Annotated in this window: 58 protein-coding genes and 2 pseudogenes (1 of these 60 running past the window's edge); 33 read left to right on the forward strand and 27 right to left on the reverse strand. The window is 45.4% G+C overall.

The window, feature by feature from the left end; all coding sequences use genetic code 11:
- Positions 1-138 precede the first annotated feature (138 nt).
- Genes M0P91_RS06775 through mrdA form a run of 17 tightly spaced genes read left to right on the forward strand, consistent with a single transcriptional unit; the run spans position 139 to position 15,437 of the window.
- A complete protein-coding gene (locus tag M0P91_RS06775; RefSeq protein WP_295065963.1) occupies positions 139-570 on the forward strand; it encodes a CoA-binding protein in 432 nt (143 codons plus the stop codon).
- A gap of 9 nt (positions 571-579) precedes the next feature.
- Entirely contained in the window at positions 580-1,791 is a 1,212-nt protein-coding gene (ilvA, locus tag M0P91_RS06780; RefSeq protein WP_295065965.1) for a threonine ammonia-lyase, read from the forward strand.
- Positions 1,792-1,801: 10 nt separating this feature from the next.
- Complete coding sequence (locus M0P91_RS06785; protein WP_295065967.1) at positions 1,802-3,940, forward strand: hypothetical protein; 2,139 nt, start codon at positions 1,802-1,804, stop codon at positions 3,938-3,940.
- On the forward strand, positions 3,937-4,830 hold the full coding sequence (locus M0P91_RS06790; RefSeq protein ID WP_295065969.1) for a phosphatase: 894 nt from the start codon (positions 3,937-3,939) through the stop codon (positions 4,828-4,830). Before M0P91_RS06785 ends, M0P91_RS06790 begins: the two co-directional genes overlap by 4 nt.
- A 48-nt stretch (positions 4,831-4,878) precedes the next feature.
- Positions 4,879-5,733, forward strand: a complete 855-nt coding sequence (locus M0P91_RS06795; RefSeq protein ID WP_295065971.1) for an NAD(+)/NADH kinase — start codon at positions 4,879-4,881, stop codon at positions 5,731-5,733.
- A 3-nt stretch (positions 5,734-5,736) separates the two neighbouring features.
- Positions 5,737-7,272, forward strand: coding sequence for an AAA family ATPase (locus M0P91_RS06800; RefSeq protein ID WP_295065973.1), 1,536 nt, complete (start codon positions 5,737-5,739; stop codon positions 7,270-7,272).
- Positions 7,273-7,276: 4 nt separating this feature from the next.
- Complete coding sequence (locus M0P91_RS06805; RefSeq protein ID WP_295065975.1) at positions 7,277-8,053, forward strand: TatD family hydrolase; 777 nt, start codon at positions 7,277-7,279, stop codon at positions 8,051-8,053.
- Positions 8,054-8,071: 18 nt separating this feature from the next.
- On the forward strand, positions 8,072-9,289 hold the full coding sequence (locus M0P91_RS06810; RefSeq protein WP_295065977.1) for a lytic transglycosylase domain-containing protein: 1,218 nt from the start codon (positions 8,072-8,074) through the stop codon (positions 9,287-9,289).
- Positions 9,279-10,088: a septal ring lytic transglycosylase RlpA family protein gene (locus M0P91_RS06815; RefSeq protein ID WP_295065979.1), complete on the forward strand. Its 810-nt coding sequence runs from the start codon at positions 9,279-9,281 to the stop codon at positions 10,086-10,088. The genes M0P91_RS06810 and M0P91_RS06815 overlap by 11 nt, the downstream gene beginning before the upstream one ends.
- Position 10,089: 1 nt before the next feature.
- On the forward strand, positions 10,090-10,662 hold the full coding sequence (gene hisB, locus M0P91_RS06820; RefSeq protein ID WP_295065981.1) for an imidazoleglycerol-phosphate dehydratase HisB: 573 nt from the start codon (positions 10,090-10,092) through the stop codon (positions 10,660-10,662).
- Complete coding sequence (locus M0P91_RS06825) at positions 10,659-11,150, forward strand: HAD family hydrolase (RefSeq protein ID WP_295065983.1); 492 nt, start codon at positions 10,659-10,661, stop codon at positions 11,148-11,150. Before hisB ends, M0P91_RS06825 begins: the two co-directional genes overlap by 4 nt.
- Positions 11,151-11,669 carry an LPS export ABC transporter periplasmic protein LptC gene (gene lptC, locus M0P91_RS06830; RefSeq protein ID WP_295065984.1) on the forward strand — a complete coding sequence of 173 codons (519 nt, stop codon included), beginning with the start codon at positions 11,151-11,153 and terminating at the stop codon, positions 11,667-11,669. It abuts the gene before it with no gap.
- Positions 11,670-11,671: 2 nt separating this feature from the next.
- The gene (lptA, locus tag M0P91_RS06835; RefSeq protein WP_295065986.1) at positions 11,672-12,163 is read left to right on the forward strand and encodes a lipopolysaccharide transport periplasmic protein LptA; all 492 of its coding nucleotides are present in this window, start codon (positions 11,672-11,674) and stop codon (positions 12,161-12,163) included.
- A complete protein-coding gene (gene yihA, locus M0P91_RS06840; protein ID WP_295065989.1) occupies positions 12,160-12,774 on the forward strand; it encodes a ribosome biogenesis GTP-binding protein YihA/YsxC in 615 nt (204 codons plus the stop codon). The genes lptA and yihA overlap by 4 nt, the downstream gene beginning before the upstream one ends.
- Complete coding sequence (locus tag M0P91_RS06845) at positions 12,767-13,231, forward strand: N-acetyltransferase (protein WP_295066136.1); 465 nt, start codon at positions 12,767-12,769, stop codon at positions 13,229-13,231. The genes yihA and M0P91_RS06845 overlap by 8 nt, the downstream gene beginning before the upstream one ends.
- Positions 13,198-13,653, forward strand: a complete 456-nt coding sequence (locus M0P91_RS06850) for a hypothetical protein (RefSeq protein ID WP_295065991.1) — start codon at positions 13,198-13,200, stop codon at positions 13,651-13,653. Before M0P91_RS06845 ends, M0P91_RS06850 begins: the two co-directional genes overlap by 34 nt.
- Complete coding sequence (gene mrdA, locus M0P91_RS06855; RefSeq protein ID WP_295065993.1) at positions 13,650-15,437, forward strand: penicillin-binding protein 2; 1,788 nt, start codon at positions 13,650-13,652, stop codon at positions 15,435-15,437. Before M0P91_RS06850 ends, mrdA begins: the two co-directional genes overlap by 4 nt.
- A 2-nt stretch (positions 15,438-15,439) precedes the next feature.
- Here mrdA and ybeY read toward each other — a convergent pair whose 3' ends face one another.
- The gene (ybeY, locus tag M0P91_RS06860; protein ID WP_295065995.1) at positions 15,440-15,862 is read right to left on the reverse strand and encodes an rRNA maturation RNase YbeY; all 423 of its coding nucleotides are present in this window, start codon (positions 15,860-15,862) and stop codon (positions 15,440-15,442) included.
- A gap of 133 nt (positions 15,863-15,995) precedes the next feature.
- On the opposite strand from ybeY, the gene M0P91_RS06865 reads away from it, so the two are divergent.
- The 4 genes from M0P91_RS06865 (at position 15,996) to M0P91_RS06880 (ending at position 20,575) form a co-directional block, all read left to right on the forward strand.
- Positions 15,996-17,300, forward strand: a complete 1,305-nt coding sequence (locus tag M0P91_RS06865; protein ID WP_295065997.1) for a hypothetical protein — start codon at positions 15,996-15,998, stop codon at positions 17,298-17,300.
- Positions 17,293-19,170 carry a tetratricopeptide repeat protein gene (locus M0P91_RS06870; RefSeq protein ID WP_295065999.1) on the forward strand — a complete coding sequence of 626 codons (1,878 nt, stop codon included), beginning with the start codon at positions 17,293-17,295 and terminating at the stop codon, positions 19,168-19,170. The genes M0P91_RS06865 and M0P91_RS06870 overlap by 8 nt, the downstream gene beginning before the upstream one ends.
- Before the next feature lie 17 nt (positions 19,171-19,187).
- Positions 19,188-19,850 (forward strand): 7-cyano-7-deazaguanine synthase QueC, encoded by a 663-nt coding sequence (gene queC / locus M0P91_RS06875; protein WP_295066001.1) that lies wholly within the window; start codon positions 19,188-19,190, stop codon positions 19,848-19,850.
- Between the two features lie 86 nt (positions 19,851-19,936).
- Entirely contained in the window at positions 19,937-20,575 is a 639-nt protein-coding gene (locus M0P91_RS06880) for a SprT family zinc-dependent metalloprotease (protein WP_295066003.1), read from the forward strand.
- 79 nt (positions 20,576-20,654) lie between these two features.
- Here the strand turns inward: M0P91_RS06880 and M0P91_RS06885 are convergent, their stop codons facing one another.
- The 8 genes from M0P91_RS06885 to M0P91_RS06920 all read right to left on the reverse strand — a co-directional run bounded on the left by M0P91_RS06885 (position 20,655) and on the right by M0P91_RS06920 (position 27,537).
- Complete coding sequence (locus tag M0P91_RS06885; RefSeq protein WP_295066005.1) at positions 20,655-21,656, reverse strand: hypothetical protein; 1,002 nt, start codon at positions 21,654-21,656, stop codon at positions 20,655-20,657.
- Positions 21,653-23,605, reverse strand: a complete 1,953-nt coding sequence (gene metG / locus M0P91_RS06890) for a methionine--tRNA ligase (RefSeq protein WP_295066007.1) — start codon at positions 23,603-23,605, stop codon at positions 21,653-21,655. The genes M0P91_RS06885 and metG overlap by 4 nt, the downstream gene beginning before the upstream one ends.
- Before the next feature lie 339 nt (positions 23,606-23,944).
- On the reverse strand, positions 23,945-24,145 hold the full coding sequence (locus M0P91_RS06895) for a hypothetical protein (protein ID WP_295066008.1): 201 nt from the start codon (positions 24,143-24,145) through the stop codon (positions 23,945-23,947).
- Positions 24,126-24,968 (reverse strand): class 1 fructose-bisphosphatase, encoded by an 843-nt coding sequence (locus M0P91_RS06900; RefSeq protein ID WP_295066009.1) that lies wholly within the window; start codon positions 24,966-24,968, stop codon positions 24,126-24,128. The genes M0P91_RS06895 and M0P91_RS06900 overlap by 20 nt, the downstream gene beginning before the upstream one ends.
- A complete protein-coding gene (mobB, locus tag M0P91_RS06905) occupies positions 24,965-25,471 on the reverse strand; it encodes a molybdopterin-guanine dinucleotide biosynthesis protein B (protein WP_295066011.1) in 507 nt (168 codons plus the stop codon). The genes M0P91_RS06900 and mobB overlap by 4 nt, the downstream gene beginning before the upstream one ends.
- Before the next feature lie 666 nt (positions 25,472-26,137).
- Positions 26,138-26,425: a GIY-YIG nuclease family protein gene (locus M0P91_RS06910; RefSeq protein ID WP_295066013.1), complete on the reverse strand. Its 288-nt coding sequence runs from the start codon at positions 26,423-26,425 to the stop codon at positions 26,138-26,140.
- A gap of 144 nt (positions 26,426-26,569) precedes the next feature.
- Entirely contained in the window at positions 26,570-27,172 is a 603-nt protein-coding gene (locus tag M0P91_RS06915; RefSeq protein WP_295066015.1) for a DUF2971 domain-containing protein, read from the reverse strand.
- 143 nt (positions 27,173-27,315) lie between these two features.
- Positions 27,316-27,537 carry a hypothetical protein gene (locus M0P91_RS06920; protein WP_295066017.1) on the reverse strand — a complete coding sequence of 74 codons (222 nt, stop codon included), beginning with the start codon at positions 27,535-27,537 and terminating at the stop codon, positions 27,316-27,318.
- 183 nt (positions 27,538-27,720) lie between these two features.
- On the opposite strand from M0P91_RS06920, the gene M0P91_RS06925 reads away from it, so the two are divergent.
- A complete protein-coding gene (locus M0P91_RS06925; protein ID WP_295066019.1) occupies positions 27,721-28,206 on the forward strand; it encodes a hypothetical protein in 486 nt (161 codons plus the stop codon).
- Here the strand turns inward: M0P91_RS06925 and M0P91_RS06930 are convergent.
- The 8 genes and pseudogenes from M0P91_RS06930 to M0P91_RS06965 all read right to left on the reverse strand — a co-directional run bounded on the left by M0P91_RS06930 (position 28,115) and on the right by M0P91_RS06965 (position 36,028).
- Complete coding sequence (locus M0P91_RS06930; RefSeq protein ID WP_295066021.1) at positions 28,115-29,767, reverse strand: transglycosylase SLT domain-containing protein; 1,653 nt, start codon at positions 29,765-29,767, stop codon at positions 28,115-28,117. The genes M0P91_RS06925 and M0P91_RS06930 overlap by 92 nt on opposite strands.
- Positions 29,764-30,051: a YggT family protein gene (locus tag M0P91_RS06935; protein WP_295066023.1), complete on the reverse strand. Its 288-nt coding sequence runs from the start codon at positions 30,049-30,051 to the stop codon at positions 29,764-29,766. The genes M0P91_RS06930 and M0P91_RS06935 overlap by 4 nt, the downstream gene beginning before the upstream one ends.
- A pseudogene (gltX, locus tag M0P91_RS06940) lies at positions 30,048-31,345 on the reverse strand (glutamate--tRNA ligase). The gene M0P91_RS06935 and the pseudogene gltX overlap by 4 nt, the downstream one beginning before the upstream one ends.
- A 71-nt stretch (positions 31,346-31,416) precedes the next feature.
- On the reverse strand, positions 31,417-32,067 hold the full coding sequence (locus M0P91_RS06945) for a TrkA family potassium uptake protein (protein WP_295066025.1): 651 nt from the start codon (positions 32,065-32,067) through the stop codon (positions 31,417-31,419).
- A 1-nt stretch (position 32,068) separates the two neighbouring features.
- Positions 32,069-33,415: pseudogene (locus tag M0P91_RS06950) on the reverse strand (TrkH family potassium uptake protein).
- Between the two features lie 9 nt (positions 33,416-33,424).
- The gene (locus M0P91_RS06955) at positions 33,425-33,547 is read right to left on the reverse strand and encodes a hypothetical protein (protein WP_295066027.1); all 123 of its coding nucleotides are present in this window, start codon (positions 33,545-33,547) and stop codon (positions 33,425-33,427) included.
- A gap of 125 nt (positions 33,548-33,672) precedes the next feature.
- A complete protein-coding gene (locus M0P91_RS06960; protein WP_295066029.1) occupies positions 33,673-35,097 on the reverse strand; it encodes an HD domain-containing phosphohydrolase in 1,425 nt (474 codons plus the stop codon).
- Positions 35,098-35,233: 136 nt separating this feature from the next.
- On the reverse strand, positions 35,234-36,028 hold the full coding sequence (locus M0P91_RS06965; protein WP_295066031.1) for a diguanylate cyclase: 795 nt from the start codon (positions 36,026-36,028) through the stop codon (positions 35,234-35,236).
- A 188-nt stretch (positions 36,029-36,216) separates the two neighbouring features.
- On the opposite strand from M0P91_RS06965, the gene M0P91_RS06970 reads away from it, so the two are divergent.
- The gene (locus M0P91_RS06970; protein ID WP_295066033.1) at positions 36,217-37,512 is read left to right on the forward strand and encodes a DNA polymerase IV; all 1,296 of its coding nucleotides are present in this window, start codon (positions 36,217-36,219) and stop codon (positions 37,510-37,512) included.
- Between the two features lie 32 nt (positions 37,513-37,544).
- Positions 37,545-37,946: a hypothetical protein gene (locus M0P91_RS06975; RefSeq protein WP_295066035.1), complete on the forward strand. Its 402-nt coding sequence runs from the start codon at positions 37,545-37,547 to the stop codon at positions 37,944-37,946.
- A gap of 75 nt (positions 37,947-38,021) precedes the next feature.
- Here M0P91_RS06975 and M0P91_RS06980 read toward each other — a convergent pair whose 3' ends face one another.
- On the reverse strand, positions 38,022-38,816 hold the full coding sequence (locus M0P91_RS06980) for a hypothetical protein (RefSeq protein ID WP_295066037.1): 795 nt from the start codon (positions 38,814-38,816) through the stop codon (positions 38,022-38,024).
- A gap of 156 nt (positions 38,817-38,972) precedes the next feature.
- On the opposite strand from M0P91_RS06980, the gene M0P91_RS06985 reads away from it, so the two are divergent.
- Positions 38,973-39,569, forward strand: coding sequence for a class I SAM-dependent methyltransferase (locus M0P91_RS06985; protein WP_295066039.1), 597 nt, complete (start codon positions 38,973-38,975; stop codon positions 39,567-39,569).
- Positions 39,570-39,963: 394 nt separating this feature from the next.
- The gene (locus tag M0P91_RS06990; RefSeq protein WP_295066041.1) at positions 39,964-41,001 is read left to right on the forward strand and encodes a coproporphyrinogen III oxidase; all 1,038 of its coding nucleotides are present in this window, start codon (positions 39,964-39,966) and stop codon (positions 40,999-41,001) included.
- A gap of 58 nt (positions 41,002-41,059) precedes the next feature.
- Here the strand turns inward: M0P91_RS06990 and amrS are convergent, their stop codons facing one another.
- Both amrS and M0P91_RS07000 read right to left on the reverse strand, forming a co-directional pair.
- Positions 41,060-41,974 (reverse strand): AmmeMemoRadiSam system radical SAM enzyme, encoded by a 915-nt coding sequence (amrS, locus tag M0P91_RS06995; RefSeq protein WP_295066043.1) that lies wholly within the window; start codon positions 41,972-41,974, stop codon positions 41,060-41,062.
- Between the two features lie 130 nt (positions 41,975-42,104).
- A complete protein-coding gene (locus M0P91_RS07000; RefSeq protein ID WP_295066045.1) occupies positions 42,105-42,698 on the reverse strand; it encodes an NAD(P)H-dependent oxidoreductase in 594 nt (197 codons plus the stop codon).
- Positions 42,699-43,119: 421 nt separating this feature from the next.
- Between M0P91_RS07000 and M0P91_RS07005 the strand changes: the two genes are divergently transcribed.
- The 5 genes from M0P91_RS07005 to M0P91_RS07025 all read left to right on the forward strand — a co-directional run bounded on the left by M0P91_RS07005 (position 43,120) and on the right by M0P91_RS07025 (position 47,084).
- Positions 43,120-44,814: an acetolactate synthase large subunit gene (locus tag M0P91_RS07005; RefSeq protein ID WP_295066047.1), complete on the forward strand. Its 1,695-nt coding sequence runs from the start codon at positions 43,120-43,122 to the stop codon at positions 44,812-44,814.
- On the forward strand, positions 44,814-45,284 hold the full coding sequence (gene ilvN / locus M0P91_RS07010; RefSeq protein WP_295066049.1) for an acetolactate synthase small subunit: 471 nt from the start codon (positions 44,814-44,816) through the stop codon (positions 45,282-45,284). Before M0P91_RS07005 ends, ilvN begins: the two co-directional genes overlap by 1 nt.
- An 8-nt stretch (positions 45,285-45,292) precedes the next feature.
- Positions 45,293-46,240 carry a UDP-3-O-(3-hydroxymyristoyl)glucosamine N-acyltransferase gene (lpxD, locus tag M0P91_RS07015; RefSeq protein ID WP_295066051.1) on the forward strand — a complete coding sequence of 316 codons (948 nt, stop codon included), beginning with the start codon at positions 45,293-45,295 and terminating at the stop codon, positions 46,238-46,240.
- A 14-nt stretch (positions 46,241-46,254) separates the two neighbouring features.
- A complete protein-coding gene (locus M0P91_RS07020) occupies positions 46,255-46,800 on the forward strand; it encodes a hypothetical protein (RefSeq protein WP_295066052.1) in 546 nt (181 codons plus the stop codon).
- Between the two features lie 62 nt (positions 46,801-46,862).
- Positions 46,863-47,084, forward strand: a complete 222-nt coding sequence (locus tag M0P91_RS07025) for a hypothetical protein (RefSeq protein ID WP_295066053.1) — start codon at positions 46,863-46,865, stop codon at positions 47,082-47,084.
- Between the two features lie 79 nt (positions 47,085-47,163).
- Here the strand turns inward: M0P91_RS07025 and M0P91_RS07030 are convergent, their stop codons facing one another.
- From M0P91_RS07030 to M0P91_RS07050, 5 genes are all read right to left on the reverse strand, one after another.
- On the reverse strand, positions 47,164-48,336 hold the full coding sequence (locus tag M0P91_RS07030) for a pyridoxal phosphate-dependent aminotransferase (protein WP_295066054.1): 1,173 nt from the start codon (positions 48,334-48,336) through the stop codon (positions 47,164-47,166).
- Positions 48,337-48,550: 214 nt separating this feature from the next.
- A complete protein-coding gene (locus tag M0P91_RS07035; RefSeq protein WP_295066055.1) occupies positions 48,551-50,479 on the reverse strand; it encodes a bifunctional diguanylate cyclase/phosphodiesterase in 1,929 nt (642 codons plus the stop codon).
- Positions 50,476-51,015, reverse strand: coding sequence for a hypothetical protein (locus M0P91_RS07040; protein WP_295066056.1), 540 nt, complete (start codon positions 51,013-51,015; stop codon positions 50,476-50,478). The genes M0P91_RS07035 and M0P91_RS07040 overlap by 4 nt, the downstream gene beginning before the upstream one ends.
- Positions 51,003-53,015 (reverse strand): TonB-dependent receptor plug domain-containing protein, encoded by a 2,013-nt coding sequence (locus M0P91_RS07045; protein ID WP_295066057.1) that lies wholly within the window; start codon positions 53,013-53,015, stop codon positions 51,003-51,005. The genes M0P91_RS07040 and M0P91_RS07045 overlap by 13 nt, the downstream gene beginning before the upstream one ends.
- A gap of 79 nt (positions 53,016-53,094) precedes the next feature.
- Entirely contained in the window at positions 53,095-54,024 is a 930-nt protein-coding gene (locus tag M0P91_RS07050; RefSeq protein WP_295066058.1) for a GGDEF domain-containing protein, read from the reverse strand.
- Positions 54,025-54,113: 89 nt separating this feature from the next.
- Here M0P91_RS07050 and M0P91_RS07055 point away from each other — a divergent pair, with 89 nt between their 5' ends.
- Positions 54,114-54,581, forward strand: a complete 468-nt coding sequence (locus tag M0P91_RS07055) for a DUF420 domain-containing protein (RefSeq protein WP_295066059.1) — start codon at positions 54,114-54,116, stop codon at positions 54,579-54,581.
- Positions 54,582-54,588: 7 nt separating this feature from the next.
- Here M0P91_RS07055 and M0P91_RS07060 read toward each other — a convergent pair whose 3' ends face one another.
- Together M0P91_RS07060 and M0P91_RS07065 are read right to left on the reverse strand one after the other, a co-directional pair.
- Complete coding sequence (locus M0P91_RS07060) at positions 54,589-55,476, reverse strand: POTRA domain-containing protein (protein WP_295066060.1); 888 nt, start codon at positions 55,474-55,476, stop codon at positions 54,589-54,591.
- 193 nt (positions 55,477-55,669) lie between these two features.
- On the reverse strand, positions 55,670-56,074 hold the full coding sequence (locus M0P91_RS07065) for a class II SORL domain-containing protein (RefSeq protein ID WP_295066061.1): 405 nt from the start codon (positions 56,072-56,074) through the stop codon (positions 55,670-55,672).
- Positions 56,075-56,239: 165 nt separating this feature from the next.
- On the opposite strand from M0P91_RS07065, the gene glyS reads away from it, so the two are divergent.
- Positions 56,240-57,671 carry the 5' portion of a glycine--tRNA ligase subunit beta gene (glyS, locus tag M0P91_RS07070; RefSeq protein ID WP_295066062.1) on the forward strand. Its footprint extends 605 nt past the window's final position, so the window shows 1,432 of its 2,037 coding nt (coding positions 1-1,432); the start codon lies at positions 56,240-56,242; the stop codon falls past the right edge of the window.

Consider the following 57,671-nt stretch of genomic DNA (forward strand, 5'->3'; position numbering starts at 1 on the left):
GAAATGAAAATCGCGCGTCCGAGACAACGCTATACCGGGGAAAAAAGTCGCAAAATATAGTCAAGAAGGGGGATTTGTATTTTAGACTTTCTTTGAATTCGGTATAATGAGAATACTTATACCATTACAGGAGGTTTTATGGAATGCGAATTCCCGACTATCAATGCTACAAATGATGAAATACGATCAATTTTAGCGGATGTTAAAACGATTGCCGTTTTGGGACTATCTCCTGATTCTTCCAAAGACAGTTACCGTGTTGCCCAGTACCTTCAGAACGTCGGTTATACGATTATCCCCGTTTATCCGAAAGAGGATACGATTTTAGGAGAACAGGTCTACCGCTCTCTTGAAGAGATCCCTGTAAAAGTGGATATGGTCAATATTTTTCGTAAGCCCGATGCACTGGATGCGATTGCCGATGCGTGCATTACGCGCGGAGACGTAAAAGTTTTTTGGGCACAAAAAGGGATCGTTAACAACGAAGCGGCCGAAAAAGCAAAAAGAGCCGGAATGCGAGTTGTACAAAACCATTGTTCAATGGTAGAACACCGCATGATTAACACGTAAAGGGTTTGATTGATTCATTTAGAGACCATTTATCAAGCGCATCATAGAATCAAAGGGGTTGTGGTCCATACGCCGTTTGCGTATGCACCGAGGTTGAGCGAACAGTGCGGATGTGAAGTTTATCTTAAAAAAGAGAATCTTCAGGTGACCGGAGCGTTTAAAATTCGGGGTGCTTACAACAAAATAGCAACCCTCAGCGAGGAAGAGCGCCAGTGCGGCGTGATCGCCGCAAGTGCGGGAAATCATGCCCAAGGGGTCGCTATGGCGGCACAGATGTTCGGTATCAAGGCCCTCATCGTGATGCCCGATTCGACGCCGCTGACTAAAATCAACGGAGTGCGCTATTACGGTGCCGAGGTGATTCTGGCGGGGAACAATTATGATGAAGCGTATGCTTACGCCGCCGAATACGGAGAGAAGCACGGCATGGTTTTCGTCCATCCCTTTGCCGATGAAGCGGTCATGGCGGGACAGGGGACGATTGGTCTGGAGATGATCGAGACCCATCCCGATCTCGATGCGATCGTGATCCCCGTCGGCGGAGGGGGATTGATATCCGGGATGGCCGGAGCGATTAAAGCCTTGGCCCCCACTATTCAGGTGATCGGTGTCAGTGCGGTGGGGGCACCTGCGATGAAAGAGTCGTATGAAGCCAAGAGAGCCATCGATTCGACTGCGGTGCGGACTATTGCCGACGGTATCGCGGTGAGAGACACCTCTACTATTACTCTGGGACACATTCTTGAATCGGTCGATCAAATGGTGAGTGTCGATGATGAAGAGATTGCGAATGCCATTTTATTTTTGCTGGAACGGCAAAAATTGGTTGTTGAAGGGGCCGGTTCCGTTGGCGTCGCGGCGTTGCTTCATGATAAGATTGATAATCTTAAAGGGAAAAAAGTGGGTGTCGTCCTCAGCGGAGGCAATATGGATGTGACGCTCCTCTCCATCATCATCGAAAAAGGGTTGATCAAATCGGGACGAAAAATGAAACTCACGGTGACATTGATCGATAAACCGGGGGCCCTTATGCAGCTGACCCAAATGCTTCAGGGACTCAATGCCAATATCGTCCATATCGCGTACGATCGTACCTCTACGACCCTCGCTTATGGAGATGCCAATGTTATGATCCATTTGGAGACCAAGGGACAGGAACATCAAGCACAGATACGTGCCCTTTTGAAAGAACACCGGTATTTAAGCAGCGAAGAACATTAGGGGCTCAAAAATGGAAATTTTACATTTATTGAATATTAAAATTCCCATTTTACAGCTCAAAACCCTATCGGACGGGAATCTCGCAATTATTGACGCACAAACATCGGTGCGCATTGTTTCGGTGGAGAGTTATCGGGTGATTGACGGTTTTAAAAGCAATGTCAATCATGAACGCTATACCGGATCCGAAGTGGATATCTCCCTGTGCGGCCATTTTTCCATCTCCACTGTACCGGGTAAAAACAAAGCCGCTCTTTTCAGTGTCCCGAAAAGGGAGCTGATCTGCAAACTGGGGCGTCATTCGGGGGATATCGAGAGCGTTGCGATCGATCCGAACAGCCGCTACGGTATCACGTGCGGACAAGATGGCAAAGTGGTTGCCTGGGTTTTGAAAACAGCCCGGTTGGCATTTTCATTACCTTCTCATGCCGATTTTGTTACCACCGTCGCCTTCAATGACAGCGGACACTGGGTTGCGACGGGAAGTTTTGATCGGACCATTAATCTACTTAATATCGCAACGATGAAAAACCCCAAGAAACTCAGAGGACATAATAGTGTCGTGGTCAAAATCGTTTTTCTTCCGGATGTGCGATTGCTCTCCGCCGAGAAAGAGGGGGGGCTGATCCTCTGGGACATTCGAAGCGGAAATATTGTCAAGCGTCTCTCCAAAATGAACGACGAGATCACGGCAATGTGTACCACCGACGATAAGCGGTTTCTTTTTGTGGGGACACAACTCGGGTACGTCGGACTTTACAATCTGGAGACGATGGAGCTGGTCCGGGCCAATTATCTCAAAGAGGGGGAGGGGATTAGCTCCCTTGCTTTTATCGGTAACGGATATCGTATTGCCGTCGGTACGATCGAAGGAAATGTCCGGTTCTATTCGCTCTACGGGGATGAGCAAAAATATATGGAGCTTCTACATAAGCGACGGTATAGAGAGTTTTATACCGCTTTGGAAGAGAACCCTTTTTTACTCTATTCGCGGCCCTATGCCGTTATCGAATTGATCTGGGAAGATACGCTGGCCAAAGCAAAGCACTATCTTGAAAAAGGGGAGTCTGAGAAAGCGAAAAGTTTATTTCTGCCGTTCGAAGGGATTCCGAAGAAAAAAAGTTTAATCAAACATATTCTTCATGAATATGAAAAATATGCACAGTTTCAGGCCTATACGCAAGAGGGGCGTTTTGCCCTCGCCTATTCGATGGCGAAACAGTATCCCATTTTTCAGGAGACAGAGCCGTACCGAAAAATGGAGATGCATTGGAAAAAGCTTTTTACCAAAGCGCAAGAGCTGATTTTAGGATCGAACGGCGAAGAGCAAGCCAGAAAAGTGTTGTCACCGTATCGGGGGATATCTGAAAAAACTGTTCTGATTCAACAACTCTTTGCCGATAAACGGATCTATGAATATTTTAAAAGGGTAATCGTTTCACGCGATTTCGTCAAATTTTTCGATTTGATCCGTATCCACCCTTTTTTGAAGGAGTTTGCCGAATATACGACGGTCCTTGAATATGCCGACAAACTCTATATCAAAGCCCAAAAAGCGTATCAAAACGGAGAATTTTCGGTGGCCCTCAAGGGATGCGAAGTTTTGATCCACTTTCCCGATTATCATCATGAAGCGCACGAAATGATGGAGACGATCAAAGCTAAACATCTCTTTTTCGATGCGATTACGGCAAAAAACATGGTCAATGCCTTTGCCTACCTCGACACCTATCCCTTATTATACGAGACGGCGGAAGCGCAGTTATTGGAACGCCAATGGAACGAAACGGTGGATAAAGCGCAGCGATATGCCGCCAGGGGGATGGTGGAGGATGTCCGGAAAACCTTTAAGGGATTCCAGAGTATTTCGGCAAAATTTACCGCAATGGCCAGTGTTTATGCCCAATGCTATCAAGTCCAACTGGAAAACAAACTGCGTGCCGATTCGCCTCAATCGATTTTGGAGAGGGGAATCGGGCAGTACGTCCGCTTTTTTGGGATCGATGAGGGGATTACTCTAGTATTTAATTTTTTCAAAAATAAATATGAATCGGAGTTGGAATTGGAAGGGTTGGAAGAGGGGGACCTGAATAACTGGTCTCCGTCGATGATCGTGAAAGAGATCGGAGAAGAAAGGGGTGCAGTGTGATTGCGATTGATTTGGGATCCAACACGATCCGAATGGTCACTTTTGACGGTGAAACGTGGGGAAAAAGTTTTGAAAAAGTGGTTCGAACCGCTGAATCGCTTCATACGACACAAAGAATCGGCGATTCAGCGGTCGAACGGATTATCGGTGCCATTGAAGAGGGGAAGCAAAAACTTGATTTTCATGCGCACGACGTGATCGGTGTCACGACGGCGGCAATGCGCTTGGCGCAAAACCGTACCGAGGTGCTGGAGATTATTTTTAGACGTACCGGAGTGGTATTTACCCTGATTGACGGAGAGAAAGAGGCTGCGTTGACCCTGATGGCGGTTCGGTATCGGTTGATGCAAATGGGGAGGCTCCCCTCCCGCTTTCTTTTGTCCGATATCGGCGGCGGTTCGACGGAGTTTGTCGAATCCAAGGAGGGGTCATGCCGATCCGTCAGTTTTAATATCGGAATCGTGACCCTCAGCGAAAGTGCAACGCAGGAGAGCGAACGGAATAAAAAGCTGGCGTCGTTTGTATCGGACATTCGCTCTTTCGCAGACCCGCACGGAGGGGATTTGCTGGTTTTGACCGCCGGTACCCCTACCACCATAGCGGCGTATTTATCGGGTATGGATTACGACCATTATGATCCGGAGCGGATCAATGGATTTAAACTGAGACTAAAAGATTGCCATCGTGTCTATCAAGAATTGCTGGATATGGATGAAGCTACCCGTATCCGTTATGTCGGAGTCGGAAGAGAACAGCTGATTGCTACGGGAATTCTGATGGTGATAGCGATCTATTCGGCCCTAAATATTCAGGAGGCCGTTGTCGTGGACGACGGATTGCGCGAAGGGGTTGCTTTGAACTATTATGCGCAGTCGTGTCATATTTTTTGACGCAGCGGCGAAGTTGGTTATAATAGAGCAAAAAAATGGTGCTTTTCATTGAAATTAGATAATATTAAACGTATCGGAATCATCCTCCGCCCCTCTACCCCGGAGTTAAAAGAGATGTTTTTTGATACCAAACGGGTTTTTGAATCACGCGGTATCGAAGTGATCATTGATAATATCAGCGGTGCGATGATTGACGTGATGGGGCAGCCTTTTGAATCGCTGTGCAAAAACAGCGATATCCTTGTCACGATCGGCGGTGATGGGACGTTGATCTCGGCGGTACGCCGTTCCTACGACTATCAGATTCCGGTGATGGGGATCCATGCCGGAAAATTGGGGTTTCTTGCCGATTTTGATTGTAACGAATTAGAAGCTTTTGTTGACAAACTGATCGCGGGAGAGTACCGAATTGATGAACGGGCAATGATCCAGGCGACGATTATCACCAAAGAGGGGGAGGAGAGGGTCGTTGCCTTTAATGATATTGTCCTGACCCGCCCTTCGATCTCAAAGATGATCCGTTTGGAAACCTACGTAGACGGGAGAAGCTTCAACACCTATTACGGTGACGGTGTCGTGATCTCCACTCCTACCGGATCAACTGCCTACAATCTGTCGGCAGGGGGGCCGGTCCTTTTTCCGATGACCAAGGTCTTTGCCCTGACCCCGATTTGTCCCCATTCGCTGACACAGCGCCCCGTTGTGTTGCCCGGACATTTTGAAATCGAGATTAAAACCCCCGATGCGAGTGCTCTGGTGATTATCGACGGTCAAGATCTGGTTGAAATCAGTGACAGCGATACGGTTCACATCCGGCTGGCCAGCGGTGCCGCCCGTCTTATCCATCGAAAAGAGTTTAATTATTTTGAAGTCCTCAAAGAAAAACTGGGGTGGGGGGAATAAATTATGATTGAGAGATTTTACCTCAAAGAGTTTTTAACCTTTAAAGAGGCGGAATTGGAATTTCATCCGGGGTTGATCGTATTTACCGGCCCCAGCGGAAGCGGCAAGTCAATTTTGATGCGTTCCATTCTGGCATCGGTCGGATTGGACAATGTGGATGCAAAGGTGTGCGAATCGAGCGTTTTATGGAGTATCGATGAAGAGCTCTACGGGATACAAAACGAAGCGGTTAATATTTTTCGTCAGGTTAAAAAAGAGAAAACCCGCTATTTTATCAATAATCAAAGCACCTCAAAATCCTCTATGGAGTCGATCAGTTCAGGCTACATGCGTCATTTGAGTCTAAAAGAGTACAGTGATTTTGACCCCTCGGCCCTTATCTCCTTAATCGACGAGAGGATCTCCCTTCAAAATCCGTATCATTATCACCTTTTGGCACGTCATAAAGAGCTCTTCGGGGAGTTTAAAATGTTAAGCGATCAGCTGCATGCGATTGAAGAGCAAGAGAGGCATCTGGCCGAGCTTAAAGAGTTTGCTGCCTATGAAATTGGTAAAATTGATGCCGTCAAACCGCGCATAGGGGAAGATGAAGAGCTTGGCCGGATCAAGAAAGAGCTTTCGAAAAAAGAGAAGATCGAGAAAGCGATCCAGAATGGCGAAGCGATTTTCGGATACGAATCGCAGGTGATTCATGCCCTGAACCTTTTAGAAATCGAGAGCTCATTTTTTGATGATGCGATGAATGAACTACGGGGGATTTTCGAAGGATCATGGGAACGTCTCGGGGAACTCGAAGAGGTTTCAATCGAGGAGATTCTGGACCGTATCGAACAGATCTCGGAACTGAAACGGCGATACGGCGGCATTGAAGAGGCATTGCTCTACCGTGACCAAAAAGTGAAGGAGTTGGCTTCTTACGAGACGATAGAACACTCAAAATCGGATCTGATAAAACGGATCTTTGCTTTAAACGAAGAGCTGAGTACCCTTGGCAACGAGTTGTCCCTTCAGCGTCAAGCCGAGTTGCCTACGGCACTCTCGGGCTTGAACGGATATCTGCTGATGCTCTATCTGCGTGAAGCGACGCTCGAACTCCAACCGTGCGAACGCAATGCCACGGGGCAGGATAAAGTGATCTTGGGACTTTCGGGGACAAAGCTCGACAAACTCAGTTCGGGAGAGTTTAATCGTCTCCGTCTGGCACTGCTTGCATTGCGGGTAGAGAGCATGGAAAGCAGCGGCGGAGTATTGATGCTCGATGAGATCGATGCCAATCTAAGCGGTGAAGAGTCGATGAGCGTCGCAAAAGTGCTGCGTCACCTCTCAAGCCGCTATCAGATTTTCGTCATCTCCCATCAGCCTCAGCTCACGTCGATGGGGGATCAGCACTTTTTGGTCTACAAAGAGGGGGAGAGCCGCGTCCGTCCGCTGAATGAGGATGAGCGGATCGAGGAGATTGCCCGTATCATCAGCGGCGAGGGGATCAGCGACGAGGCGATAGGATTTGCCCGAGATTTATTTGAGCGTTCCAAAGGATGAGAAAATGATTATAGATACCCACGTCCATCTGGACGATGAACGCTACCGCGACGATTTTGACGAAATGATGGCCCGCGCGGAGGAAGCGGGGGTGCTTGCGCATCTTATCCCCGGTGCCCATCCGGGTACGTTACCCCGAGCCGTCGAAATTTGCGAGAAATACGATCATGTCTATTTTGCCGTAGGAGTCCACCCCTACGACATGGAGACAATCGATTCGGTCGATTTTGAGAGTTTTGCAGGGCATCCCAAATGTGTGGCAATCGGCGAATGCGGATTGGACTATTTTCGTTTAGAGGGGAGCGACGAAGAGAAGGAGGCTGAAAAGAGGCGTCAGAAAGAGGTGTTTCGCCATCAGATACGGCTGGGCAAACGGTTTAAAAAACCGCTGATCGTCCATATCCGAGATGCCAGCCACGATGCGAAAACGGTGTTACTGGAAGAGGAAGCCTCTGAAGTAGGGGGGGTGCTCCATTGCTATAATGCCGATGATGAACTCCTTTCTTTGGCAAAACAGGGGTTTTATTTCGGAATCGGAGGGGTGATTACGTTTCAAAACGCGAAAAAACTTGTCAATATCCTCCCTAAAATTCCCCGCGATAAACTTCTTATCGAAACCGATGCCCCCTATCTGACACCCCATCCCCATCGCGGAGGTCGAAATGAGCCCTCCTATACCCGCTATATTGTGGATAAAGTAGCCGATTTACTGAATATTTCTGTTCATGAGGTAGAATCTATAACGACATCCAATGCGAAAAAACTATTCGATTTCGGATAGTCAAGGGGGGGGATAAAGGTGACAAAAACATTGCTCTTCCTCTTTATCCCTTTAATGCTTTGCGCCATAGGATTTGATCCGAATGATCGCCAAAAGATCGAAGTACTGCGCCATTTTGACATCCCCCCTTCCTTTTTAAGGGACCCGTCTCTCCATGATCTCTACACTCAAAAAAAACGGGAATGTCTTTTGAACGGTTTTGCCGATTCGGAAGAGAATGCCGATATGTTCATCCCCATGCTCTCCTCTCTTATTGCCCAATCCGATTTGCCGAGCGAATTTTTATTTATTGCCCTGACGGAATCACGATTGCGGGTTTGCAGCACCTCTTCGCACGGCGCGGCGGGATTGTGGCAATTTATGGCAAAAACCGGAAAATTGCAGGGATTGGAGATCGATCAGTTTGTAGACGAACGGCGTGACCATATCAAATCGACCCGTGCCGCCATCACCTATCTGAGCAGTTTGAAAAAGGAGTTCGGAAAATGGTATTTAGCGCTGATCGCTTACAACTGCGGCGACGGCAGACTCAAAAAAGCGATCCGAAAAGCGGGGACAACCGATTTGGCCGTATTGGTCGATCCCAAACGCTCCTATCTCCCTTTGCAAAGCAAAAACTACATCCGAAAGGTAGTCGCTCTGGCACTATTGGCGAGCGATGAAGTATTTTTATCGGATATCCAATACGATACGCTGCTTGACAAAGAACACGAAAATCCGATTGCTACGGTCTATCTGCCCGAAGGGGAGGAGATCGACCGAATCGCCGCGGTTTTGGAGATGCCGAAAACATCGCTGGTGAAGCTCAATACCCATCTAAAAAAAGGGGTAACCCCGCCCAATCAGGACTCCTATCCGATCTATATCCCGAAAGAAAAATTGGAGGATTTTCGTCTAAAATACCATACGCATGAGTTGAAAGGGTATTTTCTCCTCCACCGTGTCAAGTCGGGCGAAACGTTAAGTCACCTTTCCAAGCGTTACAATGTTCCTCAAAGTTCTATTATCCAAGAGAATAAAATAGAATCCGATGGACAACCCCTTTCCAACCGAAGCCTGAAAATACCGATCAACAAACCGTTTTTGAAAAGTACGCGGCTCCATACGGTCAAGTCGGGGGAAACCCTAGCTTCAGTCGCCTCATTGTATAATTTGGCACTAGAACAGATCAAAGCGAAAAATCCGCGTCTGTCAGGTTCGTTGAAAGAGGGGGAGGAGTTAAAAGTTGGCGATTAAAACCCTGTTGCTTGGCCTAGCCCTTCTGATCGGAGGGTGCACGACGAAAACCGGTTCGTATTCGTATAAAGGGTACAAACCGTCCAAAAAACGCCCCTCCGAACAGCTTGCCTTGAGCTCATCGACCGTTTATAAAAAAAACGGTGAATTGCAAGCAACGATGCGTCCTTATACCGTGCTGGGAAAAGAGTATTGTCCGACGGTAGTGCGGGTAGGAGATACCTTAAGCGGCAGAGCGAGCTGGTACGGAAATGATTTCCACGGAAAGCAGACCTCCAGCGGTGAAGCATACGATATGCACGCAATGAGCGCTGCCCATAAGACGTTACCGATGAATACGGTCGTTCGGGTGACCAACGAAGAGAACGGTTTGCAGACGATTGTCCGGATTAATGACCGGGGGCCGTTTGTCGAAAGCCGGATTATCGATTTGTCCTATTCGGCGGCCAATGAGCTGGGGATGCTTCGCAAAGGGAGTGCCCCGGTCACTTTGGAGGTTTTGGGATTCGAACCGGATGAGATGCGTACCATCGATATGGGTGCTCTTGCCAGAGGGCCCAAAGAGAGTCTGCTGAATTCCTTTTTTGTCCAAATCGGTTCGTTTGAGCGTTTTGAAGGGGCTTCGCATACAAAGAAAAAGTATGCCGATTTTCAAGGCTACAGCGCAATTATCAAAGATACAGAGTATAATAACAAACGATTATTCCGCGTGTGGCTCGGAGGATTCCGAAGCGAAGAGGAAGCGCGCGATTTCATTTCTAAGGGCTATTTCAGAGGCTCGTTTATCATAAGGGAATAAAATGATTCAAAAAAACCGAAAAACAAAAGAGACCGATATTACGCTGTCTTTGAATCTTCGGGGAGAGGGGAAGAGTTCCGTCTCTACCAAAGTTGGGTTTTTAGATCATATGCTTGAGAGTTTTGCAAAGCATGCCTTGATCGATTTGGAGATTGAGTGCGTGGGGGATATCCACATTGACGACCATCACAGTGTCGAAGATGTCGGAATCGTAGTGGGACAGGCCCTGCGCGAAGCGATTTATCCGATCGAGAAAGTGGAACGGTTCGGAAATGCCGTGATAGTCATGGATGAAGCGGCCGTGAGCTGCGATCTGGATCTCAGTAACCGGCCGTTTTTGGTGTATGAGGTGGAGGTGAACGGAAAAATCGGTACCTTTGATACCGAATTGGCCGAAGAGTTTTTCCGTGCCCTCGTTTTTAATGCCGGCATTACCGCCCATATCGTAATGGTTCGGGGAAAAAACAAGCACCATATTATCGAAGCGGCATTTAAATCGCTTGCCGTAGCTCTGCGACGTGCTTTAACCCGGAATGAACGTGCCGGTGTTCCGAGTACCAAAGGGGTACTGTGATTCGGCTCCTTATTCTGGATGTTGACGGCTGTATGACGGAGGGGAAAATAATCTACACCAATAGCGGCGACGAACTGAAAAATTTTAACGTCAAAGACGGTTTTGCAATCAAAGCATGGATCAAAATGGGGCATCATGTCGCGATTATTACGGGGCGCCGTTCGGAGATTGTGGAATACCGTGCAAAAGAGTTGGATATCCACCATTTCCATCAGGGGGTCAAGGATAAACGGGCCGTTGCACAGCAATTGTGCGCCGAACTGGGGTTCGATCCCTCGGAAGTGGCCGCGATCGGAGATGATCTCAACGATTATCGTCTTTTGCAATGGGTCGGTTCCGCGTATACCCCGGCAGACGGCTCGGAGTATCTCAAGCCGATTTCCCACGTGCTGGAACGTTGCGGCGGTGATGCCTGCGTACGTGAAATGATTGAAAAAGTGATTCGCAAGAACGGTGAAGAAGAGAAATTTTTAAGTTTTTGGGTATAAATGTCGATTAACTTTTTTTTTGTTTTTTTGTTGGGTGCGATGTTGAGTATGTTTGCCTATTTTAAACCCTCATCCGCACACAATACAATGAGCGGGGAGATTCCTAAGATTGAGCTGGAATCATTTGTCATTTATGAGGTGGAACCGCAAGGGGTCAAACGTTTTTTTGAGGGGAAAGAGGGGAAGCTGTTCGATGAGCGTTATGAGATAACATCAGCCAAATTCAGCAATAATACAAAACATTTACTCGAATCGATTCAATCCGATCATGCCCTCTATCAAGCCGATTTTATCACGCTGAACGGAAATGTCCGTTATCAGAGAGAGGACGGATTGCAATTTCGCTCAGAGGAGGGGACGTATGACCAAAACCGTTCCATTATCCGGACAGAGGGGGATTTTGTGATTACCCGGAACCGTAATCGGATCGAGGGGACAAAACTCTATTACAACATTGACGACGATACCGTTTCGGCCGACGCCATTCGCGGAAGCTACCACTTAGATTTAGGAAAATAATGATGATAAAAAAAATTCTATCCCTACTCCCCCTTTTGGGGATATTGCTCTCGGGTGAAGAGCTTAAAGTTATTTCGGATAGCTTTAAAGGGGATCAACAAAAAGGGATCTCCGTTTTTACCGGGAATGTGAAAATATCCAAAGGGCGTGACGAACTTAATGCCTCCAAGCTGACGATTTATACCGATAAAGAGCATAAACCGGTTAAATACCTTGCCGAAGGGGATGTGTCGTTTTATATCGTGACCGAGATGAAAGAGATTTACAAAGGGAAAGCGCAAAGCGCCCTCTACCTCCCCAATGAGAGTGAATACCAATTTAATAAAAAAGTCGATCTGTTCCGTTTGGATGATTTCCGCCGCATAAAAGGGGATAAAATCATTGTCAATACCGTAGCCGGACATGCAGCTGCCGAGAGTGCGGATCACGAACCGGTCATTATGGTTTTTACGTTACAGGATAAAAATTCGACACACAAAAGCGGGTTAAAATGATTGAAATTATTGATTCGTCGTTTATGACATCCGCACCGAATATCAAACTTGCCCCTGAAAACGAGTTTAGGAACGAAGTGGCATTTATGGCCCGTTCCAATACCGGTAAAAGCTCTTTGCTCAATACCCTGACCAACCGAAAATCGCTCGCAAAGGTGTCGGCAACTCCGGGTAAAACACGTCTCATTAACTATTTTGACGTAACGTTCATCGATCGGGAGACGGAAGAGCGGCTGCATGCTAAATTTGTCGATTTGCCCGGATTCGGATACGCCAAAGTGGCTAAATCGCTGAAAAGCGACTGGGAAAGCAACCTGACCTCGTTTATCACCGATCGTCGCCAAATCGCCGTATTTGTCCATTTGATCGATTGCCGCCATCCCGATTTGGAAATCGACCGTTCGGTAGCCGAATATCTGCAAGAGATATGTACTCCCGATCAATCCATTGTGACCGTATTTACGAAAATCGATAAACTCAACCAAAAAGAGCTCTCCGAACTGCGAAAGCGGTTTCCCGATTCGCTGATGATCTCGAACAGCAAACGGCGCGGGGTCGATGCGATTGTCAAGACGATTTACGGAGTTCTGAAAAGCGATCATGATGCCTGAAATCCTCTATAAAAAGCCGACCCTTCTGGATATCCCGGCAATGCAGACCCTGGTCGCTCCGGAAATTGAATCGGGGGTGATTCTCCCTCGAAGCAACGATGAGATTGCGACCAATATCCGTTCGTATTTTTTAGCCATGGAGGGGGAAAAACTGGTCGGATTTGTCGCGCTTCATATCCACTCTCCCCAATTGGCGGAATTGAGATCGATGATTATTGATCAGAACTATCGAGGAAAGAATATCGGCAGCATGCTGGTGGCAAAAGCGTGCGAAGAGGGGAGCGCCCTGGGGCTAAAAGAGGTATTGGCCCTAACCTATCAACAACGTTTCTTTGAACGACTCGGATTTGTCGAAATCCCGAAAGAGTCAATTCCCGAACACAAAATATGGGCTGATTGCATTAAATGCAAACATTTTCCGGTATGCAACGAAGTATCCCTTATCAAAACGCTTTAAGTCAGCTTTTGCTGGTCGGTGCATTTTTAGTCTATACCGGCTTGAGTACACTGTACCTTTTTTTGCCTCCGTTATTGGCGGTTTTGTTTCTTGCATTTTACAAAGCTTTGAGTCGGCATGATCTCTTCGGAGTTTTGATTGTCGTCATGATGATGCTTATTTTTGAAGCGGAAAAAGGGTTCTGGTTCGGGAGCACGGTACTCTATTTTACGTTGGTTTCACGGATGGTTATCCCTAAAATCGAGCAGGTGGTACAGTGCCGTCCTTGTATGGGGGGGATATTTGTTCTGTTTTCCTATCCGGGCTACTGGCTTTTTATCTGGATGGCCAATCAGATGTTTTTGCTGGAGCTACCGGCAATGGATTGGCACATCGGATTGTATATTGCAATTGAATTTTTAATGGTTGTCGCATTTATATGAGAATTAGAATTTTACTTACCCTTTTTGTCATTGTCTGGATCAGTTTGATCGTTCGGGTATTCCATCTTGCGATTCAATCGAATGAATATTACGAAAATCTTTCGGAAAACAACAGCATTAAAACCGAATTCTCCGCACCGGTACGGGGTGAGATTCTGGACCGCAATCTCGAACCCATCGCCATCAATGAACTCGGGTTTAAAATCGCTCTGGCTCCCCATTTGACCAAAGGGGACGATACCCGTTTGCTGGATCGTGAAATTGCCTATCTTCTTTCGATGATTCCCGGATTGGACGCGAAAAAAATAGCAAAAACGTATAAACAGGCTGATTCGTACTACAACCATAATTTTATCGATGTGGTCGATTATATCCCCCATGAAACCGTTATCCCTTTGTACGCCTTAATGAGTTTGCGTGAAACCATAGCGATTTCCCCCTCTCCGAAACGCCTTTATCCTCATGGAATGATTGCATCGCATCTGATCGGATATGTCGCAAAAGCCAATCAAAAAGAGGTGGGTGCCGATGCGTCGCTCCAACTGTTGGGGCATGTCGGGAAAAACGGTATCGAGAAATATTACAACCGCTTTTTGCAAGGGGTGGCCGGAGAACGGCGAATCAAAGTCAATGCCCGCAATGTCGAGATTGAGGAGATCGGACGTACGGAGACGCAGGAAAACCATAACTTGGTTTTAAATATCGATATGCGGCTTCAAAGTTATATCAGCGAGCTTTTTGAAAAGAGGGTCGGTTCCATCATTGTGATGGATATGTACGGAGCAATTTATGCTGCGGGGAGCTATCCGGAATACGATTTGAACTCTTTTGTCTCGGGGATCAGTTCCAAAGAGTGGAATGCGCTGATGACCAGTATGGATGCCCCTTTTACCAACAAACTGATTAACGGGCTCTATCCTCCCGGCTCCACCGTCAAAACGGGTATGGGACTGATTTATGTCACTTCCGGTGTCATGGATGAACACACCTCTGTCGATTGTACCGGATCGATGAAACTGGGGAACCGATCGTTTCGCTGTTGGAAACATACTGGGCACGGGAAGGTAGATATCTCCAAGGCAGTAGCGCAAAGTTGTGACGATTATTTTTATAAGGGGAGCATTCAGCTTGGCATCGAGCGTATGAGCAAAGGGCTTATGCGGATGGGACTGGGGAAAAAGAGCGGGATCGATCTGCCGAATGAATTTATCGGTACCGTCCCCAACCGTGAGTGGAAACGGGAGAAATTTAAAAAACCGTGGTATCAGGGGGAGACGCTCAACACCTCGATCGGGCAGGGGGATTTTCTGGTTACTCCGATGCAAATTGCACAGTATACCGGTTTGATGGCCACCGGAAAGCTCCCGACCCCCCATGTGGCAAAATTGATAGGATCTGACCCTTATACCCCGTTGCCGCTGGATGTGCTGAGCCCCCTTGAAAAAGAGAAACTTCCGATTATCCAGCGTGCGATGCGCGGGGTGTGCAATGATCCCGGAGGGACGGCAAAAGGACATATTTCGACCCGTTTTCCGATCGCCGGAAAAACCGGGACGGCACAAACGAGCGGTATCGCCCAAGGGGCCAAAGAGCGCCAAAGCGAACACGATATGGAGTATTTAAAACGTTCCCATGCGTGGTTTACCACCTACGGCCCTGCCGACAATCCTCAATTTATCGTAACGGTCATGATCGAGCACGGAGGGCACGGCGGGGAAGAAGCGGGGGGGATCGTTTCGAGTATTTACAATAAACTCGATGATTTAGGATACATCAAGCGTTAATTCTACTCTTCGAGGGTACGGACGATGAGGCTTTTGGGGAGATTGAACGTGCCGATCAGCTCCGATTCACGCTCACGCATCTCTCCGCTGTCCACCTCGTGATCCATCCCCATCAGGTGCAGCATCCCGTGGATAAAGAGGAGGGCCAGCTCCTCATCCGGGGTATGACCGAGTTCATTTGCCACACTTTCAACTTTGTCGATGCTGATGACGATGCTCCCAAGCGGGGCACCGGGGAACGGATCGCTGGGAAAGCTTAATACATCGGTCGCTTTGTCGATACCGCGAAATTCCCGGTTTATCTGGGCGATTTCGTCGTTATCGGTCACGATCAACTCGATTTCACCCTCACTCAACGCATCGGCAATTTGTTCTAAAAGGGCAAAATTGTAATTTTTTTCGGTTCGGTTGTCAAGTTCTATCATAACGGCATTATACCGTTTTCAGCTAATGAAGTGGCATTTTAATGATTATTCTACAAAGATAGAGATATAATCGAAAACTTAATTATGAGGTTAAAAATAGAATCTTCAACAATGATTTTTAGAGGCGGTAATAATGCAAAAATGTACAAATATTGAAGAAATTGCCCGAGCGTTTGACGGACAAAAGCCGTTAAGCGTTGCCGAGCGTGATTTTTATGTCTCCATTTATGATGATAAAATTGAACGTCTTCGAACCGAAATCTTAATTAATCGAATCCCAACCAAAACATTTTATGTATGCGGACAACTAGGGAATGGTAAAAGTACCGCCCTTGCATTCGTCCCTAACGAAAAACTTGAAGAAAAAAATAGCTTTTTAAATATCGGATGTATGGATTTGATTCAAGAAGAAGATACCGATATTGTTGATTTATTGCTGTTCGTCGGTCTAAAAGTAGCGGAAAAAGGGGGATTTGTTGAAGAATATTTCACTCAGCTAAATGACCTAAAAGAGCTAAATTTAGGAAAATTAGAACAAAGTAGTGAATCAACGAGTGACATAGATTTTAATCGTGGTGGTAAAGTCGAAGTCGGTGCTAAACCGTCATTTTTCGGTCTCTCTTTCGGTGCGTCACTTTTTGCTGGATACAAAATCAATAAAAATGATAGAGAAAAAGTTCGCCGAATACTGTATGTAGATAAAACAAAACTCAAAGAGTTGATCAATACCATTATCCATCGATATGAAGAGAGTACGTTTCAAAGCGAAAAATCTCTTTTTCTGATATTGGATGATTTAGAGAAGATCAAAAAAGCCGAAGACATTGAGAGTATTTTTTTCAGTAATGTCGCCCTTTTAGAGTCTTTAGAATGTCCGAAGATCATCACTATTCCCCTTTTCGCGATACGAGATTACTCGACCAGTTCCAAGCCGAATCTTTTTAATCTGACGACGAGAGTCACAACCAATCCATTGGGAAATGAGCATGAAGACGGAGAAGTCGAACAAAATATAGAAGCACTGAAAAATATTATTTTACATCGTGTTAATGCTGGACTCATTACAGAGGATGCGATTAGCAAAGCGGTTAAAATGAGCGGCGGGAATATCCGGCAGCTTATCAATCTTATTTATCAAGCGGCAATCAGTGCTATCGTCTCCGGTGGAGAAAAAATTATTTTGCAACACATAGAGAAAGCCGTTCAAAATTTAAAAAACAATCTTGCGATGTCCGCCGCAAACCGAATCTATATTTTGTCTCAAATCCATAGAACTCATAAACAATTCAGCAAACCGACCGATGAGGATCAGACATCACTCAACAACTGCATCAAAGAGACATTGGTGTTCAGCTATCACAACGGTGAACCGTGGTACGAGGTCAATCCTCTGATCCAAAAAACGATCGAAGTCTACAGCAAAAACAGCGATGGCTAAAAACGCTCTAAAATCGCGTATTCTGCCGAAGCAGTGGGCGGAATTTTCCGAACTTAAAGTTTCTGTCCGTATCCGAAAAGAGCGTTCATTCCTCTCATTTATTGCGGTAGATACGAATGAACTTTGCGAAGATTTGATCGAGTATTTGAACGCGATTACTGAGGCTAAAACGCTCCGATTCGATGCGTTTACCTACGATTTTTTTTATGCCAATATCGAAAACCCGACAGACCAGTCCAAATATCTCATTCTCAATCTTTTCAATGGAGATGGTGCAGAGGATGCCGTTCGCTCATTACAGTTTAACCGTGACTATATTTCGCGAAATAAGATTAAGCTGTTCGTAATCGTCAATCACCCACTATTTTTGGAATTTTCCCAAAACGCCCCCGATTTGATGTCGTTTTCGCTTTTTAGTATTGCGTTAAGTGATATGGATAAACATATGGCTGTTAGTTCGTTATCTACTAAACATGATGAACTGCAACAGCTTATCAAACAATATAAGCACGATGAAGCGAAATTGAGTCCAAAAGCAAAAATGCAGCGACTTAATGAAATTGGTGTACTTGCTTATAGTACTTCCGCAATAGATATTGCCAAAGAGTATTGGGAAATGGGGCTTTCAATTTCGGAAGAACAAAATGACCTTTTTACAAAAGGTATGTTTTTAGGAAATATTGGATTAATCTATCTGTATACTGATAAATACGATAAGGCTTTGATCAAACAGAAGGAAGCATTAGAATTAAATCGTCGAATAGGTTATGACGAAGGAATAGCAAATGCTCTTGGAAATATAGGAAACATTTATCAACATATTGGAAAATATGACGATGCACTAAAGCATTATACTGAAGCATTAGAAGTTAATCGTACGATAAATAATGAGATAGGGATAGGTATTTTATTTAGCGAGATTGGGCATATTTATGCTGAACTCGGTAAATACCAAGATGCATTACTAAAATTTGATGAAGCATTAAAAATCAATAGTAGGATAGGAAATGAGCATACTTTATCCGACATACTTGAAAATATTGGATTGATTTATGTACGACTTGGAAAGTATGATGAAGCTTTGATTAAGTACAATGAAGCGTTAAATATAGCTATAAAAATTGGATATCAACAAGGGATAGCAAATCGTCTTTTAAGCCTTGGGGAAATTTATCAAAATTTTGGTAAATATAATGAAGCACTAAATAAATACAATGAAGCGTGGAAAATATATGAAAACATTGGAGATGAATTAGGTAAAGCAAATACGTTCAATGGTAGAGGTAATATTTATCAATTCATGGGTAAATATGAAGAATCTTTGAAAACATATTCAGATGCATTGGCAATATATTTTAAAATTAACCAAAAAAAGGGGATGGCAAATTCATTTAGAAATATAGGAAATCTTTATCAATTTATAAGTAAATATGAAGATGCATTGTTGAAATATAACGATGCGTTACGTATATATCATGAAATAGGACATAAAGTAGGAATATCAAATACACTTAACGATATTGGTGTAATTTATCAACTTTATGGAAAATATGATGTGGCGTTAGAGAAATATACTGAAGCCTTGGATATTAACAAATCTATAGGATATATGGATGGAGTCGCAGTCTCTTTGGGAAATATAGGAAATATTTATCAATATCTCAATAAATACGATGATGCATTAATGAGACACACCGAAGCTTTAGAAATTTTTGAGCGCATAGGGCATGTTTCCGGCGAGATAACGACATTGGAAAGCTTATCCAAACTTCACGAAGCGATGGGAGATGAAAATTTGTCGGATTACTATGCCCAAAAAGCATCCGCCCTCAAAGATGCCTGTGCTGCGGATACGAAAAATTTTGAGTAGATAAGGGAATATTTTTAATGAAAAAAGTACTTTGTATTATGAGCGGCGGGATGGATTCAACTTTGGTTGCCTACATCATGCGCTCGCGCGGATATGAAATCGTCGCATTGCATTTTAACTATGGACAGCGAACCGTAGCGAAAGAGCTTGCCTGCTTCCGAGAAATATGCGAAGATTTAGGAGTGAGTGAAAAATACGAAATCGATCTCGATTTTTTCAAAACGATCGGAGCGTCGGCACTGACCGATCATAGCATCGAGGTCCCGACGGCGGGGGTTGAACCGGGGATCCCGGTCACCTATGTGCCGTTTCGAAACGGCATTTTTCTCTCTATCGCCACCGCAATCGCTGAAAAAGAGGGGTGTAGCCGTATCGCGATCGGCGTTGTCGAAGAGGACAGCAGCGGTTACCCCGACTGCCGGGAGAGTTTTATCGATGCGTTCGAGAGGGCCGCAAATCTCGGGACGAAAGAGACAACGGCATTGACGATCGAACGGCCGCTGGTGAACCTCAAAAAATCGCAGATCGTTAGCGAAGCGTTGAAACTGAACGTTCCGCTTCATTTGACGTGGAGCTGCTATCAGAACGAAGAGACGGCGTGCGGCATCTGTGACAGCTGCCGCCTGCGCCTGAGAGGCTTTGAGCAATCCGGGGTGAAGGATCCGATCCTCTATGCATAATTGTTCTGCCTTGCCAGAGGCTAGCTTTAGCGTCATAGCGGCAAGTATAGTCCGCTGGGCTTTGCTCAGAGGACGTTTAAAATAAAATGTTTGACTCCGTACACTCCCCCTTAACGATTCATCACCGCCCCCGTAATCGCAACACCTACATCTCGATCACTCGTGATGGGGAGGTGTGCGTTCGGACACCGCTCAAAAATGAACACTCCATCCGTCGATTGCTAAGTCAAAAAGAGGAGTGGATCCGCGCAAAGCTTCATGCACTCTCTGAAAAAAAAGTCACTCCCGCCGTTTACGGTGAAACCATTCGTTTCCGGGGTGAACTTTACCCGATCACGCAGCTGCCGAATTTGGAAAAATTGATAAAAAAATCGAAAAACAGTATTGATATTGAAAAATATTACCATCGTTTCTACCGTGAAGAGGCGGTTTTGACCCTTCCATCCCGAATAGAGTATTATGCACGAAAAATGGGACTAAACCCTTCTGAGGTACGGTTTAAAAAGATGAAACGGCGGTGGGGGAGCTGTGACAGTAACAAGATCGTGACGTTTAATACGATGATGATGCAGCTTTCGTACGAACATATTGACTACATTATCGTCCACGAATTGGCCCATCTGCGTCACATGAATCACTCTAAAGCATTTCATGCATTGGTCCGGAGCATTTTAGAAAACGAAGGGGAGCTGCGCAAAGCGCTGAAAGCGGTACAAATACACTGATTTTATTTCTGCCTCGAAAGAGGCAAGCTTCAGTGCCATAGTGGTCAGCGTAGCCAAAGGGATTTTATTCCTTTGGCGTTCAAAATAAAAGTAGTTGCCGCATGGAAGAGCGGGCAGGGTGGAGTATCCCCTTGTCAACCCCTGCAACGAGGGCAAAATGGAAACGTTTACTTTGCAATAGGGAAATGACTTCTTCGGGGTAACGGTAGAAGAGGATGTTTTCCACTCCGATCGTGAGGCTCGACTTCATCGATTCGGGGAGTAGGTAGAGGATTTTTGCCCAGGAGGCCTGAGTATGCAAAAAATCGATCTGTTCATCGATAAGCTCTAAAAAGGGTTCAAAAATAACGACCCGGTCACTCGTTCCGAATTCGATACTCTCAAGGCGCGAATTGGTAAATACGGGGATGAAGTGACCGATTTTTCCAAACCCTTTGAGCTGAAACGGGATACGCAGAAAGGTGTAGAAGAAAAGGAGATGCTCCAGATAGGGGATGAAAAACGGGGAAAGCATCTGCCGCTCATAAAAAACATCGTTATGGATAAAAGAGGTCTCAAAAAGGGTCTGTTCAATGATGGTGATAGTACTCTCTTGTGCCCGAATCAGTTGCGAAACTTCGATAAAAATATCCGAATCGGTCAGTGCCGGGGAAAAAAGGACAATCGATTTTTTCTCCAATGGCCAGAGTTTTTCCCAAATCTGTTCGATTGAGCCTTCGATGCTGCAAAAATTGGAAGGGGTGGATACCATCATCGAGAGTCTTAGGGTGATCGGATCGCATCCATAGACCTGGAGCTCTTTTTCGAGGAGATAGAAACGGAGCAATTTTTTCAGGGCGGTTTCTATCGATTCTACTTTGATCCAGGCGACTTCGGGATCCCCCATTTGGGTCGGTTTGTCAAATAAAATACCGTATGCACCGTTTTGAAGTGCTTCGGGGATCATATCGGGAGATCGGGCAATAAATAAAGATCCCCGCTTCACTTTGGCAGGGTCAAACGCAACACTATCAAAGAAACTGACGGAGGGTTCTCCCAGCAGGGTCCCTTTGGTCAGTGCGAGGATGTTTTCGAGTCTCATCCAATCGAACTTCCGCTAAATCGCGGCTTTTCAGGACGAATCAAGGAGAGCCCTTCACTGTCTTTTGCCGCAAGAAGCATCCCCTCAGAGAGCATCCCCATCAGTTTTGCCGGTTTGAGGTTGGCAACAACGCACACCTGCGTGCCGATCAACGATTCGGCACTGTAATATTCGCGAATACCGGCAATGATCTGACGGGGAACCTCTTCGCCCAAATCAACCTGCAATTTCAAAAGCTTCGAACTTTTCGGAACCTCTTGGGCTTCCAGAACGGTTCCGATCTTTAATGCCGTCTGAAAAAACTGGTCGATCGTAATAAGCCCCTCGCTCGGTACGGTAGAGACTTTTTTATCCTCTGTTTTCAAAGCAACCTCTTTTTTAGGTTCCTCTTCGATCATCGCTTTGGGTGCCTCCTGCATTAGCGGTTCTTCGACGCGCGGAAAGAGGGGAGGGATTTTTTTGATAACGAACGGGGCAAGGAGCCCTTTGTCGGTAATCAACGCCTTATAGCTGGCGGTGGTAATTTCGAAACCGAGGGCATCGGCAATCGTCGCCGTTGTTTTGGGCATGACGGAGTGGAGCATAATCGAGGCTTTCGCCAATAGATTGGCAACCAAGGCTACGGTTGCCAGTGCCTCGTTGAGCCTCCCCTCTTTGACTTTTACCCACGGAGCGTGCTCTTCAATCGCCTTGTTTCCGATCGTAAAGATTTTCCATAGCTCTTCAAGATAGCGGTGGATTTGCAATTCATCAAAATACCCTTCGAGTGTGGCGAGGATCGTATCGGCGTCGTGTAGCTCTTTTTGATGGTATTGGGCTACATTGACACTGTCGATGGCAAAATCGGAGTATTTCTCCGACATACCGATGATCCGGTTGAGGAGATTCCCCAAATCGTTGCTCAAATCCGAATTCATTCGGTCGATCAAAGCCCGCTGGGAAAAATCGCCGTCTTGTCCGAACGGCACTTCGCGCATCATGAAATAGCGGAAGTTTTCGGCTCCGTAGTGTTTGGCGACTTCGCGCGGATCAACGACGTTCCCTTTGGATTTCGACATTTTTTCACCGTCGCGGGTCCACCATCCGTGGGCACCGATGTGTTTGGGGAGGGGAAGCCCGAGACTCATCAAAAATGCGGGCCAGTAGATGGCATGAAAACGGAGGATATCTTTCCCGACGAGCTGAACGTTTGCCGGCCAGAAATCCATTTTTACCTCATCCATTCCGTATCCCAATGCGGTCACGTAGTTCATGAGCGCATCGAGCCAAACGTACATAACGTGTTTGGGATCGTTGAGCGATTCGGGTACGCTGATCCCCCAGCTGAAGCTGGTTCGGGTAACGGAGAGATCATGCAGTCCGCTTCGGACGAAACTCATCACTTCGTTACGGCGTGATTTGGGGAGGATAAAATCTTTATGGGCTTCGTAATACTCCATCAACGGTTTTTCGTATTTGGAAAGGCGGAAAAAATAGCTCTCCTCTTTGATAATCGTTGTCACCCGGCCGCAGTCGGGGCAGCATCCGCCATCCATCAGTTGCGATTCGGGAAAAAACGTTTCACAGCTAACGCAGTAATTCCCTTCGTAAAAATCTTTGTAGATGTCCCCGTTGGCCACCATTTTTTCAAATGCGGCCTGGACCCCGATTTTGTGAGATGTATCGGTCGTTCGGATGAATTGATCGTAACTAATATCAAACTCATCCCAAAGATTTTTGAAGGTTGCGCTAATCTCATCGGCAAACTCTTGGGTCGGTTTGTTTTGCTTTTTGGCCGACTCTTCGATCTTTTGTCCGTGTTCATCGGTTCCGGTCAGAAAATAGGTTTCATTCCCGAGAAGGCGTGAATGGCGTGCCAGAGTATCGGCAATGAACGTTGTGTAGGCGTGCCCGATATGGGCTTCACCGTTAACGTAGTAAATGGGGGTAGTGATGTAGTTTTTATTCATAAAATTCCTTCGTCATTTTAATTGATACGACAAAGGAATACACTCCCTTTGTCTGCGCTTGCCGCTGAGGCACTGAAGCTTGCCTCTGGCGAGGCAGATTTTTTTGTTATTTTATCAGAATTGACCTTACGCACTTTGTCTAAATAAGTGTGAAAAGGTTAGTAGCTGATGTTACTCACTCGATTCGTTTTCCGTCATCCTCGGGCTTGACCCGGGGATCCATCCCCATAAGGGAGAGGTGGATTCCCGATCTACCCTAAAGGGCACGTGAAGTCGGGAATGACGAAGCCAAAGGCAACCTTGAATGGCTCAAGCCGATAATATGCGTAACATCAGTTTCTAAAAGTCAAATCCGCCGGTTTCACCTTTGGACATACTTTCATAAACGCTTCGGACATATTTGGCACGTGTGTCGCATCCGATGCATTCGGAACAATCAAAGCAGCTTGTTACGCTATGCTGCTCCTGACACGCTTGAAGTATTTTTGCCGTTTCATCAAGCTTCTCTTCGAAATGAGAACTATGCTCCGGCGTAGACACTCAAAACCTCGTCGATTTCACTGGACGAACCGAAGAAACAGGGGCTGGTATCGTGAACGTGGGCCGCTGTTTTTTCGAGAACGCGCTTATGCCCATCGACCGCTTTGCCGCCGGCAACCTCGAAGATAAAGGCAAACGGAAATACTTCAAATAGCATTCTAAGTTTCCCTTCCGGTTTGTCGGTTGCACCCGGATAGCTGAAGAGCCCCCCCCCTTTGAGGAGAATCTGATGTAAATCGGGAACCATCCCTCCGGAGTAGCGCAAGCGGTATCCGCGTGCGAAAAATGAGTCGATCATCGCTTTGTGATGGGGTGCCCAAAACTGCTGGGTTCCGCCGGGAGCGTTAATTTTCCCTTTTTCATTCAAATGGATATGTTTGACAAATTCAAATTCCCCCGCTTGGAGAAGGTAGAGGGCTACTTTCCCCTCATGGGCAAAAACCAGCTCCACGCGCGGTCCGTAGACGACATAACAGCTTGCAATCATTTTGGATGCGTTGAATTCCCCCTCATAGATACCGAAGATGGAACCGACACTGAGATTGACATCGACAAGTGACGATCCGTCCAACGGATCAAATGCGATGTAATAGTGGCCGTTTTCGTTGAGGAGCATCGGAAGCTCTTTCTCTTCACTTGCGATCGTGTGGATCCCTTCGACTTGGCTCAATTCCTCTTCGATAATCAAATCGCTTTGAATGTCCAGCTGAAGCTGTGTTTCGCCGGAGCTGTTTTGCTCTTGAGAATACCCGATGTCCTTGACATCAATCGCGTGTTTGATCCGTATGGCACTTTTTTGTATCGCTTTTAAAATTGGGTTCATTCCATTACCTTTGCGTGAGTTAAAATCCATCCGATCACATGATCGGCATTATTCAGATCGAGCAGATCAATTCCCTCAGGGAGGGTATAGTCATTGAGATTCACCGTCTCGTCGATGGCCAGCGCATTCATATAAGGGAAATAATCGGTATCGATTTTCTCTCTGAAAATACTGATGCGGGGAAGGGGGAGATTTTTCAATCCCTCCACCAAGAGTACGTCAAAATCGCCGAACATACGGACAATTTCATCGAGTTCTTTGTGACGCTGTGAAAAATAGGTGGTACGGGTAGGGGAGGTGACGACGACTTCCGCCCCCGTATCGCTGAATTTGTAGCTGTCTTTTCCCGGAACGTCGAATTGGGCTTTGTCTTTTGGATCATTTTTGACAATAGCAACTGCCAAGGAGTGCTCATGAATCAACTTGCGAGCCACTTTAAGTATCAAAGTTGTTTTTCCGCTGTTGGAAGGGCCGGTGAAGGCTACCGCTAAACGTTTTTTCAAAACATACTACCTCGTATAAAATTATCTATATTATAGTCAAAAATCCTTAAATGCCTAATGTGGTATGGTTTTTTAAGCGACTGCTTTATACCTGTCGTTGTATAGCATTATGAAGCCAAATGGGTTCTTTTTAAATTGATTTCGAGATTAAATCCGACGGCTTTAGCGTATTCAAACAATGTGAAAATCCGGCAAGTTTTTGGTGTTTGTAGTCTCTAATCTTGAAATATTTAAGGAGATTGGCTACATTTTCTTGAGAGAAAGTTTGGCATCTAAACGCGCTTGTTGTTTTTAATCTCATTTCACTCCTCAAATCGTTTCTTCATGTTTTCCCGCATCATGGTTTGGGCTGTTCGCGTTTTATTTATTTTTTGTGATATAATTTTTCTTGCGTATAGAGCTTTATGATGTATTCAATGGAGCGGCATAGGTCGAGGGAGTAATTACCCCTCGACCTTTTTTTTTGCCCTCCAAAGAATACATCATAAGGGGGTCTTTATGGATAAGCTTCTGTACGCAATACTGCTTATGTGCATTTTTGCACCTATGCTCAGGTGATCCTGACGTAGCCAAGGGGTCTTACCCCTTGTCCCCCCTCCTTTTAGCCTGTCCCAATTTTTGTAGCAATCTCTCCGTCATACCGAGCTTGATTCGGTATCTACAAAATTACAAAATCGTTTCATACAAATCTTCCCATTTCGGATTTTGTTTTTCAATCAATTCTATTTTCCATTTTCTCTGCCACTCTTTTAACTGTTTTTCTCTTTTAATGGCTTCCGCTATCTCATCAAAAACTTCATAATATACCAAACTCTTAAGCTCATATTTCCGAGTAAACCCATCTATGAAATCATTTTTATGCTCATATACCCTTTTGATTATATCCGATGTTACACCGATATAGAGCGTTCCTTGCGGTTTGTTTGCCATAATATAAACATAACCTTGTCTCACTTAATAACCTTTTGTGGATTCCGTGTCGTAGCACGGAATGACAGCCTTTTCGTCATACCGTGCTTGGCTTGCTTTGTCATACCGTGCTTGACACGGTATCCATCCCCATCTTTACTCATTTTAATTCAGCCTATTCCCGTTTTCTTATTTTTTATATAAATCTGAATAAAATATTTTGCTATCAAAATCTGCCAATTCTTTTTTGCAGATATACGCTACAACATCAAAAAAATAACTTGGCATGAGCGGTGATATATGTATTTTTTCTATTAAAATATCTAAGTCTACTCGTATTAAGCATCCTTCTCCATAATCACTCTTATCTAACATAAGTATAGCTCTATATTCTTTTTCATACTCAAATGATTTTCTTTTTATCCACCCACCATAATACTTATGTCCCTTTTCAATAGGTGCAGTATCCAAATCTTCATATCTTACTCTATCGCAATGTATATCTTTCTCCGTTATAAAAGATGCTTTTAATTTTTCATCAGTAGTTTCAATAGCTATACCTTGCCCTTGATTAGTATATATTTTCCACAAAGCTTCATTTTCATAATCATTTATATGCCAACAACTTACACCGAATTTTTCTTTTCCTTGTTCGTTTAGCTTTTGAGCAGAAGACATTTCACTCATATTTTGAATAATTTTGTCATATTGCGGAGTATTTTTCAAATTTGGAACTTTTTCTTCTAATTCTTGTAACTGTCTTTTTTTCCAATTTTCACGCATTTCATCCATTACTTGATAATGCGAATTTGGTAAATCAAACTCATAGGGTTATCAAATTTGCTAATATTTGAAAAATAAATTGATTTTGTAGATACTAATGAGATGAACTTTGCTAAATCCATATATCGCCATATTTTCAATTCATTCATTATCTACTTCCCCTCCACAATCCCAATCTCATCCTCACTCAATCTATACAGCGACACCATCGCATCAATTTCTTTATCCGTTTTCGCCATCTGCTCTTTGAGTTCTAAAACTGCTTTTTTATCATTATCGAAAAGTCTTGTCTTGGTGTTTTTCCTCTTTGACGGTTTTGATAAAGTCAATTTTTGATAAATAGTTTTGGAAATTATTCCATCGTGATGCGACAAGGCTTTCGTCTTGTTTGATCGAATTTAAAACGGATTTTTGGAAAAGTAACAAATTCTGTGCCTCACTGTTTAAAGTGAGGATATTATAGCTAACCCATGAAAAAAATCGTAGTCCACAACCATTGAAAATTGGTTAAGCCGAGTTAACGTATAATGGCGAATATTCGATAACTAAGGATAATTATGCGTTTTTCATTGATAGCACTATCAGCTTTGCTCAGTTTTAGCGGATGTTCGCAGAAAGGGGCATTTGATCTTTTTAAAATGGATATGGCGCAGGAACGGGCGGTAGAAGAGCTTCGTAGCGGTACAATTTTGATGTCACTTGAAACCAAAGCTATTTTTTCTTCTCTCTATCTGAATAAGATTGATCCCTTAACCTATAAAGAGGGGGAATATTTTATTGTGGCCCTCTATTTCGGAAAAGATAACCGATCGATCAAAAATCTTAAGATTGAAGAGTACGGCTACCATATCACCCTTAACGGAAAAGCCCCTGTGATTATGGAACCGCTTGAGGAAAAGGACTATCGCCGACGGATGATGCCGGTTCAGAACAAATGGAACCGTTACTATCTTATTCGGTTTGACTTGGCCCCTGAGAGATCTTTAGCGCTTCAGCTCGAAAATAATCAGACCGGCTCGGTTGTGTTAACGTATCAAAAATAGCGCTGATTGAGACTTTTTCTCCCAATATTTTTTTAAAAATGACATAGTTGGCAAGTACTCGCTTGCCGTACTCTCGACTCTCGGCATTTCCTACCAGCTCCATGCTCATGAACGGCTCATATTCTCCGGGGAGAAACATCCCCTCACTCATAATCAGCCGTTTGGTGAAACCGATACCGCCGTTGTAGGCATAGGCCATGAAAACGGGGTTGAAGAGGTTTTTTTCGATATGTTTGAGATGTTCAATCGCATAAGGGATATTGTATTTCGGGTCAAACATATCGTTGTACGAGGTGATTTTCAGGGGATGGTTTTTCGCGATAGCATCCACATTAAACGGCATGATCTGCATCAGTCCCAGGGCAAAGGAACGGGAAATAAGTCCCGGAATCATCTGTGTTTCCTGACGCATCAGGGCATAAATCATCGCTTTTTGCTCATTGTTTACCCCTTCGAGATACGGTTCGTACGGCATGGTAAAATTATGAACATAGGGTTGATAAACCCGTTCGATCATATAAGCCTGAACGGCCAGAGACTCTTCCCCTTCATAGCGTTCCACCAGCTGGTAGAGTTTTTCAGGCGGTGTGGCGACGATTTCACGGTGCAGGCGGTTCCATTCGAACGGCTCATCTCCCCGAAATCCGCCTCTTCGGGATGTCGGCAATGTTGTAAAATAGTTTTCGGTTTCGATTCCAAAACGCTCTTTGGCATACAACGTGTACATATTGATGTCGAGACTCTCCGCCAACTCTTGAAGGGTAGATTCATCCCGGGTAAGACGATAAAGCCAAAAGGTGACTTTATCCTTTTCCATCGGGGATTTGACCTTTTTTTTCGCTTCTTGAAGATGGTAGAGGGCATTGTCGTTTCGACCATATTTCAGAGCATTGACGGCAAGATAAAAATGGGTCATCGAATCGTAGGAACCGCCGCTCACTTTGGCAAGGGAGTATTGAAGCTGGTCCATTTTCGGATCGGTTGCCGTGAGATACACCAGCTGATTAAATCCGCTAAGCGCTGTAAGGGTACTGAGGGTATCCTCATCAATAAGATGATTAAAATGCTCTTGTCGGTATGGCGGAGTGGTGATTAAAAAAAGTTTCAGTGAGCTTTTGAGATCGCTTCCGGTTCCAAAATGGTACTCCTGATTCATCGTCCGAAGCCACTCTAGGTTGGCAAACCGGGTTTCAAGCCGTGCCGCGATCGTTTCGCGCTCATCGTTTCGCAGCTCTTGTGCTTTGGCCGGGGAGAGGGCAAGCATCAGACAATCATCTTCTTCAATGCTCTTCAGAGCAGTAAGCGGCTTTTGAAGACACTCTACCGTGTAGCGTATTTCCAGTTCGTCGGTTTTTTTAGCGTAATCGGCAAGGAATCTTTCATTGACACTGTCGATTTGATAGAATGCGTCACTCGCATCACTCGCATTAATATCCTGATGCAAAAATTGCCATATCAGAAAATTTTTCTCCCGGGATGCCGGTTTGCCATTAATGTCGTTTAGGGTCACACCGAAAAGGTGCGAGGCCAGAAGTGCGGACAATAAGAGGGTACCCTTCATGGCATAACTGCCGCATTAATAATATTGATCAATATTACATCGATAACCTGAAGGGCTATAATCAGGATGATCGGTGCCAAATCTAGCCCGTTAAAAACGGTAGGAAACATCCGTCGAATCATGGCATAGGCCGGCTCGGTTAACCGATAGATAATCTGGACCAGAGGATTATAGGGATCGGGACGAACCCATGAGAGGAGGGCGCCGATAATGACAACCCAGATATAAACGGTAAGAAGAGAATGGACGATTCCCCCCAATCCTGAAATAATTCCTTCCGTCATTGGACCACCTCTTTTAGATAATTTTTAATGTATTGGTAAATATCGTGCATCTCAGGACCGTGCTCCGCACCGCTGATGAGGATTCGCAGGGGTTTGAAAAGATTTCCCCCTTGTAATCCGCTGTGGGTTGCCAGGTAGGTTTTATACGATTCGTAATCATCGAAATGGGGAGCTTCGATGGTAAGGGAGCGCAGGATTTCAAACCCCTCTTTGTATTCGTCCGGTACGTTTTTCGGGGCAAAAATAGCACCGATTTTAGTACGGAGCTCTTTGAGCGTACTTGCTTCTTCCAAAAATACTTTGGCGAGTCGGCCGATCTCCTCATCGGCAAAACCGACATAGCGCGAGAGCTCTTTGGGATCGAGCCCTTTGAGGTGTTCGCGATTGATCAATTTCAGTTTATCGATATCAAAGCGGGCAGGGGCCTTGGAGACGGCTTTGAGATCGAACCATGTGATCGCATTTTTCAGAGAGAAAATTTTGGTCGGAGTTTTGTTCCCCATTAAGATCAGATAGTTGGTGATCGCTTCGGGGAGGAACCCCTCTTCCAGAAGCCATTTGACACTAAAAGCATCGTCGCGTTTCGATATCTTTTCCCCCTCAACCCCCAGGATGACCGGCAGGTGGGCATATTCGACCTTTTTGGTATAGCCCAGTGCTTCATGAATGGCGATCTGCTTGGGCGTGTTGCTCAGATGCTCTTCCCCCCGGATAATCAAGGAGACATCCGAGAGCATATCGTCTACCGCACATGCAAAATTATAGGTAGGGTATTTGTCGGCTCTCATGATGATAAAACTGTCGATATCATCCGGGGCGAAGGTGCTTTCCCCTTTGATAGTATCCTTGATGGTGATAGGATGGAGCGGTTTTTTGAGCCGAATCGTGAAAGGTGCCTGATTGTCGATGACATCTTCGGCAGAGAGATTTTCGCACGTTCCGTCATAGCGGTAGGGGGTTTCCCCCTCTTTGGCCGCTTCACGTTTGGCTTCCAGCGTTTCGGGGGTGCAAAAACAGTTAAACGCTTTTTGTCGTGCAGCAGTTGAATCGCCATGGCACGGTGGAATCTAAGATTGTTACTTTGAAGCTGCTGTTCTTGGTATTCGATCCCGAAAAGGGCTAAAATCGCAAATATCTCTTCTTCTTTACCCAAGATATTGTGCTCTTTATCGGTATCTTCGATACGGACGAGGAGGGGCTCTTCCCTCTGGAGTGAAAGTATGTAGTTGAAGAGTGCGACACGAAGATTGCCGATATGCATATCTCCCGTCGGACTTGGGGCGAAACGGAGCATAATGTTTTCCTAAATCTTTTTCATGATTTTAGCAGAACGAGGCTATCAAAACCCTGTATCGGCGGAGAGTATTACACCTTTTTGCTAAGGGCTTCGATATGAGCGCTATTGCCGAGGACAACAACAATGTCCCCTTTTTCGAGAATATCATCATTTTCGAATGAGGTATGCCAGATCCCCTGATGTTTGTAGGCAATCGGTTTGACTTCATAATCCATTTCAAAAACCGGAGAGAGGATGGAGGTTCCGACCCAAAACGTGGGGACGGTAAGTTTGGCGATTTTCATCGTAATAGAGAGGTCAATGGTTTCGTAATGCATATTTTTGACCATTTTTTTGACGATTTTTTTGGCCGATTCCATCTCGGGATAGATCACTTTGGCGGCACCGAGTTTGGAGAGGATCTGACCGTGTACGACCGTTATCGCTTTGGCGATAACCGTTTCGACACCGAGCTCTTTGAGTGCCATAACGGTGAGGATACTCGCTTCGATGTGTTCGCCGATACTGACAACGGCCACATCGACATTTCCGATCCCCGCTTCCCGTAAAGCCCGCATATCGGTAGAATCAAGGATAATCGCATCTTGTACGTATTCGTTGATATCGCGGACGTGTTCTTCGTCCAGATCGACCGCGATGACGCTGAGCCCTTGTTGTGCCAACCCTTTGGCGACGTGAAAACCGAATTTTCCTAAACCTAGAACAGCGTATGTTTCCATGTTAAATGACTACCTTTCCTTCTGCATATTTAATCCGGCTCTCAACCGCTTTACCCACAATCACGATCGTAAACGCGAACACTCCGACCCGGCCCATCAGCATCAAAATGATGATGTTAAGTTTTCCCACGTCGCTGAAAAGGGCGCTGTAGCTGAGGACGCCGCCGTTTCCGGTCGAGAGGCCGACGGTACCGAACGCCGAGGTCGTCTCAAACAGCAGCCGTAAAAAGGGGAGGCGCTCCACTTCGCTGAGGAGGATTGTCGAGATAACGATGTAAATCGACGCGACGAAAATGATCGCGTAGGCTTTGTTGATCTGGTACTGGGAGATGGATCGGCGAAAAATATGGGCGTGGGTACTGCCGCGCAGCGTGTACCACACTCCGATCAGCGCGAGGGCGACGGCGGTCGTTTTGATCCCCCCGGCAGTTCCTCCGGGACTCCCCCCCGTCATCATGAAAAAGGTGGCAAAAAAGAGGTTCGAATCGGTCAGCGTCGAGAAATCGATGCTGTTAAATCCGGCGGTGCGGTAGTTGACCGAGGTGAACCATGCCGCCATGATTTTTTCGTCGATACTCATCGGGCCGAACGATTTAGGATTGTTCCACTCCATCGACAGCAGCAGCGCCATCGCCAGAGCGATCAAAATCGCCGACATATAAAGGACGATTTTTGTATGGGTCGATATCCGGACCAGCTGGCCGTGACGGTAGTTGTAGATCTCCAGAAGAACCATGTACCCCAGCCCTCCGAGAATAATCAGAGTCGGGATCGTGAGGTTGATCACCCAGTCGCCGCGAAAGCCCATCATGTTGTCGCTAAAGAGGGAAAACCCGGCATTGTTAAACGCCGATACGGCATGAAAAACGCCGAACCATGCCGCCTGATCGAGCGGCATGTCGACCCAAAAGCGCAGTGTGAGGATCACCATTCCGGCGAACTCGAGGATGAAGACGGAGGGGAACACGATTTTTAAAAACCGCACCAGTCCGCTCACCCCGGGATAGTTTTAAGACTCCTGCAGCAGCAGCCGGTCACGGTGGCCGATTTTCTGCCGCCGCATGACCGCCATAAAGGTGACGGCGGTCATGTATCCCAGCCCTCCGATCTGGATCAGGAGGAGAATGACGAACTGGCCGAAGGGGGTGAAATCGACGGGGGTGTCTTTGACGATGAGACCGGTCACGCAAACGGCGGAGGTGGAGGTAAATAACGCATCGATAAAGGTAAGATGCCCGTTATGGGCAAACGGAAGTGTGAGGAGAATGGCTCCGAAAAGTGTTAGGATAATAAAACTGTAAAGTATTAATTTGATTTCACGGGTATGCGTGGTATATCCTTTTTTAATATACTGATGTTACGCACTTTCCGGGCAAAGCCCATAAAGTGGCAGGGACGGCCCAGCCGGCACTTCGTGCATCGTCCGGGTTTCAAAGCTAAAAAAGCCAAGCAGTTGGCTTTTTTGACGCTTTTCACCCATACAACCCCCTAAAGCTTCCCGTATCTTTCGGATACGGGAGATCAACTCCCCTTACAGTATCTGTTAAGGCAAGGTGCGAAAGGTCATATTCGGAGCTGGAATCCTACGCCTGATTCGCTTAAACATTACTTTGAAACGATCTCTTCATTATCATGCAATGCGTATATGGCTTCAAAACGCTCATGGTTCCGGATTAAAAAACGGACCAGTTGCGGATCGAAAGATTTACCGCTTTCGGCATCAAAATAGGCCATGACTTTTTCGATCGGCCATCTCTCTTTGTAGACGCGTTTGGTTCGTAAGGCATCAAATACATCGGCAACGGCAACAATGCGTCCGAAAATATGGATTTCTTCCCCTTTCAAGCCGTTCGGATATCCAAAACCGTCCCACCGTTCATGGTGTTGATAGGCGATGGTCGCGGCAGCTTGCAAGGCGTGGTGTTCGGAGTGTCTTAAAATATCGTGTCCGATCGTCGTATGCATCTGCATGATGGCATGTTCCTCTTCGCTCAGGCGGCCGGGTTTTAACAGTATCGAATCGGGTATTCCGATTTTTCCGATATCGTGCAGCGGCGCAGCCGTCGCCAGTAATTCTATATTTTTCTCTTCCAATCCGATGAGCTCTCCGAGTAAACGGCTGTACTCCACAACGCGCCGCGTATGGTTTCGCGTTTCACTGGAACGCTTCTCTTCGGCTTCGCCCATCGCAAAAAGGGTCTCTTTCATCGTCGCGTCGATTTCGCTGTTCAACGAGTTGAACTTCATCAATGTCTGTTCGATCCGTGATTCCCGTTCATTCAGCTCTTCCCCGAATTTTAGAAATTCATAGGCAACGGCTGCAAACTCCTTGGTTTCGAACATATCGGGATTTCGAACGTCGGTCCGATAGAAGACCGATTTAGCAAAAGTAATCAATTCAAGCAGCGGATTGCGGACAAATTTTTCAATAATATGAGAGGTACTGAGGAGCATCGCAATCGTAAAAACCGAGATGATTCCGGAAATAATCAGTAGATACAGGAGCGCCCAATTTCGGTACTCGGTTACGTCCATTTCCATATCGACCGCACCCAGTACCGTATTTTCGGCTACATGGTGGCATTGCAGACAATTCAAATGCCCTTTTGAGGTAGCGATATAAGGAATTACGGCACGTATGGTCGCTTTTTTACCCCATTCGGAGATTGTAAAATGGGGCTTTTTTAACGACATGATATTTAACAAAGTCCGGTCCGCACCCCTTTCGACGGTGAGGCCGTTTCCAAATTGTTTACGTACTTCATCGGAGCGGATAATGTAGATCGATTTTATGTGGGAACCGTTGGCGATCTCCTGAAGAAAATAGCCCCGTTTCTCCATTATCCCTTCTTTCATATGGGCAGTCAATCCCGCCTTGACGATATTGGCGATTGAGACAATATGCTCTTGCATACTGAGTAAAATAAGAGAACGGAAGTTGAAGCCGATCACAATAATGGTGATCACCATAAATCCCAGTAAAAGCGGCAGTAAACTTCTGAGGGTTAATTGGGTAATATTTTTTTTCATTTGCAAACACTTGTTTATTATTATAATATATTAAACACAGTAAAATTATGTTTAATTGACTGCTGCGGATAGTAAAAATAGTTCAAAATGTTCCATTTCTTCATAGGAAAGGGGCAAAAAGCTTTTGTTACAAGTATTAGGATAATCTATTCATCGTTTGTTGAAGGACACTCTCGAATGCTTCCCCCACAGTGTAATCATAATGGCCTAAAACAAAATTGAAACAAATAATCTCTTGACGCGCTGTCTTGAATTTATGGTTGCGAAGGGCCTCTTGAAACTCCTGAAGTTTTTTGCCGACGGAAGCGATGTGTGCGGTATTGATAAAGAGGATAAATACCGCACCGGAAAACCGGATCACTTCCGAATGCTTGGTTCCGGCAATTTTTTTTAGATGGAGGGCAAGGTATTTCAAAACGTTATCTCCGACACTATAGCCGTATCGGTTGTTCAACGCTTTGAACTCCTCCACATTTAATAGATACATTGTCCCATTGGTTTTAAAGCTCTTGGAGTCGTGAAGTTTTTTGGATAAGAGGTAACGGCGATTGAAAAGGGTGGTTAACTCATCGGTAAAAATCTCTTTCTCTAGCTTTTGTATCCGTTGCTGATAGTTCTCAAGCTCTTTATAGGCTAATTCGATCCCTTGGGTATTGTTCCCTTTGATTGCCGTGAGGATCGTATCGGTACTCTCTTTGACACCGGTGATAATCTTAGAGCTTTCCTGTGCCTCTTTCGTTGAATCGCAGTAAAGAGTGATTTTTTTACAGATTAATTTCTGCAGTTCCGTATCACTGAGGGTGTCGCTTTGATTGAGAAGTATCTGTGCGTACAGGTCTATCAGATCATTGAGTGAAATGGCGTTTTCTGTTGTCCCCCCCTCCTGTAACGCTTTTATGATAGATGCATTCTCTACGGTTAAAAAATTCAAAGCTTCTCCCCATTCTCTCAGTCTACGGTCATTTTATCTAAAATTTCTACCCGTCTCTCTTGAAGAATTATATCATCTCGACGGTATGAAGCCCATTAATCGTGAGCCGGAGAGGGCAAATGTGGCTTTCTGTCATATTGCAGCGGTGAATTTTCACATTGCTCTATACTTCCTTATTTACGAAGGAGATGCAAAGAATGATTATACATCTGGATTTGGATTGTTATTTTGTCTCCGCAGAACGGACACGTACCCCTTTTTTGAAAGGGAAACCGGTAGTCGTGTGTAAAAGCGGTGATCGTGCAATTTTTTCGTCCGACGATCAAAAAAGGGTTATGACCGAACGTGTCGGGGCATTTAACGGACTCTTCCAGCATGAAAGAGCGTGGAACGGCTTTGAGCGTTTCGGATGGAAAAAAGAGTTTATGGACGAACAGGGACGAATCCATGGGATTGTGATCGCCAAAAGCTATGAGTGCAAACCCTACGGCATCAAAACGGGGACGATGTTGTCGGACGCCTTGAAAATGTGTCCGAATCTGTGTGTGGTACCGGGTGATCATCTGTTTTATCAGCTTCTGTCGGGGCGTCTTCGGGAATTCCTTCAAACCAAAATTCCCATCTTGGAGCAATACAGCATTGATGAATTTTGGGGTGATCTAAACGGCTGGATCGACGACGATGAGACCTATCCGTTTATCCGTTCCCTCCAAAAAGAGATATTGGAAACATTTGATCTCCCTTTGTCGATCGGTGCATCTACCTCTAAATGGATTGCCAAACTCGCGACCGATTTTAATAAACCCTATGGCATTACCCTTGTCCCCGCAGAGGAGATTCTCCCCTTCGTATCGCCCCTGCCGATTCACGATTTTCCCGGAATCGGGAAGGTCCTTGCCCGGCGTCTTGAGGGGTACAGGATCAAAACGTTGGGGGACGTTGTCCGTTCCAGAGATCTGCTGCACAGCTGGGGAAGAGTAGGAGAGGAACTTCTTCGTAAAATAACAGGGACAGACAAGGAAGCGGTCAATCCCCATCATGATCGGCAATCCATCGGTATATCACGTAATTTTCATCTGATCAGGGAGCGTGAAGAGATAAAAAGACGGATGATTATCCTTTCACGCCATCTTTCTTACACGATTATGAAGCTCTCCGTGATGCCCACAACCTATTTTTTAAAAATACGTTATGAGGGGGGTGTCAAATCTTCGGTTTCCCGAACGGTGGATCGCCCTTTCAGCGAGACACTGCTACGAGAAGTGGTGATGGATATGCTGGGTACGATCGATACTCTTCCTTCGTATGGAATCCATCATATAGCGCTCTCGGCATCCAACTTCGTATCGCTCTCCAAGCCAAAAACATTTTCGCTGCTGGAAGCAAATGTGGACGCAAAATCGCGAAAACTTTCCGATTCGCTGACCCGATTACGGGATAAATACGGGGTTGATATTTTGCGATGCGCGGTTGAAAAGGGGTAGTCATGGTATAATCGGAAAAAAAAGGGAGATAAATGAGACGATGGGGTATCGGAATCATTTTTACTTTTATGTCGGTAGCCGGGGCCGAAGAACTCTCGACACTGGACTCAATTCGCTCTAAACTTTTAACGTCAGCCGTATCGCTTTATTTCAATACCCAAGGGTACGGAACCGTTGAAAACGTTACGATTGACACGGCGAAAAGGACGATTAATTTTAATCTGTTTCCACAGGGGGAGACCCAAAAACTTTCCGTCGCTATCGGCCATTATCAAACGGCGACCGTCGAAAAAAAAGAGTATCTCGTTTTGCAAAAAGTTGAAACCAACCGTATCTGGCTCAACCGTATCTTTGCCGATCATATGAAAGAGGGGATTAAAATACCGCTTGGTACGGCAGTCAAAGGGGCGGGGAGCCTTTTGCTGAATCTCTAGATGAGGGTGCTTTCATCTCTTTAGGAGACGGCAGCAGAGCACCCCCTCTTGGAAGAGGGGGAGATGCAGCAAAAATTAGCGGGGAAGATCGATTTGGATTGCCAATTCGGTAAAGGTACGTGCTTTTGAAATATTTCGCTGATAGGTATCGGCACTGTTTTCCAACGCAACGATTTTTTGGTTGAGGAGTGCGAGACGCCCGTTCAAGGTATCGTGACTGGTTGTAAGCTGTACTTTGTCGTTTGCCTCTTGCGTTATCCCTACGAGTGATTTTGCCTGATTGAAATATCCGCTCGTCGTCTCCATCGCATTGCTGATGGTTTGTGCTGTTGCCGCAATGAGAGCGGTGGATGCGGATATTTTCTGCAACGCTGTATGGAGTTCGCGTGCATCTTTCATCAACGTTGTGTCGGCAAAAAGGGCAAGTTTGTTCAACTCTGCCGGAGTAGCGGTTGCACCGTTGAGTTTCTCAAACGCTGAAAGAAACGCCGCGTTGCTTTTTTTGTACCGATCGAGGGCTACGGCAGCGCTGTTCAAATGCAAAACGGTTCCCGATACAAGTTTTGTCACGTTGGAAACTTCTCCTGCATAGGGGATCGGCAAAAAACGGACAACGTTGGTCAAATACACACTCGATTTAATAATATTGGCATAATCGTTGACACTCCCTTTCGTTGCAACGATAAATGTGTTAAAATCATCCACATTACGGCTATCGGCACGCAAAAGCTGTGCAACGTGAGAGAGCTCCTCATAACTGTAGCTGTTGAGTTGGGCAGCGCTTAGACAATGCCCCTCCGCTTGGGGAGTCGGTTTGGGAGCACATCCCGTAATGAAAATTAAGGCGATAAGAAGAAGGGTCTGATACACAAAAAGGCCTTTTTAATTTAAAGTATAGCACATATTGGGGTGCATAAGGTTTTACGGTAGGTCAAAAAGCCGTAAAATGGTTATGGATGGTACAAAAAGAGGGTGCGGACCATTGTCGAATTAGAGTATTTACAAAAAGAAAAAGGGATAAAATGAGTGACCATTTTAATAAAGCCGCCGAAGAATGGGACAAAGGGGAGATGCGTCAAAACATCACAGGCGGTTTTTCAGACCATTGTGAGTCGTATCGCATTGTTAAATTCAATGAATATTCTCGATTTTGGTACGGGGACGGGGCTCCTTGCCTTTAAAATTGCCCCAATGGTACGACACGTCACCGGAATCGATTTATCTGCCAATATGCTAAAGCAGATCGAGGATAAAAACACCCCGGAACTGTTTGTTGAACCACTGTTGCACGATATGCTTGAACACCCTCTTGAGAGGAGGTTTAACGGCATCGTCAGCTCGATGGCCATGCATCACGTTGAGAATACCCGGAAGCTTTTTGAGACATTTTATGCCCATTTAAAATCGGACGGATTTATGGCGATTGCGGATCTGGAAAAAGAGGACGGGACATTTCATTCGCACGGCAATGAGGGGGTCCATTATTTCGGATTTGAAAGAGAACCGTTGCGTCAGATAATGAAAGATGCAGGATTTGAAAACATACGCTTTCATACCGCCTGCGTTGTGAAAAAAGGGGAAAAAGAGTATCCGATTTTTTTGGTAACGGCGACAAAAGGGTAATGGACGTTTAGAGATTAAAACCTTACTTTATTAACTAGGGGTACTCTCGTCATTCCGTGCTACGACACAAAATCCAATGCAAAAAATGGATCCCGTATCAAGTACAAGATGACAAAATGCATATGTACAGTTAAAGATAGACGGTATAATCTCCCGCATTTGACAGATGCGGGAAGCTTCAGGGGGGTGCAGGGGACAAATTGTCCCCGCCACTTTCCGGGCTTTGCCGGGAAAGTGCATAACATCAGATCGCTTATCTCTCCCGCATCCGAAAGATGCGGGAAGCTTCAGGGGGGTGCAGGGGAAAAATTGTCCCCGCCACTTTCCGGGCCTTGCCCGAAAAGTGCATAACATCAGTGTATAATTCGTCAAAATTAAAAAAGTGATAATTATGATGAAACGAATAGCAGCGCGATCTTTGCATGCGCTAAAGGCAGCCGAGATGATCGAAGGGTTGCAGGCTTTTTTTGTCCGAAATCTGGACGATATCAGCGAAACGCTTGGAAATCGGCAAAAATTTCAACCCGTTGAATGGTTCCGTGATGAGGGGTCTCATGGCGGCGGTATTCGATACATTGCGACCGATACGACCCTTTTTAACCGTGCTTCGGTCAATTATTCCCAAGTTCATTATGATGATGATACGATGAAAAAACTCTCTTCAGCGACGGCCGTCTCGACCATTATTCATCCGCTTAACCCCCTCGTCCCTTCGATGCATATGCACATCAGCTGGACTGAAATGCGAGATGGCAAAGGGTACTGGCGGATCATGGCCGACCTAAACCCCAGCAATTTCGATGTTTCCGATAAAGAGCGGTTTACTAAAGCGCTTCGTGAAGCGGCAGCGGAACACTATGAGCAGGGGAGCGCCGAAGGGGATCGTTATTTCTTCATCCCCGCATTGGGGCGCCATCGGGGAGTTTCCCATTTTTACCTTGAAAATTACAACAGCGGCGATAATGACGGCGATATGAAGTTTGCCCGATCATTCGGTGAAGCGGTGATCCGAATCTACATCGATATTATCCGTGAAGCGATAGCCTCCCGCTCAGTGATCAGCGAGCGGGATCGTCAGCAGCAATTGGAATATCATACCCTCTATCTTTTACAGGTCCTGACACTTGATCGCGGGACGACATCGGGATTACTGATTCATAATCAGAACGATATCGGAATTTTAGGTTCAATCCCTTCTCATGTCGATAAAGAACTTCTCCAATCGTGGGTCGGAAAACTCCATACCGTTCAGAACCATCTTCTTCAGAGTATTATTGAGGTCTTGCCGGAGGGTAAAGCGGTCCTTGTAGATGATACGGTTAAAAGGGCTTTGGCCAAGAAGGTTCGGGACCATTACCGATCCCATCCCGAAGCGCTTGCGTTGCAGGCGAGCAGCAGCCATATTCCACCGACCGTGAACAATCACCGCTAAGCTGATCAAAAAGCTCTCCTCTAAAAGGAGAGGATTTTTTTGTTTGCTTTTTCGATGTTTAGCAACCGTGACAGTGGGTCGAATGAAGGATATCGGGGCAGGAGGTACCTATATAGATATGTTCCAATCCGCTCTCTTTGCCGATATCAAAAGCTCTTTGGAGTTTTTCCGTGGAGGTCGGCGGAAGATCGTTCATTTTATACATGGGACGAAACGGAATAATGTGCCACGGTATAGCGGTATCCAGACGAGCCAAAAAATCTGAAATTGCGCGAATCTCTTCATCCGCATCATTATGTCCCGGGATCAACGGAGTAGTCAACTCTATCCAGATCCCTTTATTATGCGCATATTGAATCGTATCAAGGACGGGCTGGAGGGATCCGCCGCAGATATTGCGGTAAAACGAATCGCTGTAGGCTTTCAGATCAATGACCATGGCATCGATCAAAGGGGTAATCGTATCAATCGCTTTTTTGGTCTCATATCCGCTTGTGACATAAATATTTTTCAGCCCCGCTTCACGGGCCAGCTTGGCGGTATCAAAACAGTATTCCAGATAGGTCGACGGTTCATTATACGTGTAGGCGATCACTTCACAATCGTATTTTAAAGCGAGATCGACAATTTGCTGCGGAGAAAGGGCCCGTCCGTCAATTGTATGATTATTTTCTTTCGGGTACTGCGAAAGATCATGATTTTCGCAAAAACTGCACGATAAATTGCATCCGATTGTTCCGATTGAGAGTACCCGTGATTCGGGCATAAAATGGAACAACCGCTGTTTCTCGATGGTATCGATATTGACTGCGGCGGCAAGACCGTAGGTTAAGAGTGTCAGCTCTCCATTTTCAACTTGTCGAATAGCACACAGGCCGTATTCACCCTCTTTAAGGGTGCAGGCTTGGCTGCACGCCTCACATAAGATTCTACCGTCACCGAGTTTTTGTGAAAGCCATGCTGTTGCAGCCATTAGAAACTCCTTCATCCGTCAAAAAATAGAAAAATCTTTCTTCGGAATATTATAGCAACACAATATTACTATAAGGACTCAAAATAAATAAAATAAATTAGATCAAAAATTTTAATATAACGGAGGGGGTCTACTCCGGAAAGTTCTCTTTTAGCGTCCGATTAAGTGTATGAAGTGCATCGTCTATCTTGAAATCAGATTTATAGACATCATGAACGGAATAGCTTTTAAGGGGGTGGACTCCGCAAAATTGGAATGTTTTATGCAGTGCAATATTTGCTTGGTCGATACTCATCCCTTCAAAAAAACCGTTTAAGTTATTGAATTCACTCGTCGGGCAATTATAGGTAAAGCTAAGCATGTATTTTTTTCCGTTCATCAGCCCGCCGCTTCCGTATTTTTTGGATTTGTCATCTCTGCTTCGGCCGTCATTGATAAAGGTAACGCTCCCGTTGCCGCCGGAAAAGACTTCATCCATATATTTTTTTGCCAACCACGGCAAACCCATCCAGTATACAGGCGATTGAACGAAAAAAAGGTCAGCCCATTTGAACTTTTCGAGCTCTTCGGCAACGTTATACCCCTCATCAACGACGGTTTCACGAATTTCGTATCCGCGAGCTTCGAAAAATATTTTTGCTTCATTCAGAAGAGTTTTTGTCAAATTGCCGTTGGCAAAACCTTCATATTTTTGGTGAAGGTTTAGGAGGAGGACATGTTTCATGGTATTTTCCTGATATTTAATGTTGAATGGTGAGATTGTACAATGTTCCCCTTTTATTTGGTATTGAAGGGGGGGAGAGCGCGCCTATGTTTACAATTTAACGTAATTTATAGCTTAATTCATTTATAATTTCATAATTTTTTTTAGTTACTGACCTTACGCATCTTGCCCTAGCAAGTGCGTCAAGGGAAGTTAATCTCGCGCATCCGAAAGATACGGGTAGCTTTAGGGGGTTGTAGGGACTTTAGTCCCTGCCATTTTACGGGCTATGAGCGGAAAATGGGTGACATCAGTTAGTTATATTCACGTAAAAAATTTTCTGTTCCACCACAGAGACGTTTTAACAGTCCAAGCGGCTGCCATTTAACGAAAGGGTTTTCCCTTTTTTTGTATTTAAATTCAACAGTATAAAGGAGACGAGATGCAAATCAGCGGTGCACAGATGGTAATCGAAGCACTTATCGCCGAAGAGGTCGAAGTAGTATTCGGCTATCCCGGCGGTGCGATCATGAACGTCTATGATGAGATTTACAAACAGCGCTCTTTTCAGCATATTTTGACTCGTCATGAACAAGCTGCCATTCATGCGGCAGAGGGGTATTCAAAAGCTTCCGGCCGAGTCGGGGTGGCCATGATCACATCCGGTCCCGGTTTTACCAATGCCGTGACCGGTTTGGCAGATGCCTATATGGATTCCATCCCTCTTGTGGTGATTAGTGGTCAGGTACCGATGTCGCTGATCGGTACCGATGCGTTTCAGGAGATCGATGCGGTAGGGATCAGCCGACCGTGTACCAAGCACAACTATCTGGTCACCGATGCGGCTGATCTCCCGCGTGTCCTAAAAGAGGCATTTTATCTGGCCCGTACCGGACGTCCCGGCCCTATCCATGTCGATATTCCCAAGGATGTCACGGCACAAATCGCGACATTCGATTACTCGAAAGAGGTCGAATTGGAGACGTATAAGCCGACAGTCAAAGGGAACGCACGTCAGATTAAAAAAGCGATCGAGGCCATAGCAAATGCCAAGCGTCCACTCTTTTATTTGGGGGGAGGGGTTATTAACGCGAATGCCGCTGAGTCGGTACGCGAATTGTGTCATTTAACCCAAATACCTGCCGTAGAGACCTTTATGGCACGGGGGACATTGCGATACGACGACCCGCTTTTGATATCAATGTTGGGGATGCACGGCTCATATGCCGCAAATATGGCTATGTCGGAAACGGACATGGTAATCGCACTGGGTGCACGCTTTGATGACCGTGTAACGGGAAAGCTCTCCGAATTTGCCAAAAATGCGCAGATTATTCACGTTGATATCGATCCTGCAAGTATCTCCAAGCTGGTCAATGCCCATTTTCCGATTGTCGGCGACGTAAAGAATGTCGTTGAAGCGATGATTCCTCTGGCTAAAGAGCAAATCAATCCGGCACGTTACGAATCATGGCTGGCGACGATTGCAAATTTTAATAAACTTCACCCCCTTGCCTACAAAGAAGAGGGGGATCGGTTGAAACCGCAATGGGTTATTGAACGGATCGGACAGTTATTAGGGGACAAGGCCAATATATCCACCGATGTCGGACAGCATCAGATGTGGAGCGCACAGTTTTATCCCTTTACCCGGCCTCGCCAATGGATCAGTTCCGGCGGACTCGGGACAATGGGATTCGGTTTCCCGGCAGCCCTTGGCGTTAAGCGTGCCGATAGGGAGCGTATCAGTATAAATGTTACAGGAGACGGTTCCATATTGATGAACATTCAGGAGCTGATGACGGCGGTGGAGTATAGACTTCCGGTCATCAACGTCATCTTGAATAACAACTTTTTGGGAATGGTTCGGCAGTGGCAGACAATGTTTTACGACAAGCGCCACTCCTCTACAGACCTCTCGATGCAGCCTGATTTTGTAAAACTGGCAGAGAGTTTCGGCGGTGTCGGTTATCGGGTAAGCACCAAAGAAGAGTTCGATGCCGCCTTGAAAGATGCGATCGAGAAAAATGTTGTCGCGATTATCGATGTTGCCGTCAACCGTTTCGAGAACGTATTGCCGATGGTACCGGCAGGCGGTTCACTCTTTAATATGATGTTAGAGTATAAGGAGAAATAATGGATCAGGAACGTCGCGTTATTTCCGTTATCGTTATGAATGAGGCAAGTGTATTGTCCCGTATTTCAGGCCTTTTTTCAGGGCGTGGTTACAATATCGAATCGTTGACCGTAGCTCCGATTCCCGATTCAAAATACTCCCGTATTACGATTGTAACCGCAGGTTCAGTTCGGGTGATTGAGCAGATTACAAAGCAACTGCACAAGCTGATTCCGGTCTTGAAAGTCTATGAACATGCCGATCTGGTTGAAAAAGAGATGGCTATGGTTAAAATTCCCATGAGTGAGTCGCTGAGTGACATTGAAGCGCTCGCTCATGCGTATAACGGTCGGATTGTTAATGTCGGAAGCGATACGTTGATTGCCATGGTAGCCGATGAACCGATGCGGGTTACCCATTTTTTGGAAGCGATTAAACGGTTCCATCCTAAAGAGATCGTACGCAGCGGTTCTGTAGCACTTGAACGCTAAGGGGTTGTATGACACTTTATGATATAGCACTGCTGATCGGTGCGGAATGCAGCAATACCGATATTGACATTGTCTCCATGAATACTCTGAAAGAGGCAAAAAGAGGGGAGATCTCTTTTTTATCGGATAGCAAATACGAAAAAGAGTTGGCGCTTACTCAGGCATCTGCCGTCATTCTACCGGCCTCGAAAGCACCTCTTCTGCCGGATGGGGTCATTGCTTTGAGTTCAGAAGAGCCTTATTTGAGTGTGGCTAAACTCTCCCGTTATTTTGCCAAGCCGATTAACGACGAACAAACTCCCCCCGCCATTGGAAGTAATGTTGTTATCTATCCAACCGCGCACATTGAAAACGGTTCGGTAATCGGCAACAATACGACGTTGATGAGTGGCGTCTATATCGGTACCAATGTTAAAATCGGCAGCAATGTTACCCTCTATCCCAATGTCGTCATTTATCGGGACTGTATAATCGGCGACAACGTTATTATCCATGCCGGCAGCGTTATCGGAAGTGACGGATTCGGTTATGCGCATACGAAGACGGGAGAGCATGTTAAGCTGTATCAGAATGGAAATGTTATTATCGAAGACGATGTCGAAATCGGGGCGAATACAACGGTAGACTGTGCCGTATTTGGCTCAACTCACATAAAAAGAGGGGTAAAAATCGACAATCTGGTCCAAATCGGACACAATTGTATTATCGGTGAATACTCTATTATGGTATCTCAATCGGGAGTTGCCGGTTCAACAACGTTAGGACGCAATGTGGTGATGGGAGGGCAAAGTGCGACTGCCGGACATCTAACGGTAGCCCCGTTCACAACATTGGCAGCCCGTGCAGGTGTTACAAAAAGTATCAACAAAGGGGGAGTCTACGGGGGATTCCCTTTGATGGAACATAAAATGTGGCTGAAGCTTCAAGCAAAAATTGCTAAAATGATACAATCTTGATATTGGGGGCAGGAATGAAAATAGGAGTACTAACCTGTACACTTGCCGGCGCGTTATTGGCGAATGAAGGTGATCCTATTGATATTCGTATGCCTGATATTGTATTGGATGCGATAAAGCATTGCGAGTGCTTAATAGAGCATGGGAAATGCAATCCGAACGTGATACGGATCAATGCTATGGAAGATGCTCAGCGTGCTCAGTCGGCCGGTTTTGCGGTTGAAGGGCATATTATCCGCTGTGCTTCTGTTGATGAATGCAGCATGCAGTCGCAGGCACTTATTAACGGCGGTATTACCAATTTGGATTTGGGTCCCTATCAGATCAATTACAAATACCATCCCAACCCTATACTGAGCGAATATTTTGATGATTCGAGTTCGCGGGAGCAGGCCAATGCTATTTTAACCAAGCTGGTTAAGAGTTTTGGTTATTCTTGGGAGACATTGGGGCGTTATCATCACTTCAGCGCAACCGATCGTACCCGTAATGAGAAGTATTACCGCAAAATGTACGCGTACATCTACAGCGGCAACACTAAAGCAAAAGATTCAGAATAATTTTTTAAGATAGCTTTCGTTAAACTCTTTCTTTAATAGAATATACCCAAACAGGAGAGAGTATGAGTCATGAAGCAACGGTTATAAAAGAGATCCCTTTGTACGGTACAAAAAAAGGGTTGATTAGTGTCAGCAAAGTGGATGAGCCTTATGGGGCAGGGAGCGATAGTGTTGCCAGTATCGGCATTTCGCTTTCGGGAGATGCTAAAAATCCGGAGTGGAAAGTTCATATTCCGATGGGCAATATTGACGAGTTGGTAGAAACATTAAAATCGATTAAATAAGCAATAGCCAAGAGGCAAAAAGATGCTGTTTGCACCTTTTTTGCCTTCCCCCCGGCGAGGGGAGAGTTTTCGGAATCCGTTATGGGTGGCGGCTTGACGCGACGAAAGCGGCAATTCGTTTGATTCCTTCGCGGATGCTTTCGATATCGGTTGCGAAACTGAAGCGAAAATACCCCTCGCTTCCAAATCCGACACCGGGAACGACGGCTACACCCTGATCCTCTAAAAGTCCTTTACAAAATTCCATAGAATCGTTACTGACGGCTTTAATGTTGACAAACAGATAAAAGGCCCCTGCGGGAGAGAGGACGGAGAGGCCGTCGATCTCATTAAAGAGTTTGACCGCTTCGTCACGCCGCGCTTTGAAAGCGATACGCATGGCTTCGATATCAGCATCTGCCGCACCGTTGAGACCTGCAATGGCCGCTTTTTGGGTAATACTGTTGATATTGGAGGTACTTTGGCTCTGTAGTTTTTTGGTCGCCTGAATGAGCTCGGTGTTGGCTGCCGCCATGTAGCCGAAACGCCAGCCGGTCATTGCAACCGATTTGCTCAGCCCATTGATGGTGACGGTACGCTGAAACATATCGTCACTTACGGCTGCCGCTGAGGCAAATTCTCCGTCGTAAATCAGTTTTTCATACATTTCATCGCTGGCAACGATGATGCTTGTCCCCTCAAGCACTTTGCCGAGGGCAACAAGTTCATCATGCGAATAAACGGCACCTGTCGGGTTGGACGGAGAGGTGAGAATCACCATTTTAGTATGAGGTGTAATCGCATTTTTGAGCTGTTCGGGGGTGATTTTAAATCCACTGGCATCATCGGTCATGATCTCGATAACGCTTCCTCCGCAGTACTGAACAAGTTCGGGATAGGTTACCCAGTAAGGGGCCGGAATAATGACTTCATCGCCCGCCTGAATGGTTGCGGCAAAAAGATTGTAAAGAGAGTGTTTCGCCCCGTTACTGGCAATGATTTGATTGGGCTTGTATTCCAATCCGTTGTCTCGCTTAAGTTTGAGGGCAATGGCTGCTTTAAGATCAGGAATACCGTCAACGGCGGTATATTTGGTAAAACCTGAATTAATGGCCGAGACGGCTGCATCTTTAATGACTTGAGGTGTATCAAAATCAGGTTCACCCGCAGAAAAACTCAGGATATTTTTCCCTTGTGCTTTTAACTCTTGCGCGAGTGTGGTAATAGCGATGGTAATCGATTCGGAGAGTGTATTGACGCGATCGGTTAGCATGGTCAGCCCTTGTAAAAAATTTCGGAATTATAACACGGATACCATTAAAAATTTTACCGTTATAAGAATAAAAACTGACCTTGTATACCCTACCTTAACAGGTACTTCATAATCTCCCGTATCCGAAAGATACGGGAAGCTTTAGGGGGTTGTAGGGACTTTAGTCCCTGCCACTTTCCGGGCTATACCCGGAAAGCGCGTAACATCGGTGCCTTTAGAAAAATGTCGGGTCCAGAAATTGCGGTTTTCCGGTATGAAAACCTTGCGCATAGGTGATGCCCAAATCGGTTATATTTTGTAATATTTCTTCGGACGCTACAAACTCTGCGACGGTGTCGACACCGATACGATTGGCAAAATCAACAATCGCTTCAACCACAATACGATGACGCGCATTTTGATCGATCGATTTGATAAGGGAACCGTCAATTTTGAGGATATCAACATTGAGCTTGAGAATATTTTCAAAGTTTGAATATCCTGTTCCGAAATCGTCGATCGCTATTTTGGCCCCCATCGCTTTCATACGGGTAATAAAGAGTTCTACTTTTTCAAAGTTTTCGATCCCTTCGGATTCAAGTATTTCAAAAATAACACGTTCAGCGGTACCGGTTTGCCGGAGAATATTTTCGATGGTAGTGATGGTGCCGTTGTCCAGAATGTCGCTGCCGGAAAGGTTGATCGAAAATTGTTCATGCCGCGTTGCAAAAAGGGTGCATGCCTGATACACAACTTCTTGGGTAATATGATGATAGAGTTTTGTTTTTTGGGCAATCGATAAAAATTCATAAGGGCCGATCAGGGTGCCGTCTTCGTTTCGGATACGGACCAACGTCTCATATTTTTCGATTTTACCACTTTTACACGATACAATCGGTTGATATTGGCAAACAATCCGGTGCTCGACTAATGCCTGGCGAATACGTGCAGACATAGCTATATTGGTTTGATATTGGGCTTCAACCCCTTCAGTATGGTCATAAGCCTTAAAAGGTTTTTTGAGCGCTCTAGCCTGATTGAGCGCGACATCGGCGTGAATCAGAGGCTTTTCACTGTTAATGGCCAGACCAACCGTGACCCGAACGTGAACCGTCTCTTCTGAAATGAGAAAAAGTTTTTCGCTTAGCAAAGAGATGAGTCTTTCCATATCGTGGCGGAATTGTTCGGGTGAGTTTCCTTCTCGAAGGCGAAAAGCAAACTCGTCTCCGCCGATACGGTAAGGGGAGAGCTTCATCTCTTGAAGCCATCTTCCGATTTGGCTAAGGAGCCAATCGCCGGCATCTATCCCGAAAAAATCGTTGATCTCTTTGAAATCATCAATGTTAAGGATGGCAACCGTGCTTCGGGGCATTTGGGAGAGATCTTGTTGGAGTTTAAAACGGTTTGGCAATCCTGTTAAATTGTCATTATAGAGCTGCCGTGTTGCTTCGAGTGTTTTTTCACTCACTTCGCGTTGTAAATTGGTATTAATCGATTGTAATTTTTCTGAATACTCCGCAACACTGTTTTGCATGGTTTCAAAAGCATGAATAATTTGGGTAAATTCCGATTGGGTGGAGGGGAAATCAAAACGGATGTATTCGCCGGGTTTAAAATTTCTTACTTTTCTTGCGATGATTTTAATCGGGAGCAAAAGACGGTTGATCCATAGGAGCATCAGCCAAAACACAATGACCGTACCGAATGAGAGCCATAAGTAGAGGGTATAAAAACGGTTCATCGTTTTTGTAAACTCTTCTCCCGAATAGGTGAGAAGGATGGAGCCAATCGGTTTGAAGGTTGAGGGTTCCAAAATTTTTTTGGATATTTGTATCGATTCATAAGGGAAAGAACTCTCTTCTTGACGGTAATTCAGAACAACTCTCCCTTCGTTATCGATTATTTTCAAAGCGATTATCTCTTTCATCCGGGTAATGGATGAAATCTTCTCTCCCATATCGTTAATACCCAGAAAAAGGGAGATAGCAACCGATGATTTCACCGCATCGATAAGGAGGGAGGCTTTTTCTTCTTGGGAGTTTAGGGTCAAATCACGGACGATGTGGAACGTTACCAGGGTAATGGTTGTAAAAATAACAATGGTAACGACAGAGAATGTCGAAATTATTTTTGTTGAAAGGCGGGTTTTATCCAAAAAAATCATTCAATAAGCCTCGCAATTTGAAATAAGGTTTCGTTGAAACGGATTTTTGACAATTTTAAGACATTTTTGTTAAGATAAATCACGGTTGTCCGTTCAATCGCAATAGAACCTAAAATTCCGTTGTCAAGATCTTTCGGGTCATACGAAAAGGTAGGGACACTGTTAGAAATACCCCATGCCGAAATTTGGGAAATGGAGTATTTACCCATCTGGGTCAGGTAGGCAAACGCAATATCATGGCGGTTAATGAGCTCCTCTACGGGGAGAGCTACGGCACTAAAGCTGAGATTACCTATTCTCCCGCCGTAATAACCATTGATCTCTTCCGCAATTTTTTTAGCACTATTTTTGTTTTTATCTTCATAAACAACCGCCAGAATAGTTTTGTTGGCCGGATTGTGGAGCGCTGCTTGAGTGTCCAGCACCATGATTTTAGGGATCATTCGGACGTAGGTGTTTACCAGAAGTACATCTTCCCCTTTGGCGATACAGAGGAGAAAGCTTAGGAATACGAAATAACGGATCAAAATTTCCATCCCGCACGTATCCAAACGGTACGATTTGCAATCGGATAGTCATCTTTATAGGTTGCGGACGGAGAGGGGTACCGTACAACCGTATTGCCGATGTTTTTAATAACACCTTGTAGATACCACCCGGTGCGGGTATCCATATTCCATCCTAAAGAGGCATCTATCGTCGTATAGGAATCGAGCGGCTCACGTATATCATGATAACGTTTTTTACTGCCGACGTAATGCAAAACGGTACCTGCGCTCCACTCTTCGCCAAGATCATAGCTATACGCTGCTTTAACCAGATGGGAGGCGGTATGGGGGAGATGGCTTTCGACTCCGCTAAGATCATGTGCTTCACCATGGATGTAGCTGTAGGAAAGGATCAGGTTGTCTTCTTGGGTGAGCTTGCCGTGAAGCTCCGCTTCCGCTCCGTGGATAATACTCTTTCCGAAGTTTTGGAACTGCCCGGTGTGATCCCGAACAATCTGTTGAGCGTTGTCCATATAAAAAATATTGAGCCCCGACGTCAGATGTGGGCCCAATATTCGGAGATATTGTGTTTCGATCGAATGGACCCGTTCATAGAGAAGATCCGGATTTCCGGTCCCATAGGGGCTAGGGGCGAGGTACATCTCCTGAAAAGAGGGATAACGGTTGTCGCAGGCCACCATTAATTTGAAAATATCGCTCCGTGTCGGTTGATAGACGATTGCGGCACGCCCGTAGATGTGCGATTGAATATCGGAGGTACGCATGGTTCCGAGTGTCAAAGCAACGGCTGTTGCATCGTTTAGCGTGATTGTATCGGAGAGGTAAAGGTTCGTGATTTGACGTTTCGCATTGTCTGCATTGATAAAGGCACGGGGGGTACCCGAATAATCGACCATACCGATTCCCGTATCTTTATCGGTCGTTCGGGAGTACATGTCAACGGCTTCATCCCACGTCGATTCAACTCCGGCCGTGATCCGATGCGCTTCAAAACCGTCGTAATTAAAGGAGCCGCCTCCGCTGATGCGGCGATTTTTCACCATTAAAGAGGCCCAATATCCCTCCTTCAAAGTAACACCGCCATAGATAAATCCCGGCGGAAGAGGGCGGCTATCACTGATCCAGCTGTTTTGCATGATCGAGGTTTTGAAAATGAGACGCATCTGCTGTGATAGGGGAAGGGTATATTTGCCCTGAATATACCAAGACGGCTGCTGGAGTTTACCTTCCGGATTGGGAAGAATATTGAGATTTCCGAACGCACTTCCGGTTTGATAATCGTTGTATCGCCCGCGTAATTCGAATCCGCCGTTTTCATAAGCGATCCCAAAACCGCTTTGGTCCATCCCTAATTGCCCATATCCGCTACGTCCGATCGCATCGGTAACGCTGATCGGGGTCTCCTTCTCGTGACGCTGGGTAAATGCATCCAAAGAAAGCTTCCACCCTTTTTCCTGATATCGGCTCCATCCTCCTAATCCCAAAGCCCCTTCGCTACCGGCCCAGCTAAACAAAGTGCCGTTCTCTTTGCTCAGAGGGTCGTGATGGGCATGGGTAATGACATTGATGGTTCCGGCATATCCGTTCACCCCTTCGATGAAACTGCCCGAACCCCGGACCACTTCGAGTCGTTCAATCAGCTCAATCGGCAGATCAAGATAGCTGTTGTAATTACTGAAAAGGGAATCGTTAACGACAAATCCGTCAATTGCGATGGTCGACTGGCCGTAGGCATTAGGGTTTGAACCGCGAAAAATCGGGCTACGATTATTCATCGTATTGGTAGCCATATCAACACCGGGGATAAGGGTAAGGGCTTCTCCCAAAGTCTTTATTCCCAGCTTGGAGAGTTCATCACTCCGTAAAATAGAGAGGATAAACGGCTGATAATCAACATTTTGATTCGCCTGACTTGCTAACAATGCCGTCTGAACGATATCATCGTTTAAAGACGTCAGGATAGGGGCTTCTGAACCATTTAAAGTGAATACTAGAGAAAAAGGGAGTATGTACGTTAAATATTTCACATTATCACTTTATTTGTATAATTTGTTTATTCTGACATAAGTGTATTTAAAATGTGTTAAATAGAGTAGAATGAAGTATTCACTCTACTAAAATCGTTTTGTTTTTCCCCTCTTGTTTTGCACGGTAAAGGGCATCATCGGCACGGGCAATAAAGGCATCAACCGTATCATTGAGATGGTGAATCGTAGCTCCGATGCTCACCGTCATTTGAATCGATTTACCCGAATAGATGAGATGGCTGTGTTCAATTTTGGCACGGATTTTATCGGCGATACTAAAGGCCTGATTGTATTCACAGCGTGATAAAACGACCACAAACTCTTCACCGCCGTAGCGATACACCTTGTCTCCTGAACGGATAATGGATTTAATGCTGTGTGCCATATAGTAGAGGACTTTATCACCTGCAATATGACCGTGGGTATCGTTGAGCGCTTTAAAATTATCGGCATCGATCATGAGTAACACGACGGGAAGCTGTTTCGTACGTCCCGCATCCGTGATGCTATCGAGATCTTGAATGAGCCCTTTTCGATTGGTTACCTGAGTAAGGGGGTCGGTAACGGTTTCTATAACGGCTTTTTGAAGTTCGGCAGTGAGTTCATCGATTTTGTGCTGTGCTCTTTTAAGTTCATCGGACATATCACTGCTTAAATGGGTGAGACCGTCGACGAGTCCGCTGCACTGCTCTGCCGGATTTTTACTCGCCTGCTTGAGGTAATTTTCCTGTAGACGGGCAACATGGGAAATATCGGCATGGGTCTCGATAAAACTCATGACGGAGCGATTGGCGATCGTAAGATATTTACATTCGGTACAATGGGTTTCATTGACTAAATCGTGTTTCACATTCTCGGATGAAGTGGGAGATTCATCTTTAATGTCCGCAATCTCGTCAAAATATTTTTTATAGTGTTTCGGATAAGGCGGGATTTTTAATGCTCGCATCATAGCCATTGTGCGATCATGAATAGCTGTGATAGTGTCAAATTCTATATCTTCGCTCATGCCATTCTCTTTAGTCGGATATTTAATGGAATGATTGTACCATCTTTTAAAAGTATTTCGTTGGGTATAATTGCGCAAAGGAGCTTTTTATGTTTTCTGAAGCAGGATTTCTTGGGACGCGTGCCCTATTTTTTATGGATTTGGTGACTCTTTATTTCGCGATTCTTCCTATTTTATTAGGTTTATCGATACGTCAGGCGGTTATCGGAAAAATTGCCCTTCATTACCGTTCGCAAATGGCAATTTTGGGATTAACCATTATAATGGTGATTATTTTTGAACTTGGAGTACGGATTAGCGGCGGGTTTGTTGAATACGTTAAAATTTCCCCAATTTCCTATGATTTTCTCCTTCTGTTTCTGGCGGTCCATATTTTTATCGCTTTGATGTCGGTCGGAGGGTGGATCTATCTGATCATAACCTCGTACCGTACCTATAAGCAGCTTGGCAGATCAGGGATGGATAAACATCGTCGGTTGGGAAAATGGATCTTTGCCGCCATGACATTGACGTCAATCATGGGGTGCAGTATCTATCTGTTTTTATTTGTAGTATGATCGGTAATCAAAAAACAAAACCGATCGAAAGGACGAGTAAAAGGGCATTGGTAGCAAAGAGCAGTACATTGTCAATCGAAAAGCTGCTCTCCTCATTTTTCTCGGCAGAAGGGATAGCTTCGCTTGCACTTTCCTGCAAAATATTCTCGCTGATCGGTTTCGATAGCTCTATGCTTGTTTGCTCAATCGGAATCATCGGAACAACCGGTTTTTCGATTTTATAATTCGTGTAGGTCGGTTTTACCTGTGGTTTCACACTCTTGGTAGCCGGCGATGCATCACGAGGAACTCCATCTATTTTTTGTGTTTGCGGAGTTTGCTCATTAAGAAGTGAACCGATCGTAATCGGTTCGGTTTTAAGAGCTTGCGGCTCTGTTTTTGAGAGGGGAAGCGGTTTAATTTCATTTTTCGGTACGATGAGCGCCACGGAACTTTCACGGGAAACGGTGCTCTCTGTACTGCTCTTTAACACCGGTTTTTTGGGAAGGAGAAGTCTAATGGGATTGATCGCAAGCTCTTGATCGGTAGTGATATAAATGTTAAGGGTGGCATTTTTAATCTCTTGTTCGAGAATAACGGCTCTGGCTTTTTCAAATCCCAAGCTTTTGTACTTATAATTGATTTTAGTGAGGAGATCTTCTAGTTTGGCGTAGGTGTATGTCCTTTGTTCATCCTCTTGAACCGTTTTTTGCAGAACGGCGGTTGCGACGCGTACATTACCGGAAATAACAATTTTTTTGACATAAACGGTGTTGTCATCCGATCTTGAAAGAGTATCGCTTATCGGTTTGGCCAGAGAAACCGGTTCAACAGCGGTATCGGCACGATAAGGTGTTTCACTGCCGTATACCAATATATTACATACCAATAGGCTTAACCCTATAAATCTACTCATTTATTTTCCTGTTGAAAATTGATAGTGAACTATTTTTAAAGGTTATTTTAGTGTAAAAGGGATTAAATATTCTTGGTATTGTTTAGATAATATGAATTATGAACAAGAAGAGAAGAAGATTGTAAAAGGCTATTCGCCTTCTACAAAAAATAATGAAACGTCAGGTTATGCTCCCGGATCAAGAGCATACGGATTATTCAGCTGTTTCTGCTTCAGCTTCTACTGCAACTTCTACCGGGGTAGATTCCCATACACCGTGTTTTGTGCAGTAGCCGTGTGCTACGAGGGTTAATTTTTTACCCATAGGGACGATGTTGAAGGTAACTTCGGCATGGTTTTTCTCATTTCCAAGTGTACCCGGGATGAAATCGGCACGTGCAAGCAACGTTTCGCCGTTGTACAACGCGATGTTTGCGATAAAGTGGTCGAAATCGTCCGGATGAGAGTATTCATTCCCCATCTTTACGGTAACCGCAAATTTTTCCCCTTTTTTAGCCGTGCTTGCGCAGTGGATAAACGGTGAGTGACGGTCAATATAATCTTTTTTGGCTTCGCGATCAACAGTGCTGATATCGACGTAACGGTTAATAGTTGGCATTTTGATTCCTTTTTTGGTGTTTGATAGGGGCATTGTACATCGATAAACTTTTAACTAGACCTAAAGAGGATACTTTATCTCTGAATTAATTTTTTCCAAAGCAACAGCGATTTTTAACCAATGTGGCGGTAAAATCGGCATTTTAAAAATGATGATGGATGAACTATGCTAAAACCTCTTTTGATTGAAATCGGTGTCGAAGAACTCCCCGCAGTTCCGCTGCTTAAGGAACTTGCAGAGATCGAAAAAAAATGGGCGTCTGTTTTGGAAAAAAACGCGCTTCTATGTGAATTTGAATTTTATTATACGCCGCGTCGCCTTGTCCTGTGGCACCGCGAATTTAAAGCGCGTCAGGATGACCGTACCGAAGAGTTCTACGGCGCACCCGTCGAGATCGCGATCAAAGAGGGGACACCGACCCCTGCTGCACTCGGATTTGCAAAAAAATGCGGCGTCGAATTCGATCAGATTTCGCGTGCCCAAAAAGGGGGCAAAGAGGTCCTCTATTTTCAGCAAACTCTCAGCGGAAAACCGTCCGAAGAGCTTCTGGGCGAAATGATTCCTCAATGGATCAAAAGTCTCAACTTCGGTAAATCGATGCGCTGGGGCTCATCGCATGAGAGCTTTATCCGCCCGATCCGATGGGTAAATGTGATGTTGGAGAATGACGTCGTCGATATCGAACTCTACGGCGTCCGCTCATCCGCGCATACCCACGTCCACCGTATCAGCCATTTTGAAGCCAAAAAAGTCGAGTCGATTCACCATTATTTTGAGCTGTTAAAAGAGGGTGCGGTTACCCTCTATCCGCAAGAACGTCGCGAGAGTATTTTGAATGCTTTTGCAAAACTTGAACAGGATAACGGTATTACGATCGAGATCGACGAAGAGCTTCTCGACGAAGTGGTTGCGATTACCGAACATCCGACACCGCTGTTGGGAAGTTTCGATGAGAGTTTTCTCGAATTGCCTCCCGAAGTCATCATCACCTCGATGAAAGAGCATCAACGCTATTTCCCTGTTTTTAAAGAGGGTAAGCTGATCAACGCTTTCGTCGTCGTTTCCAATGCTCTTTGCGAAGATTTTACCAAAGTGATCGAAGGGAATCAGCGGGTATTGCGTCCGCGTCTCTCCGATGCTCTGTTCTTTTACCGTAACGACCTCAAAAAAGGGCTCAGCACGACCGGATTAGAGAAAGTGGTCTTTATGAACGGATTGGGGACTCTCGCCGATAAAATCAAGCGCGAGCATGTGGTCGCTTCGACGATTGCAAACTTGATATATGATAATATCAATCCTAACCATTTGGAGCGGGCCATGGAGTTGGCAAAAGCCGATTTGATGAGCGAGATGGTCTATGAGTTTACTGAGCTTCAGGGACTTATGGGATATTACTACGCCCTTGCTCTGGGGGAATCTGCCGAAGTAGCGACGGCGATTAAAGAGCAGTATCTCCCGACGGGGGAGGAGAGTGCATTGCCAAACACGATGCTCAGCGCGATCGTTGCGATGGCGATGAAAGTCGATACCTTGATCGGAATGTTCAGCATCGGTGAGATTCCGACCGGTTCACGTGATCCGTTTGCCCTCCGCCGTG

The sequence above is a fragment of the Sulfuricurvum sp. genome (assembly GCF_023229695.1).
In the GTDB taxonomy this organism is placed as follows: Bacteria; Campylobacterota; Campylobacteria; order Campylobacterales; family Sulfurimonadaceae; genus Sulfuricurvum.

Coding starts and splice junctions, on each gene's coding strand:
- M0P91_RS06775 (WP_295065963.1), top strand. CDS start 139: ATGGAATGCGAATTCCCGACTATCAATGCTACAAATGATGAAATACGA.
- M0P91_RS06785 (WP_295065967.1), top strand. CDS start 1,802: ATGGAAATTTTACATTTATTGAATATTAAAATTCCCATTTTACAGCTC.
- M0P91_RS06800 (WP_295065973.1), top strand. CDS start 5,737: ATGATTGAGAGATTTTACCTCAAAGAGTTTTTAACCTTTAAAGAGGCG.
- M0P91_RS06805 (WP_295065975.1), top strand. CDS start 7,277: ATGATTATAGATACCCACGTCCATCTGGACGATGAACGCTACCGCGAC.
- hisB (WP_295065981.1), top strand. CDS start 10,090: ATGATTCAAAAAAACCGAAAAACAAAAGAGACCGATATTACGCTGTCT.
- lptC (WP_295065984.1), top strand. CDS start 11,151: ATGTCGATTAACTTTTTTTTTGTTTTTTTGTTGGGTGCGATGTTGAGT.
- lptA (WP_295065986.1), top strand. CDS start 11,672: ATGATAAAAAAAATTCTATCCCTACTCCCCCTTTTGGGGATATTGCTC.
- yihA (WP_295065989.1), top strand. CDS start 12,160: ATGATTGAAATTATTGATTCGTCGTTTATGACATCCGCACCGAATATC.
- M0P91_RS06845 (WP_295066136.1), top strand. CDS start 12,767: ATGCCTGAAATCCTCTATAAAAAGCCGACCCTTCTGGATATCCCGGCA.
- M0P91_RS06850 (WP_295065991.1), top strand. CDS start 13,198: ATGCAACGAAGTATCCCTTATCAAAACGCTTTAAGTCAGCTTTTGCTG.
- mrdA (WP_295065993.1), top strand. CDS start 13,650: ATGAGAATTAGAATTTTACTTACCCTTTTTGTCATTGTCTGGATCAGT.
- ybeY (WP_295065995.1), bottom strand. CDS start 15,862: ATGATAGAACTTGACAACCGAACCGAAAAAAATTACAATTTTGCCCTT.
- M0P91_RS06865 (WP_295065997.1), top strand. CDS start 15,996: ATGCAAAAATGTACAAATATTGAAGAAATTGCCCGAGCGTTTGACGGA.
- M0P91_RS06870 (WP_295065999.1), top strand. CDS start 17,293: ATGGCTAAAAACGCTCTAAAATCGCGTATTCTGCCGAAGCAGTGGGCG.
- queC (WP_295066001.1), top strand. CDS start 19,188: ATGAAAAAAGTACTTTGTATTATGAGCGGCGGGATGGATTCAACTTTG.
- M0P91_RS06880 (WP_295066003.1), top strand. CDS start 19,937: ATGTTTGACTCCGTACACTCCCCCTTAACGATTCATCACCGCCCCCGT.
- M0P91_RS06885 (WP_295066005.1), bottom strand. CDS start 21,656: ATGAGACTCGAAAACATCCTCGCACTGACCAAAGGGACCCTGCTGGGA.
- metG (WP_295066007.1), bottom strand. CDS start 23,605: ATGAATAAAAACTACATCACTACCCCCATTTACTACGTTAACGGTGAA.
- M0P91_RS06900 (WP_295066009.1), bottom strand. CDS start 24,968: ATGAACCCAATTTTAAAAGCGATACAAAAAAGTGCCATACGGATCAAA.
- M0P91_RS06915 (WP_295066015.1), bottom strand. CDS start 27,172: ATGGATGAAATGCGTGAAAATTGGAAAAAAAGACAGTTACAAGAATTA.
- M0P91_RS06925 (WP_295066019.1), top strand. CDS start 27,721: ATGCGTTTTTCATTGATAGCACTATCAGCTTTGCTCAGTTTTAGCGGA.
- M0P91_RS06930 (WP_295066021.1), bottom strand. CDS start 29,767: ATGAAGGGTACCCTCTTATTGTCCGCACTTCTGGCCTCGCACCTTTTC.
- M0P91_RS06935 (WP_295066023.1), bottom strand. CDS start 30,051: ATGACGGAAGGAATTATTTCAGGATTGGGGGGAATCGTCCATTCTCTT.
- M0P91_RS06945 (WP_295066025.1), bottom strand. CDS start 32,067: ATGGAAACATACGCTGTTCTAGGTTTAGGAAAATTCGGTTTTCACGTC.
- M0P91_RS06955 (WP_295066027.1), bottom strand. CDS start 33,547: ATGGGTGAAAAGCGTCAAAAAAGCCAACTGCTTGGCTTTTTTAGCTTT.
- M0P91_RS06960 (WP_295066029.1), bottom strand. CDS start 35,097: ATGAAAAAAAATATTACCCAATTAACCCTCAGAAGTTTACTGCCGCTT.
- M0P91_RS06970 (WP_295066033.1), top strand. CDS start 36,217: ATGCAAAGAATGATTATACATCTGGATTTGGATTGTTATTTTGTCTCC.
- M0P91_RS06975 (WP_295066035.1), top strand. CDS start 37,545: ATGAGACGATGGGGTATCGGAATCATTTTTACTTTTATGTCGGTAGCC.
- M0P91_RS06990 (WP_295066041.1), top strand. CDS start 39,964: ATGAAACGAATAGCAGCGCGATCTTTGCATGCGCTAAAGGCAGCCGAG.
- amrS (WP_295066043.1), bottom strand. CDS start 41,974: ATGGCTGCAACAGCATGGCTTTCACAAAAACTCGGTGACGGTAGAATC.
- M0P91_RS07000 (WP_295066045.1), bottom strand. CDS start 42,698: ATGAAACATGTCCTCCTCCTAAACCTTCACCAAAAATATGAAGGTTTT.
- M0P91_RS07005 (WP_295066047.1), top strand. CDS start 43,120: ATGCAAATCAGCGGTGCACAGATGGTAATCGAAGCACTTATCGCCGAA.
- ilvN (WP_295066049.1), top strand. CDS start 44,814: ATGGATCAGGAACGTCGCGTTATTTCCGTTATCGTTATGAATGAGGCA.
- lpxD (WP_295066051.1), top strand. CDS start 45,293: ATGACACTTTATGATATAGCACTGCTGATCGGTGCGGAATGCAGCAAT.
- M0P91_RS07020 (WP_295066052.1), top strand. CDS start 46,255: ATGAAAATAGGAGTACTAACCTGTACACTTGCCGGCGCGTTATTGGCG.
- M0P91_RS07025 (WP_295066053.1), top strand. CDS start 46,863: ATGAGTCATGAAGCAACGGTTATAAAAGAGATCCCTTTGTACGGTACA.
- M0P91_RS07030 (WP_295066054.1), bottom strand. CDS start 48,336: ATGCTAACCGATCGCGTCAATACACTCTCCGAATCGATTACCATCGCT.
- M0P91_RS07035 (WP_295066055.1), bottom strand. CDS start 50,479: ATGATTTTTTTGGATAAAACCCGCCTTTCAACAAAAATAATTTCGACA.
- M0P91_RS07040 (WP_295066056.1), bottom strand. CDS start 51,015: ATGGAAATTTTGATCCGTTATTTCGTATTCCTAAGCTTTCTCCTCTGT.
- M0P91_RS07050 (WP_295066058.1), bottom strand. CDS start 54,024: ATGAGCGAAGATATAGAATTTGACACTATCACAGCTATTCATGATCGC.
- M0P91_RS07055 (WP_295066059.1), top strand. CDS start 54,114: ATGTTTTCTGAAGCAGGATTTCTTGGGACGCGTGCCCTATTTTTTATG.
- M0P91_RS07060 (WP_295066060.1), bottom strand. CDS start 55,476: ATGAGTAGATTTATAGGGTTAAGCCTATTGGTATGTAATATATTGGTA.
- M0P91_RS07065 (WP_295066061.1), bottom strand. CDS start 56,074: ATGCCAACTATTAACCGTTACGTCGATATCAGCACTGTTGATCGCGAA.